Origin of the sequence: Winogradskyella sp., from assembly GCF_003712105.1 — a bacterium.
Taxonomy (GTDB): domain Bacteria; phylum Bacteroidota; class Bacteroidia; order Flavobacteriales; family Flavobacteriaceae; genus Winogradskyella.
Window position 1 is genome coordinate 115,343 of sequence record NZ_RHLG01000003.1, and the last position, 57,671, is coordinate 173,013.

General features: G+C 34.5%; 52 protein-coding genes (2 of these 52 running past the window's edge). 28 read left to right on the forward strand and 24 right to left on the reverse strand.

The genetic code is table 11. From position 1 onward, the window contains the following. Both ED556_RS08425 and ED556_RS08430 read left to right on the forward strand, forming a co-directional pair. On the forward strand, window positions 1–1,069 hold the 3' portion of the coding sequence (locus ED556_RS08425) for an alanine dehydrogenase (protein WP_296322119.1). Its footprint begins 131 nt before the window's first position; only the last 1,069 of its 1,200 coding nucleotides appear in the window; the start codon falls outside the window, past its left edge; its stop codon occupies window positions 1,067–1,069. A 35-nt stretch (window positions 1,070–1,104) separates the two neighbouring features. Further along, the gene (locus ED556_RS08430) at window positions 1,105–1,479 is read left to right on the forward strand and encodes a hypothetical protein (RefSeq protein ID WP_296322122.1); all 375 of its coding nucleotides are present in this window, start codon (window positions 1,105–1,107) and stop codon (window positions 1,477–1,479) included. On the opposite strand, the gene ED556_RS08435 is transcribed toward ED556_RS08430, so the two are convergent. After that, entirely contained in the window at window positions 1,476–2,648 is a 1,173-nt protein-coding gene (locus tag ED556_RS08435; protein ID WP_296322125.1) for a proline dehydrogenase family protein, read from the reverse strand. The two genes, ED556_RS08430 and ED556_RS08435, sit on opposite strands and share 4 nt — an antisense overlap. A 93-nt stretch (window positions 2,649–2,741) precedes the next feature. Between ED556_RS08435 and aroB the strand changes: the two genes are divergently transcribed. Beyond that, on the forward strand, window positions 2,742–3,809 hold the full coding sequence (gene aroB / locus ED556_RS08440; protein WP_296322128.1) for a 3-dehydroquinate synthase: 1,068 nt from the start codon (window positions 2,742–2,744) through the stop codon (window positions 3,807–3,809). Here aroB and ED556_RS08445 read toward each other — a convergent pair whose 3' ends face one another. Then, the gene (locus ED556_RS08445; RefSeq protein WP_296322131.1) at window positions 3,810–4,874 is read right to left on the reverse strand and encodes a DUF3667 domain-containing protein; all 1,065 of its coding nucleotides are present in this window, start codon (window positions 4,872–4,874) and stop codon (window positions 3,810–3,812) included. 168 nt (window positions 4,875–5,042) lie between these two features. On the opposite strand from ED556_RS08445, the gene ED556_RS08450 reads away from it, so the two are divergent. Both ED556_RS08450 and ED556_RS08455 read left to right on the forward strand, forming a co-directional pair. Next, complete coding sequence (locus ED556_RS08450; protein WP_296322134.1) at window positions 5,043–5,705, forward strand: hypothetical protein; 663 nt, start codon at window positions 5,043–5,045, stop codon at window positions 5,703–5,705. Window positions 5,706–5,838: 133 nt separating this feature from the next. Then, window positions 5,839–7,059 carry a hypothetical protein gene (locus ED556_RS08455; RefSeq protein ID WP_296322136.1) on the forward strand — a complete coding sequence of 407 codons (1,221 nt, stop codon included), beginning with the start codon at window positions 5,839–5,841 and terminating at the stop codon, window positions 7,057–7,059. A 73-nt stretch (window positions 7,060–7,132) separates the two neighbouring features. Here the strand turns inward: ED556_RS08455 and ED556_RS08460 are convergent, their stop codons facing one another. Genes ED556_RS08460 through ED556_RS08475 form a run of 4 tightly spaced genes read right to left on the reverse strand, consistent with a single transcriptional unit; the run spans window position 7,133 to window position 12,642 of the window. Next, a complete protein-coding gene (locus ED556_RS08460) occupies window positions 7,133–8,581 on the reverse strand; it encodes a polysaccharide biosynthesis C-terminal domain-containing protein (protein WP_296322140.1) in 1,449 nt (482 codons plus the stop codon). Between the two features lie 19 nt (window positions 8,582–8,600). Then, window positions 8,601–9,899, reverse strand: coding sequence for a glycosyltransferase family 4 protein (locus ED556_RS08465; protein ID WP_296322142.1), 1,299 nt, complete (start codon window positions 9,897–9,899; stop codon window positions 8,601–8,603). Beyond that, window positions 9,899–12,331: a YfhO family protein gene (locus ED556_RS08470; protein WP_296322145.1), complete on the reverse strand. Its 2,433-nt coding sequence runs from the start codon at window positions 12,329–12,331 to the stop codon at window positions 9,899–9,901. The genes ED556_RS08465 and ED556_RS08470 overlap by 1 nt, the downstream gene beginning before the upstream one ends. Window positions 12,332–12,360: 29 nt before the next feature. Further along, the gene (locus ED556_RS08475; protein WP_296322149.1) at window positions 12,361–12,642 is read right to left on the reverse strand and encodes a DUF4834 family protein; all 282 of its coding nucleotides are present in this window, start codon (window positions 12,640–12,642) and stop codon (window positions 12,361–12,363) included. Window positions 12,643–12,734: 92 nt separating this feature from the next. Here ED556_RS08475 and ED556_RS08480 point away from each other — a divergent pair, with 92 nt between their 5' ends. Together ED556_RS08480 and ED556_RS08485 are read left to right on the forward strand one after the other, a co-directional pair. Beyond that, window positions 12,735–13,721 carry a transporter gene (locus tag ED556_RS08480; protein ID WP_296322152.1) on the forward strand — a complete coding sequence of 329 codons (987 nt, stop codon included), beginning with the start codon at window positions 12,735–12,737 and terminating at the stop codon, window positions 13,719–13,721. Window positions 13,722–13,730: 9 nt separating this feature from the next. Continuing rightward, complete coding sequence (locus ED556_RS08485) at window positions 13,731–14,852, forward strand: GTP cyclohydrolase (protein ID WP_296322154.1); 1,122 nt, start codon at window positions 13,731–13,733, stop codon at window positions 14,850–14,852. Window positions 14,853–14,907: 55 nt separating this feature from the next. Here the strand turns inward: ED556_RS08485 and ED556_RS08490 are convergent, their stop codons facing one another. The 3 genes from ED556_RS08490 to ED556_RS08500 form a co-directional block, all read right to left on the reverse strand. Continuing rightward, window positions 14,908–16,167, reverse strand: a complete 1,260-nt coding sequence (locus ED556_RS08490; protein WP_296322157.1) for an aminotransferase class I/II-fold pyridoxal phosphate-dependent enzyme — start codon at window positions 16,165–16,167, stop codon at window positions 14,908–14,910. A gap of 192 nt (window positions 16,168–16,359) precedes the next feature. Next, entirely contained in the window at window positions 16,360–17,397 is a 1,038-nt protein-coding gene (locus ED556_RS08495; RefSeq protein ID WP_296322160.1) for a cysteine synthase family protein, read from the reverse strand. 70 nt (window positions 17,398–17,467) lie between these two features. Beyond that, window positions 17,468–19,528, reverse strand: coding sequence for a S9 family peptidase (locus ED556_RS08500; protein ID WP_296322163.1), 2,061 nt, complete (start codon window positions 19,526–19,528; stop codon window positions 17,468–17,470). Window positions 19,529–19,604: 76 nt separating this feature from the next. Here ED556_RS08500 and ED556_RS08505 point away from each other — a divergent pair, with 76 nt between their 5' ends. Further along, window positions 19,605–19,916 carry a YbaB/EbfC family nucleoid-associated protein gene (locus ED556_RS08505; RefSeq protein ID WP_296322165.1) on the forward strand — a complete coding sequence of 104 codons (312 nt, stop codon included), beginning with the start codon at window positions 19,605–19,607 and terminating at the stop codon, window positions 19,914–19,916. A 16-nt stretch (window positions 19,917–19,932) separates the two neighbouring features. On the opposite strand, the gene ED556_RS08510 is transcribed toward ED556_RS08505, so the two are convergent. Continuing rightward, complete coding sequence (locus ED556_RS08510; RefSeq protein ID WP_296322167.1) at window positions 19,933–20,946, reverse strand: GntG family PLP-dependent aldolase; 1,014 nt, start codon at window positions 20,944–20,946, stop codon at window positions 19,933–19,935. Window positions 20,947–20,989: 43 nt separating this feature from the next. Beyond that, window positions 20,990–23,392: a zinc-dependent metalloprotease gene (locus ED556_RS08515; RefSeq protein ID WP_296322169.1), complete on the reverse strand. Its 2,403-nt coding sequence runs from the start codon at window positions 23,390–23,392 to the stop codon at window positions 20,990–20,992. A gap of 104 nt (window positions 23,393–23,496) precedes the next feature. On the opposite strand from ED556_RS08515, the gene prfB reads away from it, so the two are divergent. The 4 genes from prfB (at window position 23,497) to ED556_RS08535 (ending at window position 26,047) form a co-directional block, all read left to right on the forward strand. Beyond that, a protein-coding gene (gene prfB, locus ED556_RS08520; protein ID WP_296322171.1) for a peptide chain release factor 2 occupies window positions 23,497–24,595 on the forward strand; the annotation gives its coding sequence in 2 pieces (ribosomal slippage) (window positions 23,497–23,559 and window positions 23,561–24,595; 1,098 coding nt in all). A gap of 83 nt (window positions 24,596–24,678) precedes the next feature. After that, window positions 24,679–25,239 carry a hypothetical protein gene (locus tag ED556_RS08525; protein WP_296322173.1) on the forward strand — a complete coding sequence of 187 codons (561 nt, stop codon included), beginning with the start codon at window positions 24,679–24,681 and terminating at the stop codon, window positions 25,237–25,239. Window positions 25,240–25,241: 2 nt separating this feature from the next. After that, complete coding sequence (arsC, locus tag ED556_RS08530) at window positions 25,242–25,583, forward strand: arsenate reductase (glutaredoxin) (RefSeq protein WP_296322175.1); 342 nt, start codon at window positions 25,242–25,244, stop codon at window positions 25,581–25,583. After that, window positions 25,580–26,047, forward strand: a complete 468-nt coding sequence (locus ED556_RS08535) for a hypothetical protein (protein ID WP_296322178.1) — start codon at window positions 25,580–25,582, stop codon at window positions 26,045–26,047. Before arsC ends, ED556_RS08535 begins: the two co-directional genes overlap by 4 nt. A gap of 75 nt (window positions 26,048–26,122) precedes the next feature. Here ED556_RS08535 and ED556_RS08540 read toward each other — a convergent pair whose 3' ends face one another. Together ED556_RS08540 and aceB are read right to left on the reverse strand one after the other, a co-directional pair. Beyond that, a complete protein-coding gene (locus ED556_RS08540; protein WP_296322181.1) occupies window positions 26,123–27,748 on the reverse strand; it encodes an isocitrate lyase in 1,626 nt (541 codons plus the stop codon). A 79-nt stretch (window positions 27,749–27,827) separates the two neighbouring features. Further along, complete coding sequence (aceB, locus tag ED556_RS08545; RefSeq protein WP_296322183.1) at window positions 27,828–29,426, reverse strand: malate synthase A; 1,599 nt, start codon at window positions 29,424–29,426, stop codon at window positions 27,828–27,830. A gap of 120 nt (window positions 29,427–29,546) precedes the next feature. On the opposite strand from aceB, the gene ED556_RS08550 reads away from it, so the two are divergent. After that, entirely contained in the window at window positions 29,547–31,022 is a 1,476-nt protein-coding gene (locus ED556_RS08550; RefSeq protein ID WP_296322187.1) for a helix-turn-helix domain-containing protein, read from the forward strand. A 12-nt stretch (window positions 31,023–31,034) separates the two neighbouring features. Here the strand turns inward: ED556_RS08550 and ED556_RS08555 are convergent, their stop codons facing one another. The 4 genes from ED556_RS08555 to ED556_RS08570 all read right to left on the reverse strand — a co-directional run bounded on the left by ED556_RS08555 (window position 31,035) and on the right by ED556_RS08570 (window position 36,517). Beyond that, window positions 31,035–32,399 (reverse strand): serine hydrolase, encoded by a 1,365-nt coding sequence (locus ED556_RS08555; RefSeq protein ID WP_296322192.1) that lies wholly within the window; start codon window positions 32,397–32,399, stop codon window positions 31,035–31,037. Window positions 32,400–32,488: 89 nt separating this feature from the next. Beyond that, on the reverse strand, window positions 32,489–33,148 hold the full coding sequence (locus ED556_RS08560; RefSeq protein WP_296322195.1) for an HAD family phosphatase: 660 nt from the start codon (window positions 33,146–33,148) through the stop codon (window positions 32,489–32,491). Then, the gene (acs, locus tag ED556_RS08565; RefSeq protein ID WP_296322198.1) at window positions 33,148–35,055 is read right to left on the reverse strand and encodes an acetate--CoA ligase; all 1,908 of its coding nucleotides are present in this window, start codon (window positions 35,053–35,055) and stop codon (window positions 33,148–33,150) included. Before acs ends, ED556_RS08560 begins: the two co-directional genes overlap by 1 nt. Before the next feature lie 85 nt (window positions 35,056–35,140). Further along, window positions 35,141–36,517 (reverse strand): alanine/glycine:cation symporter family protein, encoded by a 1,377-nt coding sequence (locus tag ED556_RS08570; protein ID WP_296322200.1) that lies wholly within the window; start codon window positions 36,515–36,517, stop codon window positions 35,141–35,143. Window positions 36,518–36,614: 97 nt separating this feature from the next. Between ED556_RS08570 and ED556_RS08575 the strand changes: the two genes are divergently transcribed. From ED556_RS08575 to ED556_RS08590, 4 genes are all read left to right on the forward strand, one after another. Further along, complete coding sequence (locus ED556_RS08575) at window positions 36,615–37,358, forward strand: hypothetical protein (RefSeq protein WP_296322204.1); 744 nt, start codon at window positions 36,615–36,617, stop codon at window positions 37,356–37,358. A 127-nt stretch (window positions 37,359–37,485) separates the two neighbouring features. Next, window positions 37,486–37,860: a hypothetical protein gene (locus tag ED556_RS08580; RefSeq protein ID WP_296322207.1), complete on the forward strand. Its 375-nt coding sequence runs from the start codon at window positions 37,486–37,488 to the stop codon at window positions 37,858–37,860. A 194-nt stretch (window positions 37,861–38,054) separates the two neighbouring features. Then, window positions 38,055–39,173 carry a heparan-alpha-glucosaminide N-acetyltransferase domain-containing protein gene (locus ED556_RS08585; protein WP_296322211.1) on the forward strand — a complete coding sequence of 373 codons (1,119 nt, stop codon included), beginning with the start codon at window positions 38,055–38,057 and terminating at the stop codon, window positions 39,171–39,173. A gap of 190 nt (window positions 39,174–39,363) precedes the next feature. Further along, window positions 39,364–40,257 carry an alpha/beta hydrolase gene (locus ED556_RS08590; RefSeq protein ID WP_296322214.1) on the forward strand — a complete coding sequence of 298 codons (894 nt, stop codon included), beginning with the start codon at window positions 39,364–39,366 and terminating at the stop codon, window positions 40,255–40,257. Here ED556_RS08590 and ED556_RS08595 read toward each other — a convergent pair. After that, on the reverse strand, window positions 40,254–41,177 hold the full coding sequence (locus ED556_RS08595) for a LysR family transcriptional regulator (RefSeq protein ID WP_296322216.1): 924 nt from the start codon (window positions 41,175–41,177) through the stop codon (window positions 40,254–40,256). The two genes, ED556_RS08590 and ED556_RS08595, sit on opposite strands and share 4 nt — an antisense overlap. 83 nt (window positions 41,178–41,260) lie before the next feature. Between ED556_RS08595 and ED556_RS08600 the strand changes: the two genes are divergently transcribed. From ED556_RS08600 to ED556_RS08610, 3 genes are read left to right on the forward strand one after another with little or no spacing between them, the layout of a single operon-like run. After that, window positions 41,261–41,515 carry a hypothetical protein gene (locus ED556_RS08600; RefSeq protein ID WP_296322219.1) on the forward strand — a complete coding sequence of 85 codons (255 nt, stop codon included), beginning with the start codon at window positions 41,261–41,263 and terminating at the stop codon, window positions 41,513–41,515. A 23-nt stretch (window positions 41,516–41,538) separates the two neighbouring features. After that, complete coding sequence (locus ED556_RS08605) at window positions 41,539–41,853, forward strand: hypothetical protein (RefSeq protein WP_296322221.1); 315 nt, start codon at window positions 41,539–41,541, stop codon at window positions 41,851–41,853. Window positions 41,854–41,863: 10 nt separating this feature from the next. Next, window positions 41,864–42,829, forward strand: coding sequence for a sodium-dependent bicarbonate transport family permease (locus ED556_RS08610; protein WP_296322224.1), 966 nt, complete (start codon window positions 41,864–41,866; stop codon window positions 42,827–42,829). Window positions 42,830–42,833: 4 nt separating this feature from the next. Here ED556_RS08610 and ED556_RS08615 read toward each other — a convergent pair whose 3' ends face one another. Both ED556_RS08615 and ED556_RS08620 read right to left on the reverse strand, forming a co-directional pair. Then, the gene (locus ED556_RS08615) at window positions 42,834–43,793 is read right to left on the reverse strand and encodes a phosphoribosylaminoimidazolesuccinocarboxamide synthase (protein ID WP_296322227.1); all 960 of its coding nucleotides are present in this window, start codon (window positions 43,791–43,793) and stop codon (window positions 42,834–42,836) included. Next, window positions 43,793–44,746, reverse strand: coding sequence for a PhoH family protein (locus tag ED556_RS08620; protein WP_296322230.1), 954 nt, complete (start codon window positions 44,744–44,746; stop codon window positions 43,793–43,795). The genes ED556_RS08615 and ED556_RS08620 overlap by 1 nt, the downstream gene beginning before the upstream one ends. Before the next feature lie 110 nt (window positions 44,747–44,856). Between ED556_RS08620 and ED556_RS08625 the strand changes: the two genes are divergently transcribed. From ED556_RS08625 to dnaN, 5 genes are all read left to right on the forward strand, one after another. Continuing rightward, window positions 44,857–45,693, forward strand: coding sequence for an SAM-dependent chlorinase/fluorinase (locus ED556_RS08625; RefSeq protein WP_296322231.1), 837 nt, complete (start codon window positions 44,857–44,859; stop codon window positions 45,691–45,693). A gap of 3 nt (window positions 45,694–45,696) precedes the next feature. Further along, a complete protein-coding gene (gldF, locus tag ED556_RS08630) occupies window positions 45,697–46,419 on the forward strand; it encodes a gliding motility-associated ABC transporter permease subunit GldF (protein ID WP_296322233.1) in 723 nt (240 codons plus the stop codon). Next, a complete protein-coding gene (locus tag ED556_RS08635; RefSeq protein ID WP_296322236.1) occupies window positions 46,416–46,910 on the forward strand; it encodes a hypothetical protein in 495 nt (164 codons plus the stop codon). Before gldF ends, ED556_RS08635 begins: the two co-directional genes overlap by 4 nt. After that, on the forward strand, window positions 46,897–48,573 hold the full coding sequence (gene gldG / locus ED556_RS08640) for a gliding motility-associated ABC transporter substrate-binding protein GldG (protein ID WP_296322240.1): 1,677 nt from the start codon (window positions 46,897–46,899) through the stop codon (window positions 48,571–48,573). The genes ED556_RS08635 and gldG overlap by 14 nt, the downstream gene beginning before the upstream one ends. Window positions 48,574–48,702: 129 nt before the next feature. Beyond that, window positions 48,703–49,821: a DNA polymerase III subunit beta gene (gene dnaN, locus ED556_RS08645; protein WP_296322243.1), complete on the forward strand. Its 1,119-nt coding sequence runs from the start codon at window positions 48,703–48,705 to the stop codon at window positions 49,819–49,821. Between the two features lie 79 nt (window positions 49,822–49,900). On the opposite strand, the gene ED556_RS08650 is transcribed toward dnaN, so the two are convergent. The 3 genes from ED556_RS08650 to mnmE all read right to left on the reverse strand — a co-directional run bounded on the left by ED556_RS08650 (window position 49,901) and on the right by mnmE (window position 52,747). Further along, window positions 49,901–50,239, reverse strand: coding sequence for a DUF4870 domain-containing protein (locus ED556_RS08650; protein WP_296322767.1), 339 nt, complete (start codon window positions 50,237–50,239; stop codon window positions 49,901–49,903). Between the two features lie 139 nt (window positions 50,240–50,378). Beyond that, window positions 50,379–50,855 carry a VOC family protein gene (locus ED556_RS08655; RefSeq protein ID WP_296322245.1) on the reverse strand — a complete coding sequence of 159 codons (477 nt, stop codon included), beginning with the start codon at window positions 50,853–50,855 and terminating at the stop codon, window positions 50,379–50,381. 500 nt (window positions 50,856–51,355) lie between these two features. Continuing rightward, a complete protein-coding gene (mnmE, locus tag ED556_RS08660; RefSeq protein WP_296322248.1) occupies window positions 51,356–52,747 on the reverse strand; it encodes a tRNA uridine-5-carboxymethylaminomethyl(34) synthesis GTPase MnmE in 1,392 nt (463 codons plus the stop codon). 129 nt (window positions 52,748–52,876) lie between these two features. Here mnmE and ED556_RS08665 point away from each other — a divergent pair, with 129 nt between their 5' ends. After that, window positions 52,877–54,028: a TlpA disulfide reductase family protein gene (locus tag ED556_RS08665; RefSeq protein WP_296322250.1), complete on the forward strand. Its 1,152-nt coding sequence runs from the start codon at window positions 52,877–52,879 to the stop codon at window positions 54,026–54,028. A 48-nt stretch (window positions 54,029–54,076) separates the two neighbouring features. Here the strand turns inward: ED556_RS08665 and ED556_RS08670 are convergent, their stop codons facing one another. Beyond that, window positions 54,077–56,128, reverse strand: coding sequence for an HDIG domain-containing metalloprotein (locus ED556_RS08670; protein ID WP_296322253.1), 2,052 nt, complete (start codon window positions 56,126–56,128; stop codon window positions 54,077–54,079). A 113-nt stretch (window positions 56,129–56,241) separates the two neighbouring features. On the opposite strand from ED556_RS08670, the gene ED556_RS08675 reads away from it, so the two are divergent. Further along, on the forward strand, window positions 56,242–57,420 hold the full coding sequence (locus tag ED556_RS08675; RefSeq protein ID WP_296322257.1) for an acetyl-CoA C-acyltransferase: 1,179 nt from the start codon (window positions 56,242–56,244) through the stop codon (window positions 57,418–57,420). A gap of 8 nt (window positions 57,421–57,428) precedes the next feature. Further along, window positions 57,429–57,671 carry the beginning of a C40 family peptidase gene (locus ED556_RS08680; RefSeq protein ID WP_296322261.1) on the forward strand. The gene runs 507 nt beyond the window's last position, so 243 of the gene's 750 nt are visible here — the first part of the coding sequence; the start codon lies at window positions 57,429–57,431; its stop codon lies off the right edge, out of view.

The window sequence follows — 57,671 nt, forward strand, 5'->3', positions numbered from 1 at the left end:
ATGCTTAACACCTGACGCCGTTTCTGCGCTTACAGCTAATGGGCATCGTGTAATGGTAGAGTCAGATGCTGGTAAAGGCGCGAACTTTAAGGATAAAGATTATAGTGAAGCTGGAGCTGAGGTTACTAAAGATACTGCAAAGGTATTTTCTTGCCCTATTTTACTTAAGGTAGAACCACCTTCATTGGATGAGATTAAGCTAATCAATCCGCAAACCATACTCATATCAGCCTTACAACTTAAGACACAACATAAAAATTATTTTAAAGCCTTAGCGGAGAAACGTATTACTGCACTCGCATTTGAGTTTATTAAAGACGAAGACGGTGCTTATCCTGCTGTACGTTCTCTAAGTGAAATTGCTGGTACCGCTTCAGTTCTTGTTGCCTCTGAGCTATTATCTAATGTTAATGGTGGTAATGGTTTAATGCTTGGTAATATAAGTGGCGTACCACCAACAGAAATTGTGATTCTCGGTGCAGGAACAGTCGGTGAATTTGCTGCACGTTCTGCCATTGGACTTGGAGCTAATGTCAAAGTATTTGACAACTCAATTACTAAACTTCGTTGTTTGCAATCTAATCTCAATACAACCATATACACATCTACAATGCAACCAAAAAATGTTTTGAAGGCATTAAAGCGTTGCGATGTGGCCATTGGTGCTGTACGAGGAAAAAACCGATCACCAATAGTTGTAACCAAAACCATGGTAGACCACATGAAACCTGGTGCTGTAGTCATAGATGTTAGTATTGATATGGGTGGCTGCTTCGAAACCAGTGAAGTCACAACTCACGATCATCCAACATTTGAATATAATGGCGTTATACACTATTGTGTGCCTAATATTCCTGCACGATACTCCAGAAGTGCCTCAGTATCAATAAGTAACATTTTTACACCTTACCTACTCGAAATTGGTGAAAATGGTGGTATAGAAAACACCCTAAGATTTGATAAAGGTTTAAGAAATGGGTTGTATTTTTACCACGGAATTTTAACTAATAAATCTGTTGCAGATTGGTTTGGTTTAGATTTTAGCGATGCTAATTTGCTGATTTTTTAGACATACCCGTTACAACATTACTTTTTACATTCAGCATGAAATTTATTCAACGACTTGGTTATTATCTTGGTGGCTTTGCTATAGGACTAATCATCTTAATGTTCTTTTTAAACGGAAAAGAAGCATCCTGTGATTATGGACCTAATGCAAGAACTGTAAAAAATATTAACACCAAAAAGCTCAATTATACAGACGAGGTCAAAACAGCACTTCTTTCAGAGGCAATTGATTCAGTCATTATTAGACAACTTATAAAGTATGGAGATGTTAACTTCTCTGAGAGTGATACAAAACCCGAGACATGTAAAATTTATCAGATAGAAAATACGTACAAAGAGAAAGAAGTAATTATGAAGATCGAAAACTGTGAGTTGGTAGCAAAAATTATTGACTTTGAAATCTCAAATTAAATTCTTCGACGTTTCCGTTCAGTCTTGATTAACTCCAACTCTCTATTGGTTTGGCCAGCCACTGAAGTATTTTCTTCTGCTCTTCGTATGAGATAAGGCATCACATCTTTTACCGGACCAAATGGCACATACTTAGCCACGTTATAGCCTTCATCTGCAAGATTAAAGCTTATATGATCACTCATACCATATAATTGCCCAAACCAAACATTATTATCAGATTTTTCAATACCTAATTCACGCATTAAGTCCATTGCCAAGTAGCAACTATCCTCATTGTGCGTACCTATAAAAACTGAAATATCCGTGTTATGATTTAAAATATAAGTTAAGCCCTCATCAAAGTTTTTATCGGTGCTTGCTTTATCCTTACATATTGGTGACTCATAACCCATTTCTTCAGCCCGTTCACGTTCTTTTTCCATATATGCACCACGAACAATTTTCATTCCTATTTTAAAATCATCTTTTTTAGCACGCTCATGCAAAGATTTTAAATACTCCAATCTGTCCCAGCGGTATAACTGTAGCGTATTATAGACAATAGCTTTTTCAGTATTATAAGCTCTCATCATATCCTCTACTAAATCGTCAGCAGCACCTTGCATCCAACTTTCTTCGCCATCAATTAACACTTCAACATCAACAGATTTAGCAGTTTTACACACCTTATGGAATCGAGCTTCTACTCTGCTCCATTCTTCTTGTTCTTCTGGCGAGAATCGAACACCTTCAGATTTCTTTTCGTACAAATGAAAACGTCCAAACGCAGTTGGCTTAAATACAACTATTGGCATCGCATCACGCTCATCACAAAACTCGATAATTCTCAATATTTTGCTTACGGCATCATCAAACTGATCTTCAGAGGCTTTGCCTTCAACTGAATAATCCAAAACTGAACTAACACCTTTTTTATACATATTTTCAATTGCAGGCAAACAATCATCTTCGTTTACTCCACCACAAAAGTGATCAAACACCGTAGAACGAATTAAACCTTCGACTGGTAAACTAGCATTTAAGGCAAATTTTGTTACTGCAGTACCTATGCGAACCAATGGTTCTTTAGATATCATTTTGAATAAAAAATAAGCACGTTCTAGTTCAGAATCTGATTTGAGTGTAAAGGCAGTTTTGGTATTATCAAATAAGGTGTTTTTGCTCATAGTATGTAATATATTGCAAACAAAAATAACCATAAGAATTGTTAATATCAGAAAAAACTAACTATTTTCACACTCTCTAATTTTATACCTAAAATGCAGGCAATAAAAACCAAAAATGCAACGGTAGTATTCAATGATGATGCTTATAAAGCACTTAATCATTATATAAAAAATGAAAATCCATCAAAGATTTTTATTCTTGTTGATACCAACACACATGATGCTTGCCTGCCACATTTTATGTCCAAACTTAACTCTAGTACTATTGAAGTAGAAATTATGGAAATGCCTGACGGTGAAGACCATAAAACTATTGATATCTGTACTGGTGTTTGGGAAGCAATGTCACAATATCACGCGGACCGTAAGAGCTTATTAATAAATCTTGGTGGTGGCGTTGTTACAGATTTAGGCGGTTTTGTCGCCTGCACCTACATGCGTGGTATTAAGTATATCAACGTTCCTACTTCACTTTTGGCAATGGTAGATGCTTCTGTAGGTGGTAAAACTGGCGTTGACTTAGGACATTTAAAAAATCAGATTGGAGTTATAAGTGAAAGTGACCTTGTCTTGGTTGATGTGTCATTTCTAGGAACACTTCCACAAAACCATATGATTTCTGGATTTGCTGAAATGCTAAAGCATGGTTTAATTACAGATGCAGACTATTGGCACAAATTAACACATCTAGAAAATTTAGATATATCAGATCTAGATCAATTAATCTATGATTCTGTTATTATAAAAAATGGCGTGGTAACTAAAGACCCAACTGAGCAAGGCTTACGTAAAACTTTAAACTTTGGGCATACCTTAGGACACGCCATCGAGAGCTATTTTCTCGATCATGAAATTCCGCTTTTACATGGTGAGGCTATTGCAGTTGGTATGATTTTAGAATCCTATATATCTACAAAAATATCTAGTTTATCGGAAGAAGCATTAGATGAAATTTCAAAAGGAATTTCTAAGACTTTTGCTAAAGTACGTTTTGCTGATAATGATTATGCCAAGATTATTGATCTAATGAAGCACGATAAGAAGAATAGTCATGGCGTTATTAAATTTGTACTTCTAGAGGCTATTGGCAAAGCTATAATAGATTGCGAAGTGCCTAACGAAATAATTCTTGAGGCTTTTAGGTATTACAATAGTTTGTAATTAAGAATTCATGACACCAAAAATCAACAACAATGTTCCTGTTGTTGGTATCACCATTAGCATAAAAACAAATGTGATTACGCAACATTTTAAAAATGTGGTAAACCAATTTCTATTGTAAAAATTTAGTAACGCTACATAAAAATAAAAGAATGTTGATAGTACGATAAGCCAACTAATCCAGCCGGGAATAGGAAATAAAAATAAGTCGGTAACTAACAGTAAAGCAAAAACTGTGAATAAGAATGAAAAGAAATAAAAGCTAAACACAAGGTGATGTGAATAGCGTCCACGTCTGAAATAAAAAATCTTTAAGAGCAGAGCAAATAACGGTAGTAAAATAAACATTGCAATTGGAACAGCATCTACTGCTCTCTGAATAATTGAACCAGCTCCAGTACCTTTAACAATGTTAAGCATACCCGAAAACAATCGCTTTTCAAAAAAACCAGGGTCATCAGACATGCCCATTTCCTTATATATAACACTATCATCTGCTCCTATGGCAATAAGAGAGTCTACTTTCTTTTTATCAAAATCCCAGCTTGTTTTAAGGTTTTGACTATCTCCAGAATTTATAATTGAATCCGTTGCTTTTAATTCTTCATCGCTCATGCCAAGTAACTTCTGATTCTCCTTTAATGAGTTTAATACTTGTGCTTTTTGTATAGAGTCAAACTCCTTTTTTGTGTCCTCTGGAATCAGTTCTACATTATTTGAGGACACAATTTTTTTATTTATTGCATCTGCCTCTTTTTTCCAATCGGCGACTACAAAAGAGAATAAAAAGAAAAATATAACTGAGACAAACAGATACATCTGAGCAGGATGCAAATACATTAATCGCTTTCCTTGTAAAAATCGCTTTGCCAAATAACCTGGCCTAAACATTAATGGTAAGAAGCTCTTTAGAAATCTAGCATCAAAAGAGAAGTAGTTACTTATGGTATTATAAAACAGAACACCAATGGTAAGTTCTTCGTTAGTCTTTTGTCCACAATGTGGACAAAACTTAAAGCCTTCATCAAAAGGCTGATCACAATTTTGACAATTAATTTGACTCATGGTTGGTTAGTAAGCGTTTTAAAATTACAAAATATCCATTAAATCAAGTCTTCATATTCAGCAATTTAAAACTGATAGTTTTCTTTGGCACATTAATTGGTTTGGAATAAGAAAATAGCGTAAGCCGAAAAGCTAAACACGAGTAGGCATCATCTAAATTTAAAAATTATGAAAAAAATGATTTTACTTTTTACAGCGATGTTAATAGGATTAACATCTGTAACAGCAGCAGAGCATAATTCTGCAAAAAAAGTTAAAGATTTAGATCTTACATCACGCTATCGTTATACACAACCTATTATGTTTGTAGAACGTGGTGTAGAATTTCTAATCTTTACTGATGGAAGTTTTGATTTTAATACTGATGTTTTCAGTAATTCACCACGAAGAGGCAATTTTTACCAAAGAAACCGCCGTGGTGGTCCAAATAGATCATTCGGTGCACCTGGAACTCAATATAGACATTTTGGCTCCAGAGGTGTGCGAGTTACACATGATTATTTGGGCCGAGTGCGACGAATAGGAAATGTATTTATTAACTACGACAGGCAAGGAAGAGTAAAACGAGTTGGTACTGTTTATATGCGGTATAGACATGGTTTATTACAACGCGTAGGAAACTTACGATTACTATACAACAGACGAGGTCGTATTATAGGCTATACTGGTCAAGTAAATTTTAGTAATCCATATTGCGGTTTAGATTTTGGCAACGGCATTAATAATAACTGGAACAATGACCAATGGGATGATGATGACTGGAATAATAATGACGATGATTTTTATTACTATAGAGAAAATGGTAAAATAAAAAGAAGGTCAAGAGATTAATTTTAAAAATAGAAAACCCGAGAAAAATACTTTCTCGGGTTTTTGTTTTGAAAACTAGCAATAACAGGGTGTTTTAGATTTTGGCACGCTGTTTGGTAATAGTAAAATAGATAAACTTTAAAACTCTATTATTATGAAAAGGATTCTATTTTTATTAGCAAGTGTTTTCCTTATTGGAGGTACTACTTATGCAACAACCAACTCAACATTAGAAGCTGAAGCTTCACTAAATACATTTGTGAGAGGTTATGGTAATTCTTTCATATTTGTAGAAGACGGAATTGAATTTGCAGTTTTCCCGGATGGGCAATTCGATTTTTATGCTAGAGGATTTGGGCCAAATGTAAATCTAGGCTTTAACAACAGAAATGTGAGCTTTAGTTTTAATACTGGTTTTGATTATAATCCATTTGTGCAGTACGATAGTTTTGGTGCAGTTATACAGATTGAAAACACACCAGTATTCTATGATTACTATGGTCGTGTATCGCAAATCGGAAACATCTTTATCAACTACAATGGATTTGGTAGAATACAGCGAATAGGTGGACTAAATGTATTTTGGAGAGGAAATGTATTCTCTCATTATACAGGTTTTATTAATGTATATAACAGAGCGTACGTTTTTAGACCATGGCACAGATATTATAGAGTTCCTGCGTTTAACTTATGTATTGTAAATACTAGACCGTATAGACAATTCTATAACCCTGTAAGACATGTATACTACAGACCATATATTAACAACACAAGAATTGTAAACATAAATGGTCGTAGAGGTAATAACAGATACGGCAGACGCTCTGCAAATAACTTTGATAGACGTTATGCACAAACACCACGAAATGCTCGTGAGCGCAATATAGGACGTCGTGCACAAGAACGTAATGCTACTATAACTCGAAGTCGTACAGACCGAACGCGCAATAGTGTTGCAAGAAACAGAGGCGAAGTTACTAGAAATAGCAGTACTCGCAGAAATCAGGTAAATAGAGCAAATACGCCTACAAGAGATAGAAGTCGTGAAAGAAGTATTACACAATCACGTTCTAAAAGAAATGAAACGGTTACACGTTCTAACTCTAGGACAAATAGATCATCTGTAAGCACAAGAACAAATAGAAGTTCTCAAGCTAATAAGAGAACTACTACTCAGAGAAGAACTGTAACAACAAACAGAGGTAATAAAACTATAAAACGTTCTACAGTTAATAGAACAACGAGAACTACTCCTAAGAGACAGAATAGCATTAGTAGAAGCTCAAGAAAATCGTCTTCCGCAAATGCAAGAAGTGGCTCAAATAGAAGTTCAAAATCAAGATCTACAAGATCTAATTCTCGAAGAAGAGGATAAATAATTTTTTGGTTGGTTAGATAGAATATCCTGTAAGTGTGTGCCTCAAAGCACATTGCAGGATGTTCTCATTTTATATATACTTCTTAATTAAGTCTGAAATATCTGAAGATATATTAAGCTTAAACACTATTACTAAGTATAATAATACTGTAAGTATTGACTTTAGAAGTATATTTATGATTGGGTGAAATGAAAATTCAAAAGAATAGAAGGCAAAAGAAAACACCGCCAGTATAACAAATAACTTAAGGGTATTGATTGTAAACGGTGACATCTGCAACTTAAGTTTTACAAAAATTAACTTTATTGAATTATAGAAACAGATAGCTAAAAAAGTCGCCAAAGCAGATCCATTAATACCATATTTAGGAATAAATATCATATTTAAGACTATAGCTAAAACTGCCAACAAAACTCCAAAAAATAAAATTACTCTATAGTAATCACTATTGAACAAAATAGCATTGTTGTTTCCCATAATATTGTCGTACAACTTAGCCAAGCCAATTATTAATACAACAAACAAGCCTCCAGAAAATTGTTGAGGTAGAACTTCATATAACATATTGATGTTGGTAACAATCAATAAGAATATGAGGCCACTTATTACTAAAAGATTAATAGAGCTTTTTTTATAAAGTGATTGTAATTCATCTTTATTATTCTCATTGAGAAACTTAGCTGTTAACGGCATCATTATCTGATGCATTGCCCGTTGTGGTACAGAAATTACAGTAGCAATAAAAACAGCTACACTATAATAGGCTACAGTTTCAATTTCAAGATATTGAGCAATCATAAATTTGTCTAAATCAAGCACAATCATTGCTATTGACCCAGCTATTATGATAAGAAAACTATACTTTAATATAGCGTCTAAACCTTCTACTCTATTGAATTTTAGCACTGGAAATTTTAAATAGAATGCGTATAGCTTCATAATAATCATTCTTACCACATATACACCTACCAAGCATAAAATAAATGTGTCTACACTAATCATTTCGAAATAAACACCACATAATAATATTGCGATACAAGCTCTATGAAATACTTCTCTCATCATATTTCCAAAAACAGTCTTCATATGTACCTTAGACCATGAAAAAAAGATTTCGAAATAAGCCATAGCTATAGCCGTGATATAGATATACCATACATAATCATAGACTAAGGCGTTCTTTTTTGATAGCAGAGTTGCAATAAAATCATAAGAAATACTACCAATAATACCTGTTGGAATAATAAATACCAATGGCAACAGTAACATTAAAGTTAAAAATGAATTGAGGCTATTCTTGGTTTTAAATTTTGAATAGAATTTTATCAAAGCATTTTGAACACCAAATGCCATAAATGGTAGCATTATATTGGCAGAAGATAAGATAAAAGCCACCAAACCGAAGTACTCATCAGACAAAAAGTTAACGTATAAGAAAAGTGTATTGATTGCACCAATACCAAATCCTATATAGGTGCTAATTGTATTTTTGAAGGTTTGCCTAATGACTATTCCCATGGTTTTAAAAATACAACTTTTACGGTTGAGAGAAACTTTTAATAAGATTCGCCAAAGATTCTGTTAGTGCTTTACGGCTATAATTTTCTAAACCAACAGGTTTTGTTCCTTGGTTTCCAGTTTTAAAAGACTCAAAATAAGTTAAAATTTGTGCTTTCAATTTTTCTTTTTCAGAATATAGAAGGTAGCTTCCTGTATTGGTTGTATTGATAATACCTTCAATATCAGAATCCTTTGGACCAATTGCCAATATTGGTGTTTTAGATACCATATACTCAAACAATTTCCCTGGAATAATGGCTTTTGTATCTTCAGAGTCTATCTCTATCAATAAAAGTAGTTGCGATTTTTTTTGAAAAGCGATTGCTTCGTCATGGTTAACATAACCAACAAGATTGCAATGGTTTTCGAGTCCATGAGCTTTTATAGCCTTTATTATACTATCACCAACTACTCCAACTAAATTCAATTTAAACTTATCCGCAAAATTTTGATTTTCATTAATGAGTTCTGAAAGTACTTCCCATAAGATGGTTGGATTTCGCTCAGAAAGTAAAGAACCTATATGGGCAATAGTAAATTCGTCATCCTTTTTATCTATACGTACTTCATTAACATCATAACCATTGGTAATAACTTCAATTGAAGTGTCAGTTTTAGCCTCGAATTCTGATTTAGTATTTGAACTTGTAACGATAATCATATCCGCAGAATGAAGCACACTTTTTTCTAAAGCCAAATGTTTACGTTTAGAAGACTCCGTTAGTTTTAGTGATTTATGATAGCCAATTGTTGTCCAAGGATCTCTGAAATCTGCAATCCAATTAATAGTTAGTTTATGTTTTAATTGTAAGCCAATTAAATGCATACTATGAGGTGGTCCTGTAGTAATGATGGTATCAATTTCATTATTTACTACATACGCTGATAAAAATCTTACTGAAGGTTTTATCCAATTTTTTCTGGCATCAGGTATAAAAAAATTACCTCTTATATATAGCAAAAACCTCTCAACAAAAGATTGATTTTTAGTATCGGCAATTACACCCGAACTAATGGTTTTCGATTTCTTTTTTGAGAGCAGATTAGCAAACTGATATGGCTCACTTATGGGTTGTTTAATAATAGTGACATCTTTTGGCACATCATTAATGAGTGAACTATCAGTAATTGGATAATTAGGATTAGATGGACAATATACTATTGGCTCTATATCAAAATCATTGAGGTATTTTACAAACTTAAGCCAACGTTGTACACCGGGCCCACCAGCTGGTGGCCAATAATAAGTCACAATAAGAACTTTTTGAGTTGCCATTAGGCATCAGGCTTAGTTTTCTTAAATTGGTAAAATCCACCTAGTAATAGTAAAATACCTAAAAGTGCAGAACTAGCCAAAGCAATCTTACTACCGTTTTCTACAACTTTTGGCTCAAATTTAAATTCGATTGTATGTTTTCCTTTAGGTATTTCTAAACCTCTAAGCGCATAATTAACTCTTGTATGTGGTACAACTTCACCATCTATATAAGCATTCCAACCCTTGTAATAGTACAATTCAGAAAATACTGCAAAGCCTTCATTACTATTATTGGATTCGTACTCAAGATGGTTAGGTTTGAATGTCTTCAGGGATATTGTAGATAAACTATCAACTGTATATTTTGGTTTTAAATTAAACTCTTGAAAGTTTGATTTAAGTATGATAGCGTCGTTTTTAGTGTTCAAACTATCTAAAGCTAGAATTTCTTCATTAGCGGTTTTTACGACTTTTATTTTAGATACAAACCAGGCGTTTCCATTAGGTTCTGTATACTGCGTTGTTGGTACTGGTCTACCCGATTGGTCTTCAGTAATGATATACTTTGTATTTAGCATATTAAGAACTTCGGTATTGTTCTTATAAATATGAAAATCCATTAATGCATTATATCTATTCAACTTAGCTGCATGATAACCGTTAAGCGAGTTATGAAAATAAGCAGCTCTTGCTGGTCTACTTTGCCCTTCACGCGACACATCAAATACTCTAAAGTGAGATTTGTCTGATTGAATTAATTTATCTGCTCCATTAGCTTGATATGGTTTATCTACCTGACGAGCAGAAACAAAATTATCTGTATTTACATATGCTCTATCTATAACCACTAAGTCAAAGAGTATAAGAACCGCAAATAATAACACCACTATTGTTTCAGATAGCTTTTCTTTCAAAAAGTAATAAATCACGCCAGCAGATAATACAACCAAAACTAATGTTCGTATCGTGTCAGAAACAAAAAGTCCTTTTCTATCTGCAATTAAGGCTTCAACCAATGGCTGTGGTATTCCTTTGTCATTATCTGTAATAAAATCGAATAAGAATGAATGGCAAAGCAAAAAGAAAATAGCCAATCCAGCAGTTATAATAACTGAATATAGCAATGCCTTTAACTTTTCGTCTCTCTTTTCAAAGTCATTAAACAGTCTAACCAATGCGAAAATTCCTAATACCGGAATACACAATTCTAGTACAACCTGAATAGAACTTACTGCACGAAATTTGTTATAAAGCGGAACATATTCAATAAAGAAATCAGTTAAAAAGCCAAAATTCTTTCCGTAAGAAAGGAACAACGACAAGAGTGTTCCTCCAACTAGCCACCATTTTAACCGACCTTTTACTAAAAATAAGCCTAATACAAATAAGAAAATAATAACTGCACCTACATAGGCTGGTGCTTCAACAATAGTTTGGTCTCCCCAATACATTGGGGCATTCCGTGAGACTTCTATGGCATCTATGGGCGAAGCTCCAAGAGCCACATAAGCTTTATACGTTTCTGAATCTTTGCCAATATCTTCACCACTTCCACCACCCATAAATTTAGGAATGAAGAGATTAAACGATTCGGCCAAACCGTAACTGTACTCTGTAATATAGGAAGGATCTAAACCATCTTTAACTTCTTTAGGTGAGCCATCGGCATTAATTGTCAAATCACTCTGTCCACGAGTACTTTCTTTTACATACTCTTGTGTAGCCATAATGTTGGTAGCGTTAAGTCCGACAGCTAATACAGCTGCTATGGACAACATACCAACAGATTTTAAAAAGTGTGGTAATTGCTTTTTGCGATATGCATCTACTAAATATGCTAAACCTAATACCAAAACCAATAATAATAGGTAATAAGTCATTTGGTAATGGTTCGCCACAATTTCTAGTCCGAGTGCTACCGTAGTCAATAAAAACCCCCATATATAATACGATCTGAAGGTGAGTATTATTCCCGATAACACCAATGGCATATAGGCGATAGCATGAGCTTTAGCATTATGACCAACACCTAAAATAATAATGAGATAGGTAGAAAAACCAAATGTAAGCGCTCCTAAAGCTGCTAGTTTGAAATCTACTTTAAGACATAACAATAAGATATAAAACCCTATGAAATATAAAAAAAGGTAATCTGCAGGTCTTGGCAAAAAGCGTATAGTTAAATCTAACTTTTTAATATAATTATGCGGATATTTTGCTCCGAGTTGATACGTGGGCATACCACCAAAGGCACTGTTTGTCCAATACGTTTCTTCACCTTCAGCCTTGGCAAAATCGATCTGCTGTTTCGCCATTCCTTTATAGTGCATAATATCACTTTGAAATATTTTTTTTCCTTGAAGAACTGGACTAAAATAAGCCAAAGACAGAACAACAAAGCCAATTAGGACTAGAAGGTGTGGTAAGACACGTTTTAGATTTAAATTCATGAAAGTTATGAAATGAAATGTGCTGAAAATTAATCAATTTCTTCGTAATCGATATATTCGCCAACGTTTTTATTTGAGTTGTTAGTATTAGAGGGCATTTTATCAATAACCGTCTCACCTTCTTTTTGGTTGGTATTTTGATACGGATTTCTATTATTGAATTGGCCACCAAAACGTTGCTCCATTTTTTTAGCAGCAAATCGCAATAAAAATGGTGCTAATAAACGTGACAATATCTTTACAATAAAATATATTGCAACAATCCAAAGTAAGGTTCTGGCAAGGCCAACAATTGATAAGAAGAAACTCATTAGGTCAAAAATACAATTAACATCATTTATAATACGTTATTATTCCTTAAAAAAAGTATAAAATATCTATATTTGAACATAACCTATTTACAATGAATACTATTAAAAACATATTCGTTTTGCTATTTCTGCTAGCCTCATTACCAGTAATAGCACAGTACACAGATGTCATAAATTCTAATAGACCAGGCGTGTCGAAATCCGCATTTTCAGTTGGTACAAATGTATTACAATTTGAGTTAGGTGGTTTTTCTGTTAAGGAAGAACATACGCCATTAAACTACGAAGTTTCTGGCTTTGGTCTTGATTTTGGAATAAGATATGGACTGCTCTGGGAACAGTTAGAAGTAAATATCGAAGGTGTTTATCAAAATGATACTTTTAAAAGTACGTTAGACAGTAAAAGAGCAAACTTTAGAAATTTAACTATTGGCGCTAAATATTTGGTGTATGACCCATACAAAAATGCTGAAGAGGACAAGCCAAACCTATATAGCTATCATGCTAATAGGCGTTTTAAATGGAAATCATTAATTCCAGCAGTGGCTGTCTATGTGGGTGCTAACTTTGATACAGAAGATAATCCATTTGTTCCTAATTCGCCGTTGTTTACGGCCGCAAGAGACGGCGGATTTAGCCCAAAAGTTATGGTTGCAACACAAAATAACTTTGCTGGCGGTTGGGTATTTGTGACTAATTTTTTAATGGATAGAATTGGAACCGATTATTCCGAGTTTCAGTATATTTTAACCTTAACACATTCATTCTCTGATCAATGGGTATTGTTTGGAGAAGTGCAAGGCATTGATGGAGACTTTTATGCCGATAATCTCTTAAGAGTTGGTGGTGCTTATTTGTGGTCAAAGGATTTTCAATTAGATGCCAATATAGCTTTTAATACTAAGGATACACCTTCAGTTTTCAATATTGCATTTGGTGCTTCTTATCGATTGGATTGGCATAAAGACAAGAAAATTGATAATGGTGGTACTGTTGATGATAAAGTAGATACTTCGAAAAAGAAAAAATCCAGAAAAAAACGAAAAAAGGATACAGACTTTGATTCTGACAATATATAACACAATTATATGATTGAAATTAAAGAAGCTATTTCAAAGAAAGAATTAAAGGCTTTCGTCAAATTCCCCTTCAAACTTTATAAGAATTCTAAATATTGGGTGCCACCAATTATTAGAGAAGAATTAAAAACTTTTGATAAAACTATTAACCCAGTCTTTAATGATGCAGATGCGCGCTTCTTTTTAGCTTACAAAAACGGAGAGCTTGTAGGTCGTATTGCTGCTATAATAAATTGGCTAGAAGTAAAAGATCAATCCATCAAGAAAATGCGATTTGGTTGGTTTGATTTTATCGATGATCAAGAGGTTAGTAAAGCACTTTTAGATACTGTACGAGATATTGGCATAGAACATCAATTAGAGTTTATTGAAGGCCCTGTAGGCTTTTCAAACTTGGACAAGGTTGGTGTTATGACAGAAGGTTTTGACCATATTGGTACCATGATTACCTGGTATAATTACCCTTATTATCTAAACCATTATGAAAGCTACGGATTGAAAGAATCTAAGGCTTACGTAGAAAGTAAGTTTGCTTACAGCGATATTAAACCCGAAACTTTTACTAAGATTCAAGATTTAATTAAGCGAAGATATAAGCTCAAAGCTTTAGAGTTTAGAACTAGTGATGAAATTATGGCTTATGCAGATGAGATGTTTGATGTTTTTGAAACTTCTCATGCAAAACTATCTTCTTTTGTCGCTATAAATCCGGAGCAAAAGGCCTATTTTAAAAAGAAATTTTTACCCTTTTTAAATCCTGAATATGTTAAGTTCATTGTAGACAAAGACGATAAACTTATTGGCTTTGCCATTGTAACACCTTCTTATGCTGAAGCTTTACAAAAAATGAATGGTAGGCTATTCCCATTTGGCTTTAGGCATATAATGCATGCAAAAAAGCATTCGAAATCAGTAACATTCTATCTTATTGGAATTTTACCAGAGTATCAAAATAAAGGTGTTACTGCGATTATATTTCATGAGTTTTACAGGGAATTTGGAAAGAAAAATATTGAGCAATGTATACGAGGACCTGAACTGGCAGATAACGACGCTATACACAAAATATGGAAACATTTTAACCCAAAAGTTCATAAGCGACGTTGTACGATGAGTAAACCTATAGCATAAAAATTGCCCAATTTTAAAATTGGGCATTTCTAATATATAAAGTTCTTTACTTAATCTATTCTCCCATTGCTGCCATTAAGGCTGCAGACATACGCTTATATGTTCCATTATCAAGACGGTCTCTAATTGCGTCAAATGCATCTAAAGTTTCTTCAACATCTTTTAATGTATGCGTTGCCGTAGGTATCATTCTTAGTAGAATTAATCCTTTAGGTATTACAGGGTAAACCACTATAGAACAGAAGATTCCGTGATTTTCCCTTAAGTCTCTAACTAAGGCCATTGCTTCAGGAATACTTCCTTTAAGGTATACTGGAGTTACACAACTTTGAGTTGTCCCTATATCAAATCCACGTTCTTTTAATCCAGATTGTAATGCATCAACAATTTTCCAAAGATTTTGCTTTAACTCGGGCATCGTACGAAGCATTTCTAAACGTTTCAATGCACCAAGAGTTAATTGCATTTGCAAAGATTTCGCAAACATTTGCGAACGAAGATTATACTTTAAATAATCAATGATCTCTTTATCTGCAGCGATGAATGCCCCTGTACTAGCCATAGATTTAGCAAAAGTCGCAAAATACACATCTATTTCATCTTGTACACCTTGCTCCTCGCCTGCACCAGCTCCAGTAGCACCAAGCGTACCAAAACCATGAGCATCATCAACTAAAAATCTAAAATTAAATTTCTTCTTAAGCTCCACTATTTCTTTAAGACGACCTTGCTCACCACGCATTCCAAATACACCTTCAGAAATTACTAATATGCCACCGCCTGTTTGCTCAGCCATTTTAGTAGCACGCTCTAAGTTCTTTTCTAAACTTTCAACGTCATTATGCTTGTATGTAAAACGCTTACCCATGTGTAAACGAACACCATCAATAATACATGCATGGGCATCAACATCATAAACAATAATATCATCTTTACCTACTAAAGCATCAATAGTAGACATAATACCTTGATATCCGAAGTTTAATAGGTATGCAGCTTCTTTACTTACAAATTCAGCTAATTCATTTTGAAGTTGCTCATGCAAATCTGTGTGCCCAGACATCATTCTTGCGCCCATTGGGTAGGCAGAACCATATTGAGCAGCAGCTTCGGCATCTACTTTTCTTACTTCTGGATGATTTGCAAGACCTAAGTAATCATTAATACTCCATGTAATTACTTCTTTTCCTTGAAACATCATTCTGTTAGAAATTTGTCCTTCTAATTTAGGGAATACAAAATAGCCTTCAGCTTGAGAAGCCCATTTTCCTAAAGGTCCTTTGTCTCTGTAAATCTTTTCGAATAAATCCTTCATCTTATCGTTTTCAGCGCTTTTCACCAAATCTAAGGAGATTTAGTTTATCGTTAAAATAGTTTAGCTTAACCGGGCAAAATTAAGTCAAAATATTATGACAGCATAATTTATTTTTGCCTTTATTCACCAAGTTTTAAACATAAAAAACTCATCAAAATCTTGATGAGTTTTTAAATTATATCATTTAAGTTTTTACTTAACGTATTCTATAGTGGCTTGCATTTCAGTTTGGCTATCAAAAAAGCCTTGATCTTCCATCCATTTATCATTGTAAATCTTACTCATGTATCGAGACCCATGATCAGGGAATACAATAACTATGTTATCGTCTTTACCGAACTCATTTTCGTCAACTAATTGCTTCACAGCTTGTAAAGCAGCTCCACTTGTGTAACCAACAAAAAGTCCTTCTTTGCATGAAATTTCTCTAGCTGTATGCGCGCTCTCTTCGTCTGTCACTTTTACAAACTTATCTATAGTATCAAAATCTGTAGCGGTAGGAATAAGATTCTTACCTAAGCCTTCAATTCTGTAAGGGTAAATTTCGTTGGTATCAAACTCGCGGGTTTCGTGATACTTTTTAAGCACGGAACCATAAGCATCTACACCGATAATTTTAACATCAGGGTTTTGCTCTTTCAAATATCTCGCAATACCAGATATTGTTCCACCGGTACCACTGCATGCAATTAAGTGCGTAATTTTACCTTCAGTTTGTTCCCAAATTTCAGGTCCAGTAGTTTTATAATGCGCTTCAGTGTTTAGGCTATTGAAATATTGGTTGATATATACCGAACCTTTAATTTCATTATGCAAACGTTTTGCTACTTCGTAGTAAGATCTTGGGTCATCAGCTTTTACATGTGCAGGACATACATAAACTTTTGCTCCCATTGATTTTAACATATCAATCTTATCTGGTGAAGACTTAGAGCTTACTGCAAGGATACATTCATAACCTTTGATAATACTAACCATTGCAATACTAAAACCAGTATTACCAGAAGTTGTTTCAATGATAGTATCTCCAGGTTTTAAAATGCCTTGACGCTCTGCTTCTTCAATAATATGAAGTGCAATTCTGTCTTTAGATGAGTGACCAGGATTAAAAGCTTCTACTTTAGCGTAAAAATTACCCTCAAATCCTTCAGTGACGCTGTTTAGTCTAACAAGCGGTGTACTTCCTACAAGTTGAAGTACATTATCGTAAACGTGTTTACTCTTCGTCATATTTGATATTTACAATAACAATATATTAAATGTTACCTAAAACCGGGCAAAACTACAATATTTTTTTGACTTAGTTATTAATACCTTCTAAATCTAGTAAGAATGCAAATTCCTCGGCATCTTCTTTTAAGGAATCAAATCGGCCTGAAGCACCGCCATGTCCTGCATCCATGTTAGTTCTTAAAAACAATTTGTTTGAATCTACTTTAAATTCTCGAAGTTTAGCAACCCATTTTGCCGGTTCCCAATATTGTACTTGAGAATCATGTAAACCTGCAGTTACGAACATATGCGGATACGTCTTAGGCTCGACATTATCGTATGGTGAATACGATTTCATATACTCATAATATACCTTATCATTTGGATTTCCCCATTCGTCATATTCTCCTGTTGTAAGTGGAATACTGTCATCTAACATGGTAGTCATAACATCAACAAATGGTACTGCTGCAATAATTCCATTATAGAGTTCAGGTTTAATATTTATTACTGCTCCCATCAATAAACCACCAGCACTTCCACCCATAGCATAAAGATGCTTTGGTGACGTATATGAGTCATCGATTAAATATTGAGAACATGCTATAAAATCAGTAAAGGTATTCTTCTTTTCAAGTAATTTTCCATCTTCATACCAGCCTCTTCCTAAATACTCTCCACCACGTATATGACTAATAACGTAAATAAAACCTCTATTTAAAAGGCTTAATCTAATTGTTGAAAAATAAGGATCAACGGTTGAACCATAAGAACCATAGGCGTATTGCAAAACAGGATTCTTACCATTTTTAATCATTCCTTTTTTATAAATTACAGACATAGGAATTTTTGTACCATCATCGGCAGTAGCCCATAAACGTTCTTCGCTGTAGTTTTCCTTGTTAAATGAACTATCTAACACCTCTTGTTCTTTCAAAATGATCTTAGATTTTGTATTCATATTAAACTCAATAATTGAAGCTGGTGTTGTCATTGAGTTATAACCATATCGGAGCAACTCCGTATCAAACTCAATATTTGTCGTTGTATAAGCTGTATACGTTTCAGAATTGAAAGGCAAATAATAATCGTCAGTATTATCCCAGCGTTTAATCCTAATTAAATTAAGGCCATTTGTGCGTTCACTCAACACTATGAAATCCTTGAAAATATCTACATTCTCAACCAGTGTATCTTTTCGGTGTGGTATTAAGTCTTCCCAATAATCAATACGCGTTTTGTTTTCGTGAGTTCTCATCAATTTAAAGTTGGTAGACTCATCTTTATTGGTTAACACATAAAAATGATCTTCATAATGAGAGATACTATATTCTAAACCTCTTTGACGCTTACTGAATAATTTGAATTCCTCATTAGGCTTATCTGCATTAAGCACATGATACTCGTTAGTCATCGTACTATAGCACGCTATGATAATATACTTACGAGATTTTGACTTATATACTGTTGTCCCAAAAGTATCATCAACCTCTTCATATACAAGGTCATCAGAATCTACTCCTAATCGATGCCTATATATTTGAAATGCCCTAAGCGTTTGCTCATCCTTTTTAGTATAGAATAGTGTTTCGTTATCATTTGCCCAGCTCGATGATCCCGTTGTTTGTTTTATCTTATCATCCCATAGTTCTTCAGTCTGAAGATTCTTAATATGTATAGTATAATTACGTCTTCCAGTAATATCAATTCCATATGATACTTTAGTATTGTCTGGACTTATAGAAATTCCTACAAGCTTAAAATAACTATGGCCTTCAGCCATTTTATTACAATCAAAAAGCAATTCTTCTTCAGCTTCTAAACTATCTTTTTTACGTGTATAGATGGGATAGTTTTTCCCTTTTTCAAACTTAGTGATGTACCAATAGCCATTATATTTATAAGGTACAGACTCATCGTCTTCTTTAATTCTGGCTTTCATTTCTTCAAACAAATCCTTCTGAAATTCTTTAGTATGTGCCATCATGGCATCACAATAAGAGTTTTCATCTTTTAGATAACTTATTACGTCTTCATCTTCACGGTTATTCATCCAGAAATAATCATCAATACGGATATCACCATGCTTTTCTAATTCTTTTGGAATCTTCTTGGCCACTGGCGGTTTCACATCTGAAGTCTTTAGCATTCTTTTGTTGAATTATAATTTAAAAAGTGGCACAATTTACTAATTTTGTCACGTATAAAATTTAAATGTACTAGATATGTTTGGAGATATGATGGGTATGATGAATAAACTAAAAGAAGCCCAAAAAAAAGTTGAGGAAACCAAAGAACGTTTGCATTCAGTTTTACTTGATGAAGCCAGTACCGATGGTAAACTTAAAGTGACAATTACCGCAAATAGAACTCTTAAATCTATTGATGTTGATGAGGAATTACTAACAGACAAAGAAATGTTGGAAGATTACCTTATTCTTACACTTAACAAAGCTATAGAACGTGCCACAGCAGTTAATGAAGCAGAAATAGCTGCGGTTGCAAAAGAAGGTATGCCTAATATTCCTGGGTTGTAATTAGCAATACTTACAATTAAGTAAGCGTTTCTAATAATTTATAATGCATCTCGTTTGTATAATCGAGATGGGTCACTATACGCAGTTTATTGCTGCCCATGCCTATAATTTTAATACCTTTTTCTGATAAATCATCTAAAAACTGAGTCTCATCAATATGCGACTTTAATTCAAAAATAATAATATTGGTTTCAATGGGTTCTACTTTTTCTATAGCCTCATTTTTAACTAAAACCTCACCTATTTCTTTAGCTTTTTTGTGATCTTCAGCCAATCGTTCTATATGATTATCCAATGCAAATAAACCTGCAGCGGCTGCAAAACCAACTTGACGCATACCACCACCTAAAATTTTGCGTACTCGGATGGCATTCTGCATTAATTCTTTTTTACCTATTAACACCGAACCCATTGGGCAACCTAAACCTTTGCTTAAACATACAGAAATGGTATCGAACAATTCGCCATAGTGTTTAGGTGTTTGATCTGAAGCAACCAAAGCATTCCACAAACGTGCGCCGTCTAAGTGATACCCTAAACCATTATCATTTGCTAATTGTCTTAGTTTTTTAAGTTCTTCAAAATCCCAACATGCGCCACCACCTTTATTAGTTGTATTTTCAACAGCTATTAATGAGGTTAACGGACTATGATAAAAATCTGGTGGATTAATAGAAGCTTTTGCCTGTTCTGTAGTAAACATTCCGCGATGACCATCAATTAATTTGCATGAAATACCACTATTAAACGATGCGCCTCCACCTTCATAATTATAAATGTGCGCATATTTATCACAGATAACTTGTTCACCTGGATTGGTATGTAGTTTTAATGCTGCTTGATTTGCCATACTGCCGGTTGGGAAGAATAATGCTTCATCCATACCAAACATATCAGCCAGTCGTTCTTCTAGTCTATTTACACTTGGGTCTTCTTTATATACATCATCACCAACATCAGCAGTTAGCATAGCATCTAACATGCCTTTGGTTGGTTTTGTAACGGTATCGCTTCGTAAATCTATAATCATATTTATTTCCGACAGAAGTGGGAATTTTTTAAGTTAAACAGTATTAGTTTGTTGAGTTGTAACTACACAGATCACTACCAATTGGCGATCCATCAGGAATCTTAGGTGATGCTTCAAGCTTGAATTTATCTGGGTGTTCGTAAAATTCTTTTATTAGTATTATGTATTGTAATCCTACATCATCTAAATCGTCCATCTTGGCAATTTTCTTAATTGCTTTATTTGCCATTGCTTTTACTTGAAAATAACTTCTATTATTTGCAGCTAGGTTCATGAGGTATTTTAGTACATTAACATTAACTTGATGTTGAATCTCATTGAAATAACTATCACGCTCAGAATTCTCAATTGTATTCTCCAAAACACTATCTAATAAATCTTCTAATCCTAATTGTTTATCATCTAAACTTTTTTGCAATACTAATCGGTTAGCGCGCTCAGGATGTAATAGTAATCTCAATGTCATGTCGCTTGCAGTATTTGCTGCACTTAAAGGATCGAAAGCCACTCCTGTTTTTCCTTTGAAAGACTCACGAGTTCTATTATAGCTAAATGCTCTCGGAGGAAACAAAGACAACTTATCTTTTGGAATAGCTAAATATTCAGCATCAAGAGTTTTCAAAATAGCGTCTAAAGCTGCTTTTTGTTCAGAAGCAGATACTGGATTGACTATAGCTTGTTCATCACCTTTTACGGCATAATTATAATCCAAACCGCCAACAACTTTTACAGCAGCTTCTGTTTGATAACGATGTAAAAAGTATAACGGCACAAATACATCTTCTAAAACCGAATATGGTTCGTAGCTTTTGATATTGTCTTTTGAGAAATTGGCAATAGCTTGTTCTCTTACTTTCAAAATATGATCTAACTCGCTGGCTGCGCTTTTACCATTATCCCACAAATGTGCTAAAGCATGAGCACCACCTGTCGGTCGAGCGTCAGCGTCTGTGATAAAGCGTAAGCCATCATCTTGAGCGTTCTTTAAGATGTTATTTAAAGCCTCTGTTTCGCGAGTACTATTGTCAAATTCTGAATAACTGTAAGCAACAGTTACTTTGTCCCATTCACCAATTCCCACATCATATGCATCACTCAAATCTACTTGACCATTTTTAAGAGATAATTTAGGATGTGGATAATCCATAACTGAAGCTCTATTATTTGTGCTGGCAGCAAAATTATGAGCAAAACCAATAGTATGTCCAACTTCATGAGCACTCAATTGTCTAATTCGTGCTAATGCCATTTCAAGCATAGGTTGGTAATTATCATCGCGTTCAGCAAAAGGTTTATTCATTAAGGCTTGAGCAATCATAAAATCTTGACGAATACGTAAACTACCTAAACTCACATGACCTTTTATAATTTCTCCAGTTCTTGGATCTACAACACTTGCACCATAACTCCAACCACGCGTACTGCGATGCACCCATTGTATTACATTGTATCTGCAATCCATTGGATCAGCATTTTCAGGGAGCATTTTTACTTGAAAGGCATTTTTAAAACCAATAGCTTCATAGGCTTCATTCCACCATCTTGCACCATCTAATAATGCAGAACGTACTGGCTCTGGCGTTCCAGAATCTAAATAATAGATAATAGGTTCTTTAGCTTCACTGATTACTGCATCCGGATTTTTCTTTTCTAAACGATGTCGAATTACAAAACGCTTTCTCATATTCTCCTGAATTGGTGCCGCATAGTCCAAATAGCTCATCGAAATTGCACCACTACGTGTGTCAAATGCTCTTGGTTTGTAATTATCATCTGGTAATTCTATAAACGAATGATGCTGTATTACAGTAACTAAAGACGCTGTTGGTGTCACCGTTCGTAAATTTCTTCCTGTAGGCTGCCCTTTAAATGTCAATAACGCTTCGAATTCTACATTTTTAGGAAATGCTTTTGTTCTATCTAATGCTAATGCACTTTTAGATACATCTAACTTATAACTACCTTCTTTTTGACCTTTTAATCTATTGGCTACACCATGAGTGTCTTGCATTAAAAAAGGTGTAAAATCAATAACGTAATACTTATCTTTTTTCTCAAGAATTTTAAACCCAAATAGCACCGATTTAGCAAAAGCCTGCTCAATACTTTTGCGCTCTAATTCATTATCTGTATTTGCTCTGTATCGTAAATTAGGTTGAACAAGTAAAAGTTTATTCCCAGCCTTTTTAAAATAGACCACACGTTCATTCCCAAGCTGCCCTCTATCTAAACCAATATCATTACTGCCAATTCCGGAAGCTAAAGAATTGATGTACAAAAACTCGTCATTTAATTTTTCAACTTTTAAATAGATCTTATCCTTGGACTCTTCATAGTAAAAGTCAAAATAACCGTTGTAATGCTTTAGGTCTTTTTTATTTAGAATTTGAGCTTGAATATTGAACCCAAAAAAGAGTAAAATGGCGAGGTTGAATAGATACTTCATAGTTGTTTTTTTGTAGCGACATAAAACTACGGAATTTCTAAAAATTCTGATTAAAAATAAGAACACTTTAACCCATACTATTATATTTGCATAAATTCTATTTGATGATTACTTCAGACCAAATAAAAAATCTTAATTCCCGCCTAGATACACTTAGGCAGTATCTTTGACTTAGATGCTAAACTCATCGAAATAGCGAACGAAGAAGAGCAAACGTTTGACCCCAATTTTTGGAATGACTCAAAAAAAGCCGAAGCCGTTATGAAATCACTTCGGGAAAAGAAAAGTTGGGTTAATGATTTTGAAGCTGCTAATACACTTTATGAAGACCTTGAGGTGATCTACGAGTTTTTCAGGGAAGATGAAGCTACCATGGAAAATGTTGAAACTCGTTTTGAGAAAGCAGAAATTGCCATCGAAAAACTGGAGTTTAAAAATATGCTTTCTGATGAAGGTGATAGCTTAAGCGCTGTATTGCAAATTACTGCCGGTGCTGGTGGTACCGAAAGTTGCGATTGGGCAAGTATGTTAATGCGAATGTATTTAATGTATGCTGAAAAAAATAACTTTAAAGTAAAGGAACTTAATCTGCAAGATGGAGATGTTGCAGGTATAAAGACAGTGACATTAGAAATTGAAGGTCCTTATGCATTTGGATGGCTCAAAGGCGAAAATGGCGTTCATCGATTAGTTCGTATTTCACCTTTTGATAGTAATGCAAAGCGTCATACCAGTTTTGCATCGGTTTATGTATATCCTTTGGTTGACGATTCTATAGAAATTGAAATTAATCCGGCGGATATTGAAATTACAACGGCTCGTTCTAGTGGTGCTGGAGGACAAAATGTAAATAAAGTAGAGACCAAAGTACAGTTGTTACATAAGCCAACCGGAATTCAAATTCAATGTTCTGAAACACGCTCACAGCATGATAATCGGGCAAGAGCGTTGCAAATGTTGAAGTCACAATTGTACGAAATTGAACTTCAAAAACAAATGGCACAACGCGAAGATATTGAAGCTGGAAAACTAAAAATTGAATGGGGAAGCCAAATCCGTAATTATGTAATGCATCCCTATAAACTGGTTAAAGATGTACGCACATCTTACGAAACAGGAAATGTTGATGCTGTTATGGATGGCGACTTAGAACCGTTTTTAAAGGAGTATTTAATGATGATGGGGCAACAGGCTAGTAACTAGTGAATCAATATTAAATGCTAGTTAACTTGGAGTAAAAGTTGGTATAATAATTGATAAAACATCCGGAAACTAATCACTAAAAAATGAAAAAATATCTATTAGCTATTTGTCTTATCGTTTTTTTAAGTAAAACAAAAGCCCAAGAGGCTAGTGTAGAAACGTCTGTTTATGGTTTACAAATTGGTATATTAGGGTTTTGGGCACATAATGAAGCACGTTTATCAAATGCTATTGCGTTACGGTCAGAATTGGGAGTAGAACTTGGTTATAATGACAGCGTTTTAGCAAGTCAGTCTGGTTTTTATGGAGGAATTTCAATAATTGTTGAACCAAGATGGTATTATAATCTAAATCGCAGAATTTCAAAAAATAAACGTATTGATGGGAATACTGGGAATTTTATTTCTCTACGTGTTAATTATCATCCAGACGTACTATTATTTTCTGAAATTGATAATCTTGATCTTATAAGTGATATTTCTATAATACCAAGTTATGGCTTAAGGCGTAGTCTTGGTCAACACTTTAATTATGAATTTGCATTCGGAATAGGTTATATAGAATATTTAGAAGAGTACAATTCTATTTTTGAAGAATCTGACGTTGGTGTAAATTTGCATTTAAGAATTGGATATAGATTTTAAATATGATACAAATATTACATAACCCAAGATGCCGAAAATCTAGAGAAGGTTTAGCTGTTTTAGAAGCCTCAAAACAACCTTTTGAGATTATAAAATATCTTGATGATAAGCTAAATAAGCAACAACTTACAGAAATAATTAATAAATTGGGCATTGCTCCTATTGCCTTAGTACGTAAAAATGAATCCATTTGGAAAAATGACTTCAAGGGTAAGAACTTAAATGATGACGCAATAATTGAAGCAATGGTTATAAATCCAAAGCTTATTGAGCGTCCAATTATAATACATAACGATAAAGCAGTTATTGGTAGACCTGCCGAAGCAATACAAAACATATTATGAAAAGAATATTACTATTATTAGGCCTAATCTTTACAACAGCAACAGTGTCAGCTCAGTTTGTTGGTCAAAGACAAAATCAATTTAATCGTCAGCGTCAACCTCCACAACCACCAACAGAAAATGAAAAAGAACGTGCTGCAAAAAAGGTAGCAGAACGTAAAAAAGAACTTGTTACAAATTTTCTTTCGACATTAGAGATTGATGAGTTTGTTAAAGAAATTGCCACTCAAACATTCGATGATTATTTTAATAAAATCGAAGCTTTTATGAAAATCCCTTATGACAATGCTGTCGAACGTAAGGATGCTTTTGACGTATTTAGACACGAGCATTTTAAAGAGTTAAAATCGTTACTTTCAGAAGGAGATAGTAAAAAACTAGATGATTTTTTAGAAGGAAAATTTGAAGAAAAAGAAGTGAAGAAAAAACGACGTAAAAACCGAAAGAAAAAAAATGACAATTAATAAAAAAGCACAATCATTGGATTGTGCTTTTTTTCAAACAAAAACTAACTAACAATTAAATAAATAGAATAAGCCCTATGCTACTGCTGTCATCTTAGGGGTTCCTATTTGTTCTTTTTCTTCAAACTGATTTGAAGTATTTTTTGCTCCACCAGCCTTTATAGCATTATCTCCAGAGAAAAATGATTTATGATCATCTCCTAAATCAGAGCCTGCCATTCGTTGATGTTTTACACAAGCTACACCTTTTCGTATTTCTTGTCGTTGTACATCTCTGACATAGGCAAGCATACCATCTTTACCAAAATAACCTTCAGCTAAATCATTCATATGTAAAGCTGTAGTATGATACGTAGGTAATGTAATCAAGTGGTGAAAAATACCAGCTTCTTTTGCACCGTCTAACTGAAAAGTCTTAATCTTTTCATCTGCACGATGGCATAATTCTGAACCATCGTATTCTGCATCCATAAGGTTATTTCTATCGTATTCAGTCATGTTTTCACCTTCAGCGAGCATTTCTTCATAAGCTTGATTACGAAAGTTAAGTGTCCAATTAAATGATGGGGAATTATTATAAACAAGTTTTGCATCTGGCACTACTGCTTTAACTCTATTTACCATGTGCGCTATCTGCTCAAGATTAGGTGTTGGTGTTTCAATCCATAATAAGTCGGCTCCATTTTTCAAGCTTGTGATGCAATCAAGCACTACTCTATCGATATTTGATCCTTCTTTAAACCTATACAATCCATTTGCTAAACGCTTTGGTCTCATGAGCCTGCCATCTCGTTTAATCAAAACATCATCTTCACGAGCATCTATTAATGCGATTTCTTCTGCGTCAACAAAAGCTAAATATTGTGAAGCCAAATCACCAGGAGTTTGACTTACCGGAAGTTTTTGCGTTAAACCAGCACCTTCAGAATCTGTTCTAGCTACAATAACACCATCATCTACACCTAACTCTAAAAATGCATAGCGCACTGCGTTGAGCTTAGCAATAAAATCTTCGTGAGGCACTGTTACTTTACCATCTTGATGGCCACATTGTTTAGCATCAGAGACTTGATTTTCAATCTGTATGGCACATGCGCCTGCTTTTATCATTTTTTTAGCTAATAAATAGGTGGCCTCTTCATTACCAAAACCTGCATCAATATCAGCAATAATTGGGACTACATGCGTTTCAAAATTATCGATTTGTGCCTGAACATCTTCTCCATTTTCCATACGCCTGAATAAATCATTCAACGCTATGGCATCTGCCTGACGTAAGAAATCATAAATCTCTTCTATTAATGCTGGTACTGCAGTTTTTTCGTGCATAGATTGGTCTGGTAATGGCCCAAATTCTGAACGCAATGCTGCAACCATCCAACCTGAAAGATATAAATAACGCTTACTTGTTGTTTTGTGATGCTTTTTAACGGCAATCATTTTTTGTTGCGCAACAAAACCATGCCAGCAACCTAGAGATTGGGTGTAATTTGAGTTGTCTGCATCGTAGGCTGCCATGTCATTTCGCATAATAGCCGCAGTGTATTTTGCAATATCAAGTCCTGTTTTAAAACGATTTTGCAGGAGCATTCTAGCAGCATTTTTAGGCTGGATAGAATCCCAAGTGTCACCATATCTTTGTTTTAGCTGTTTTACCGTCTCTAAAACAGAACCGAAAGTGTTGAGTTGCAAATTTTTCATAATTTTGAAATGTATTAATGATTTTACTAGAGTTAATATGAATCCCGTGTAATGTTGCCGCATTAGCGGGATTATTCTTTTATAATTGTTTATATGCCGGAATGGTCAAAAATTCTTCAAATTCTTGCTGAGTTACTAACTGTTTAAAAAGCTTAATCGCTTCAGGAAATTTGGTGTGCTGTATTCTATCTTCTCCGACTTCAGTAATTATTTTTTCTACTTCATCATTAAATAGAGTTTCAAAAAGTGTTTGATTAAATTGTCTTCCGTCTACTAAAAAGGCTTCATTCTTCAACCATTGCCATACTTGAGTTCTTGAAATTTCTGCTGTAGCTGCATCTTCCATAAGATTATACAATGCAACGGCACCAAAACCTCTTAACCAAGCTTCCATATATAGAATTCCGACATTTATATTTTTTCTGATACCAACTTCTGTTATGGTACCTTCAGGTAGTTCTACTAAATCAATTTCAGATACGTCTACATCTTCTCTTTTCTTAAACATCTGATTTGGTGTTGGCATGTATTTATCAAATTCTTTCATGGCAACATCAACTAATGCAGGATGCGCTACCCATGTACCATCATGTCCATTTTTTGCTTCACGCTCTTTATCTAGTCGTACTTTTTCGATCGCTTTTTCATTTGCGATTGGGTCATTTTTAATAGGTATTTGAGCAGCCATGCCACCCATAGCATGAATTCCGCGCTTATGACAAACCTGTATTACTAGATTTGAGTATGCCGCCATAAAAGGTGTAGCCATCGTAACTTGATCACGATTTGGAACTATAAAATCTTTATGATTTCTAAATTTTTTGATATACGAAAAAATATAATCCCATCGCCCACAGTTAAGACCTACAATGTGGTTTTTAAGCTCATAAATAAACTCATTGAGTTGAAAACTTGCTGTTATCGTTTCTATGAGTAATGTTGCTTTAAACGTTCCATGAGGCACGCCTAGATAAGATTGTGCAAATTCAAAAACGCTATTCCACCATCTGGCTTCTAGATAATGCTCTAGTTTTGGTAAATAGAAATATGGTGCCGAGCCAAATTCTTGTAAGGCTACTGTATTATGAAATACATATAATCCAAAATCGAACAAACTTGCAGATAGTTCTTCACCATCAACTTGAATATGTCGTTCATTAAGATGTAAGCCTCTTGGCCTTACCAACAAGACTGCGGTTTCATCATTTAGCTTATAATGTTTTCCTCTTGATTTGTCTATTAATTCAATAGTTTTAAGATTAGCTTCTAGAAGGTTTTGCTGACCTTCTAAAGTATTTTTCCAGCTAGGCGCATTACTATCTTCAAAGTCGGCCATAAATGTTTTAGCACCTGAATTCAAAGCATTAATCACCATTTTACGGTCAACTGGTCCAGTGATTTCTACACGTCTATCCATTAAATCTTCGGGAATATCATCTACTTGCCACTCACCTTCTCTAATTGCTTTAGTCTCCGCAGGAAAAGACGGAAAGTTACCTGCATCATAATACGCTTGTTCTGCTTTACGGTGCTCAAGTAGCTCAAGACGCTTCGAATTAAATCTGTTATGTAATTCTTTGATAAAGACTAATGCTTCTTCAGTTAATAGGTTTGGGTAATAGTTTGTAACCGATTTTGAAAAGGTAATTTCTGTCGGTGTTGCGATCAAATAGTTCATGCTTTTAATTTTTTGATGAAACAATGTTACAATCTATTTTTGAAAAAAACAAGCGAACGTTCGCTATTTTTATTTTTTCGCTTTTTATAAAAGTTCGCGAATAATAGTATATTTGTCATTATGGAACAGGATTATATTAAATTAATATTTGGTCTTAAACTCAAGCAAGTCCGTACAGAACGTGGATTGTCTCTATTTGGACTTTCGAAACTTACTGGGCTTTCAAAATCTTATTTGAATGAAATAGAGAAAGGGAAAAAATACCCTAAACCAGATAAAATTTCTGCATTATCAGAACATTTAGATGTCCCTTATGATGATTTAGTATCTCTAAAACTCGATAAGAACCTTGCTCCTGTCGGTGAGATTTTACAATCTAAACTCCTTAAAGAAATTCCATTAGAGCTTTTAGGTATACAAGAAAGTACGTTAATAGATATTGTATCTAAAGCGCCGCAAAAAGTTTCGGCCTTTATCAGTACTATTATCGAAATTGCCAATAATTACAGCTTTAGTAGAGAAAATTTTTACCTAGCGTCTGTTCGTTCATTCCAGGAAGCCAACAATAATTACTTTGGTGAATTAGAAGATGCCGTGGTTAAATTTGCTAAAACGTATCATATTGACCTTAATAAAAAGATAGAATCGCAAGAACTTGAAGATATATTAGTTGAAGAATTTGGCTATACGATTAATAATGATGAGTTAGAATCGCACAGTGAGTTAGATAATCTACGTTCTATTTTTATACCTAAATCAAAAACCTTATTAATAACCAAAAGTATAGACGATGCACAGCGCGCTTTTATTTATGGGAAAGAGCTAGCCTATAATTATCTGGATATTACGGAGCGCTTATACACCTTTTCTTGGATTAAGTTTGAAAGCTTTGATGAAGTCCTAAATAATTTTTACGCCTCATATTTTGCTGGCGCATTAACCATACCCAGACAATCTTTGGTTGCAAACCTTAAAGCGCTTTTTGAAAAGAAACAGTTTAATACTCAAGATTTCCAATCTTTATTAAAAAATTACAATGCTTCTCCAGAATCTATTTTTCAACGTTTTACCAATATTTTACCAAAGGATTTTAATCTTAAAAACTTGTTCTTTCTTAGATTTTCGCATAAAAAAGGATCTGATATTTACACCTTAAACAAAGAGTTGCATTTGGCTAAACATCAGTCGCCACGAGCTCGAGAAACCAACGAAAACTATTGTCAACGTTGGGTATCCTTAAAAGTACTGAATGCCATAAGCAATTCTGACAAAGACTATGCTTTTGATATGCAAATCTCTGATTATCCTGCTGAGAATAAGCAATATTTAGTGATGGCTGCTGCAACACCTGATCCATTTAAAGCTAATCGATTTCGAAGTATTTCAGTAGGTATTGAGTTGAACACGCAATTAAAACGCAAAGTAAATTTCCTAGACCATAAAAACTTGAAGACAATTCCTGTTGGCGTTACTTGTGAGCGTTGCAGTATCATGGATTGCGATGTACGCCAAAAACAACCTTCTGTTTTAATGAAACGCCAGAAAGAAATAAAAACTGCAGAAGTCGTAGCCGACATTCAAAAGAAGTATAGCTAAACTAGATCATAATTATTCTACTTTTTTTGCAGGCATATGTTGACCATTTTGATGCAAGGTTAGGCTTTCTACAACACCAGACTCATTTTTATTAAACGTGATACTGGCTTCTACTATTTTTAAGAAAAACTCATTTTCAGCTGAAGGATAAACTTCAAACTCTTGCTGTCCTGTAGCTCGTGCAAATAGTTGTTTTTTATCATGTCTAATAGCTATATGAAAGTTAGGAGTTAATTCATATTTACCTACATAAGTGCCTAATACATCTTCTGAAACATCAACAATTTCAGGGAACTCTCGCTTTACAGGCAACTTCAATTCAACTTCCTGTCCTAATTGTTTTACACCAACTAAATCAACAATTTCAGCAGAGTTAGTAAATACAATAACCGCTTTATCTGTTCCTTTTACAAAACCACCAAAAGCCTTATATCCACCTGTACCACCATTATGCCATATAATGGTGCCGTCTGAGTTGTAATGCCATCCTAAGCCAATATTGAGATTAGTATTAGAATCTATATAGGCTACTTCATGAGATAAGGCCATCGCCTTATACAAATCAGTATCGCTTTCAGTAACATTAGCCTTAAAAAACTTAATCATATCACTGGTAGTCGATTTTATGGCTCCAGCACCTGCAAGAACATTTAAATCCCAATTTTTGGTAATTTTTAACTCAACATTATACCCATATGCTAGGTTACTTTTCATATTATCATTGATTACAATTCCAGTGCTTTTCATATCCAGAGGATCAGTAATACGCGCTTTAATAAGATCAGCATATGGTGTTCCTGTACTCAATTCTAGTATGTGCCCAAGCAATCCCATAGCTAAATTAGAATATTCGTATTGTGCTCCAACATCTCTTGTAAGTGTGTAACTATCCAAAAACTCGTATAATTCCTTTACAGTATAATCTGCAAAAGGGTTTTCTGGGTCTTTAGGATTAAAGTTGGAAGGCATTCTAGGCAATCCTGAAGTATGCGTTGCCAAATCTTTTAATGTTATTTCCCTATTTGCACCTTTGATAGCCTTAAATTCTTTAGGTAAATATTTAGATATCGGGTCATCTAAACTCATGTTGCCTTTTAAAACTTCATCTGCAAGAACAATACAGGTAAACACTTTTGAGATAGAACCTATTTCGTATACCGAATTTTCATTTACCGCATCGCCATTTTCAAGTTTAGTATTACCGTAATTAAAACTCTCAGTAGCATCACCTTCCATATATGTCATCGCTATAGATGGCACATGACCTTCATCAACCATAGCTTTTATATAGACTTTTACATCGTCTTTTATTTCGGCATTTTGACTTAATGAAAACTGAAATGCAATTACAAATAAGAATAGATAAAAATTTTTCATAATGAATAGAGTTATGTATGTATGACTAGAAATAAGTGAATTAGTTACACACAAATCAATAGGTATAAGATAAGGAATTAAAATTGGAATTAATTCAGAAGGCTTGAGGTTGTTTTGAACCTGATGTCCTTAAAGTCTGAAATTATCATATTCGCCTTTGAATAATCTTGCCCTGTAGAATGCACACTTTTGAATGCCACGCAGAAAATCCCAGCAGCATGAGCTGCTGTTATACCGTTAGTAGAATCTTCAATAACCATACATTCAGATGTCTTAAATCCAGTATGTTCGGCAGCTTTTAAAAAGATTTCTGGGTGTGGTTTGGATTTCTTTAAATCTGCACCACTAAATTTTCCCATAAAATATGGGTCTAAATCAAAGCGTTCGAAAATGCGCTTGATATTTGGCATCGAAGCCGAAGACGCAACAACTAGTTTTAATCCATTAGAATAATAATCTTTTATCAAATCTAAAACGCCATCAATCAATTGCAAATCAGTATCATTTTCAAATAAATACTTAAAGTGCATACGCTTACGCTTCATTAAGTATTCTGGCGCTTCATTGAGGTTAAAATGCTCAACTAGACGCTTACAAATATTAATAGTAGATTGCCCTGTAAATGAAGTATATAACGCTTCATCGACATTAATATTAACGTCGGCAAACATTTTGAAATACGCTTTTCGGTGCAATGGTTCGGTGTCTACAATAACACCATCCATATCGAATAACACAGCTTTTAGCATTACAATACGTTATCGATTATACTTTGCACAACTTCAGGGTTTAGTAACGTACTGGTGTCACCAAGATTACTTGTGTCGTTAGATGCAATTTTACGTAGAATACGTCGCATAATTTTTCCTGAGCGTGTTTTTGGTAGGCCTTCTGTAAACTGAATCTTATCTAACTTAGCTATTGGTCCTATCCTATCCGTAATCAATTGATTAATTTCTTTGCGAACATTATCATGATTACGACTTTCGCCGCTATCTTTTAAAGTCACATAGCCATATAAAGCGTTTCCTTTGACATCATGCGGAAAACCTACAATAGCAGATTCTGCAACAGCTTGATGCTCATTGATTGCATCCTCAATTGGCGCTGTTCCTAAATTGTGTCCCGAAACAATAATGACATCATCAACACGACCTGTAATACGATAGTAGCCAACTTCGTCACGTAAAGCACCATCACCAGTGAAGTACATATTTTCAAATGCTGAGAAATAGGTGTCTTTATAACGCTGGTGATTACCCCAAATGGTACGTGCCATGGATGGCCATGGATATTTTATGCATAATTTACCATCAACTTGATTCCCAGAAATTTCATCACCATTATCATCCATCAAAGCAGGCTGAATCCCAATAAATGGCAAGGTTGCATACGTTGGCTTTGTTGGTGTAGAAAACGGAATTGGTGTTATCATTATGCCTCCAGTTTCAGTCTGCCACCACGTATCTACAATTGGGCTTTTCTTTTTTCCAATATTCTCATTGTACCAATGCCAAGCTTCTTCATTAATTGGTTCGCCAACAGTTCCTAATACTTTTAGTGAGGACAAATCATATTTCTCCACAAAACCAGTGCCTTGCTTCGCTAAAGCTCTAATCGCAGTTGGCGCTGTATAGAATTGTGTGACGTTATGTTTTTCAACAATATCCCAAAAACGTCCAAAATCTGGATAGCTAGGTACACCTTCGAACATCACAGTAGTCGCACCATTGGCCAATGGCCCATACACAATGTAGCTATGTCCTGTAATCCAACCAATATCAGCCGTACACCAATACACATCATTTTCACGATACTGAAATACATTCTTAAACGTGTACGCTGTATACACCATATACCCAGCACAAGTATGCATCATTCCTTTTGGCATTCCGGTTGAACCTGAAGTATACAGAATGAATAATGGATCTTCTGCATCCATAACCTGAGCCGTATAATCTTTGTAAGCATCATCTAAAAGTGGTTGTAACCACTGGTCGCGACCGTCCTTCATATTGATGTCCGAATTGATTCGCTTTGCCACTAAAACCGTATCTACGCCAGGACAATCTTCTAAAGCTTCATCGACAATACCTTTAAGGTCAATAGTTTTTGCACCGCGATACGAACCATCTGAGGTAATCACCATCTTGGCATCACAATCGTTAATGCGCGTTGCTAATGCTGTTGATGAAAATCCTGCAAACACCACAGAATGAATCGCACCAATTCGTGCACAAGCCAAAACAGACACTGCTAATTCTGGTATCATAGGTAAGTAAATACACACACGATCACCCTTTCTAACACCTTGTTCTTCAAGGACGTTTGCAAACCTACACACGCGCTCGTGCAACTGTTTGTAAGTGATATGCTCTGCTGGAGCATTTGGGTCATTAGGCTCAAATAGAATCGCTGTTTTATTGGCTCTAGTATGTAAATGTCTATCTAGGCAATTTTCAGTGATGTTAAGCTTTGCGCCTTCAAACCATTTAACTTCCGGTTTTGTAAAATCCCAACTCAATATATTATCCCACTTTTTGCGCCAGTAAAAATGCTCTTCGGCTATTTCTTCCCAGAAATGCTCAGGATTTCCTATGGATTTACGATAAACGTGGTAGTATTCTTCAAAGTTTTTTATATGGTAATTGCTCATAGATAATATTGGACTATTAATTTGATAGTTCACTTCGACTACGCTCAGTGACCAGCTTTATTTCTCGAGATGAAATTAAAAAAAATTAGCTGCTTTTAAGAGTTTTAAAATACAATTTTGAAGCTTCAATCACTTTTGGTGCTAAAATTATAGTCGCCAACATGGTTGGTATGGCCATCAAGGCAAATACACCATCGATGAGATTTATCATCATATCTAAAGTAGTCGTGGCACCTAACAGAATACTAAGTATATAGAAGTAATTGTAATACTGCTTGTTTTTTGCTCCAAATAAAAAGGACATGCACTTCGTACCGTAATAGGAATAAGAGAACAAAGAACTCATACTAAATACCGTAATACAAATCAGTAACCCATATTTACCATAGATAGGCATGGCGTCTGCAGATGCGGTTGCTGTAAGACTCACGCCATTAGTATCGGAAGTTTCCCAAACGCCTGTTACTAAGATAGCCAAGGCCGTTAGTGTACATACAATTAAGGTATCAATCGCAGGACCAAGCATGGCCACTAAACCTTCACGTACAGGTTCATCTGTTTTTGCCGCACCATGTGCCATTGGTGCTGTACCAATACCTGCTTCATTAGAAAATGCACCACGCTTTATACCATGTAAGATCAATGCACCCAAAACACCACCTAAAAAGGTGTCATCTTTTGGGAAGTAATTAGCCGCAAAAGCATCAGTAAAAATAAGCTTCAAATAATAGCCTAATACCTCAGAGTGGGTCACCAAAATAATAGTCACCAACACAAAATACAACAACACCATACTTGGCACCAAACGTGAGGCCACTGTACCAATACGTTTAATACCACCAATAATAACTATAGATGTAATGGCTACCAATACAATACCAATACTAAGATTACTCGACAAACCTACCGAAACACCATTAGGTATTAACAGCACATCATTTATGGCTTGTGTCAACTGATTAACATTAAACACAGGTAATGCACCAACCAAACCACAGATACTAAAAAATACAGCAAGCGGTTTCCAGTGTTTGCCCAAACCTTCAGTAATAACATACATCGGTCCACCTTGTAGCTCACCAGCAGAATCTTTACCGCGATACAAAATAGCCAAGGTCGATGTAAAGTATTTGGTACTCATCCCAATAATAGCACTCACCCACATCCAAAACACAGCACCTGGACCACCAACGGCTATAGCTACTGCCACACCAGAAATGTTACCCATACCAACGGTTGCCGACAAAGCTGTGGTTAAAGCCTGAAAATGTGAAATCTGCCCTGGGTCGTTTGGATCATCGTATTTACCACGCAATACATTAATAGCATGTCCGAGATATCGAAAGGGCAAAAACTTGGACCTAATAATCAAATACAAACCACCACCGATTAAAATAATAAGCAACGGCAAACCCCAAGCTAAGGATGAAAATGAACTAAGTAACTGGTCTAATAATTCCATACCGAGCTAAAATAAAAATATTGTTGCATTGCGCCATAAACTGATGTCGAAATCTTATTTTTCTATATCTTGGTGCAGCAATTGTTATGTCCAAATTATGAAATATACGTATAGCCTACTTCTAGCATTTTGTTTTTGTTTAATCAGTTTTGCACAAGCTCAATTCCCTAGCGATTGGGACTTAATGGGTTTAAAAGACAAGCCTAAACAGATAGAAATTACCACATCTTATAAATTTTATGGTAGAGATGCTCACAAATCTCGTAAGGGAAAAACCTCTCATACGTTTAACAAAAAAGGCCGCTTGATAATGACGCAAGTAGATTCTTTAGCCAATGATAGTACTGCAATACCATTAAAAACCTTGATGTATAAATTTACAGGCAAAAACACACGTGTAATTTTGGATAAAAAGACTGGTGACACTCTTAAAATAGAAGCGTTTAAACAACGAAAGGACAACACCATGGTCTTAATTTCGAAATCTGAACAAACCAAACCTTACAAGCAAACCAACACTAATATGTTGGTGTTTAATAGCGACTTCCAGCATTTGGAAACCAATGACACTACCCGCTATAACGGTGAAGCATTAGATATGACCATTATGATGAACCAAGAGTACAGTTATGATGGTGCAGAACGCACAGGCATTACGGTTAAAAGCACCCAAAAAACCAACTCAGAGATGTTTGGAGAGCGCCATAATCCAGGTAACACTAGCAAGTTTACTTACCGCAACTACAGCTATGATACCCAAGGTAATTATACCTACCGCGAAATGCAGGATAACCTTGGACGTGCCGTATTAATTGAAGAACGCACCATTATTTACCGTTAGCAAAACACATACACCACTACGTAGTTTTACGTATTGATTTTTAGTGATTTATAAGTTAACTTCGCTTATCGAACGATATAGTTCAACATAACAAACCATATCTAAACGTTGTAGCCAATTTAGAATAATGACTTCATCTGATTTAAAATTAGTTTTTAGTGAAGAAATTACTTTTAAACATCTTAAGAGTAGAATCGACGTTGACGTTCAAAAATATGAGGAATTAATGAAAATTAAAGGAAGTTATATTTCCTTAAATTTTAATGACGATGAGAATATTGATTTGAGCACTTCAGATCTCAGAAAACTCTTATTGTCGGCAAAACAAGGTATTCTGAGCAATGTTCACGTGGCTTACATATGTGATTGCCTTACGTTAAGTGAAAATATTAACTACGAGAATCAGCAGATCCAAAATATAGTTTTTGATTTGGCCGATCCAGAAATAAATGGCGGATTTAAGACTAATGCCGAGCTGGAGTCCATAATCGCTGCATTATAAAAACTGGCCACAACAACGCGTATAACTCATACCGTTGCATACACGATAATTTATCTATCTTTAAGTTAAATAAATTTCGTGTATCTCACTCAAACGTTTAACCGGTACGAGCCATACACGAACACGATAAGCGCAACCAAAAAATCTCCATTAATTCCCCAATCACTATCTTTACCCTATCAAGGTAAAAACCTGTGAGCACCAATCAACGTTTGTACTTTATAGATGCCGTACGTGCATTTGCGATTTTAATGATGCTGCAAGGGCATTTTATAGATACGCTTTTAGCACCAGAGTATCGCGATAATTCGTATACAGCCTATCGTGTATGGAGTTACTTTCGTGGGATTACTGCACCTACTTTTTTTACCATTTCGGGGTTAATATTCACCTATCTACTACTTAAAGCCAAAGCCAAAGGCACAGAAAGCCAACGCATGCGTAAAGGTATTAACCGTGGGTTTATGCTTATTGGTATTGGCTATTTGCTGCGTATGCCATTTTTAAGTTGGCTCTCTGGGCATTTTGACACCTACTTTTTAGTCATCGACGTATTACAGATTATAGGTTTATCGCTTATTGGTATTGTAGGTTTGTACTATTTATGCTTTAAAAACACGACTGTATTTTCTGTAATAACATTAATTGTTGGCGCATTTATTTTTGTGTCAGAACCATGGTATCGTAATCTTACCTTAGATAGTGTACCATTAGTGTTTTCTAACTATGTGTCTAAAGCTAATGGTTCGGTATTTACCTTCATTCCTTGGTTTGGGTATATGGCGTTTGGCGCCTATATCGCCACAGCGTTTTATAGGCATTTAGAGAAACCCAACTTTAAACCTGCAACAGTATCACTCTTTTTCTTAGTTGGCTATATCCTTATGGAATGGTCATCGCATATCCTATTCTATTTATCCAAATGGACAGGTATCGAGCTCTTTGTGCAATCTGCAGATTATAATTACTTGTTTTCGCGTTTGGGTGATGTATTCATCTATTTTGCTGTGTTTTATGGCTTGGAGCGTTACCTAAAACCGCCGTTATTACTTAAGATTGGGCAACGAACGCTGTCGATATACGTGATACATTTCATTATTATTTATGGCAGTTTTACAGGGTTTGGTTTAAGCCAACTGATTGGTAAAACCTTATCACCATGGCAAGCTGTATTTGGTGCGGCATTATTTTTGGTTGTGGTATGTTTTATTTCGTTCTATTACGTGCGTACAAATGCGTATGTTTACGGAAAATTGCGACAATTGGTCTTTAAAGTGAAAGGATTGATAGGTCGCTGGCGACATAGTTCGTAAATACAACATTAAGTTTAAAAGTCAGTTCTTGTTTGAGCAGTCATATCGAGCGTGGTCACTGAGCTTGTCGAAGTGCAGTCGAGATGCGAATAACAAGAACACATAACAATTCAAAGACCTTTCGACTCAAGCCTGTCTTGAGCGAAGTCGAAAGGCTCAAGGTGACAATTATTAGTAGTATTAAATACTTATGCGATATATAATTATAGTAGTAGTGGTTTTTGGTTTTCAGTTGACTTCTGGACAAACCGAATATTTAGATTCGCTATATACGGTTGAGAAAACCACACATACATTTCAAAAATTTAATAGAAAGGATAGCCTACAACTCGACTTTTACAAACCTAAAAATGTGACTAAAAAATTGCCGCTTCTACTCTATGTACATGGCGGTGGATTTTCGGGTGGTGTACGTGATGATAGCAATACTATACAGTTTGCAAATATGATGGCTGAAAAAGGTTATGCCGTTGCATCCGTATCGTATCGTCTTATCATGAAGAAAAAAGGCTTTGGTTGTGACACAAAAACTAAAGATAAAATTGAAGCTTTTGATACCGCAGCAGAAGATATTAGCTATGCTATAAAACACATTATTAAAAACAAATCTGACTTTAATATTGATGAAGATAAAATAGTTATTTCAGGTACAAGTGCAGGTGCAGAAGCCGTGTTACATTTGGCTTATGTATATGAGAGCAAAATACTACCCAAAAAATTTAAGCTCGCTGGTGTTATAGGTATGGCTGGTGCTATTACGACATTGGACCAAATAGATTCAGACAAAGCAATACCTACACAACTGTTTCATGGCACAAACGATAATTTAGTGCCTTACCATATCGCAGCACATCATTACTGTAGTCCTGAAGCAAAGGGCTATATGATTTTACATGGTTCTAGAGCTATTGCTGACCGACTAAAAGGTTTAGGAAAATCGTACTATTTATTCTCTATAAATGGTGGTACTCATAGTTGGTCTGGCATTCCATTAAATCGTTGTGTTATGGAAGTCACTGATTTTCTATATAATGATGTTTTAAATGATGCTAAGCGCCAAACCGAACGTACAATAGGGTTTTAATAGGCTTCGTACCAGTTGAAGGTTTCATTTATAATTCGGTCTTTTTCAGCTTTTACAAAATCGAGATAGGCATTAGCGACTGGCGACAGATTCTTAGATTTTTGCCAAACTAAATTCCAATGCGTAATAATTGGTAGTCCTTTAAACGGTATGATATGCAACTCTTCGTCCTTCAATTCATTTTTAAGTCCAATTAATGGCATTATTGAAATCCCTAAACCAGCAATTAAAGCCTGTTTAGTAGCTTCGTTAGACGTTAACTCTATTTTCTTTTTATTAGGCACATTAAGCTGAGTTAGAAAACCTTCCATAGCCGCGCGTGTTGCGGAACCATTTTCTCTAAATAATAACGGATGGTCTTGAAAAATACTTTTTGAAATGTGCATTTCACTAGCTTCAACATTAGCGCCACTAACCAAGAACAGTTTATTTTGCATCAGCTTAACCTGATTAAGTTTAAGATGTTCTGGCAATACCGACACCATAGCAAAGTCAACCTCGTTTTGTTCTAAACTTTTTACAACACCAGCTTTATTGGTGACGTCCATTATAAGATCAACCCCAGGATTCTGCCTCATAAAGTCGGTTAAAAAATAGGGCATTGCATATTTTGCAGTAGAGACAATTGCAATTTTAAGTTTTCCAGCTACTTTACCTTGACGTGATAAGGTTTTATAATTTATTGACTCGACTTCGTTTAATATTTTCTCAGCCGCTTCGGCTATTTCTTGACCAAACTCTGTGATATAAAGCTGTCTTCCTACAACTTCAGTTAGTGGAATTGAAAACTGATCTTGGAATTTCTTCAGCTGCATAGATACGGCAGGTTGCGTTAGAAATAATTCTTCAGAAGCTTTAGTAATACTCTTTAGTTCTGTGACTTTCAAGAAAATTTGAAGTTGATGCAAGGTATAATTCATAAGTAAAACTTATATATATCATAACAAATATATATAAAAATATATGGAATATATACCTCAAATTTGCACAAAATTTAAAGTGTATGAATAGCAGTTACATTCCAAAAAAGATGAAACATTCTCCAGAATTAGTTTCTAGAATTAAAAAGCAGCGTGACCATTCTGCTCTCTCAAAAGAACGATTATCAGCAATTTACGCTGCGATTTTATTCTTAACACTATTGGGGTCTTTAACCCTTTTCTTTTTGGGAGAAACTATCATGTTGAACAAAATTGCCGTTTGCACCTTTATCATTTCGTGCATATTACTCATTAGAGTAAGTGGACCAACACATTAATATTAAACAAAACCATAATTATTATGTCATTAAAACAAGAACAACTTGAGTTAGTTAGTACTAAGCAAGAAGTGAATTTAGTAGAAGGTCAATTTACATGCTCTGAAGCATCATTTATTATCAATGAGCTTTTGAATGAAAAAATCAACTTCCACAAACTTCAACGTTTGAGACTTTGCGAAGGTGATGAAAACTCTGATACTCGCTATGCTAACAATCGTATTGCAGAGTTAGAAAACGAGAAATTAATTGCTAAAAAATATATCGATATAGCTCGCAAAGAAGGTTATGACGTATTTATCGATGGTGTTTTAGAAATAAAATTTGTGAAGAAATAAACCATTTTTAATGGATTTCCACTTATTGATTGACAACCTAACCAACCCTGCATTATTATTCTTTTTCCTGGGGATTATTGCAGTTCAGTTAAAGAGTGACCTAAATATTCCAGAGAATTCGTCGAAATTCATCTCACTATATTTATTACTATGTATTGGTTTTAAGGGAGGCCAGGAATTATCCCATAGCGAGATAGACATGGAAATCATTTGGTCACTCATACTGGGAATTATTTTAGCATTAGTCGTACCACTATATACCTATTTTATTCTAAGGCGAAAGTTTAGTGTCTCTAACGCAGGTGCGATTGCAGCATCCTACGGATCAGTAAGTGCGGTAACCTTTGTTACCGCAATTTCTTTTTTAGAGCTAGAGCAAATAGATTTTGGAGGTCATATGGTCGCTGTAATGGCACTAATGGAAGCACCGTCTATTATAGTAGGTGTCTTACTTATATCTATATACGATAAAGCTAATTGTGCGAATATATCTATTGGAAAACTAATAAAGCATTCACTTACTAACGGTAGCGTATTACTCATTATAGGAAGTTTAGTTATAGGTATGTTTGCTAGTGAAGCCCAGGCCGAAGGTATTAAACCATTTACAACAGACATTTTTAAAGGATTCCTGATGGTGTTTCTGTTAGATATGGGAATAACAAGTGGTAAAGAGTTATCTGCTTTTATCAAAAAAGGTTGGTTCGCACTCCTATTTGCTATCGTAGTGCCTGTAATCAACGGAATTCTAGTTGCTATAATCAGTGGATGGATTACACATAGTATAGGCAATAGATTGTTGTTTGCTATACTTGCTGCGAGTGCGTCCTACATTGCAGTACCAGCAGCTATGCGCTTGGCTGCACCAAAGGCAAATCCAAGCTTGTATTTACCAATGGCATTAGCCATTACATTCCCATTTAATATTACTCTCGGAATGCCAATGTATTTGGGTGTAATACACTACTTTGCTTAAAAAGTTAACTGGCAGGTGTCTCTAAATAATTGAGCACATTAGTTTCGATACGTTGATTAATATCGGAGACATCTGCTTTTTTAAACCTTTGCCCCGTAATATTCTCGTAAAGTTCTATGTAGCGCTCACTAACAGATTCGATGTACTCATCACTCATGAACGGAACGGTTTGTCCTTCTAAGCCTTGGAAATTATTAGAAATTAGCCACTGACGCACAAACTCTTTAGATAATTGCTTTTGTGCTTCTCCTCTAGCCTGACGTTCTTCGTAACCATCGGCATAAAAATAGCGTGACGAATCTGGTGTGTGGATTTCATCTATTAAAACAATAGTACCGTCTTTAGTTTTTCCGAATTCGTATTTAGTATCTACCAAAATTAAACCGCGCTTAGCAGCGATTTCCGTTCCGCGTTGAAAGAGTTTTCGTGTGTAATCTTCAAGAATTACATAATCTTCTTCAGAAACAATCCCACGCTTTAAAATGTCTTCTCGAGAAATGTCTTCATCATGATCTCCCATTTCGGCTTTAGTAGCTGGTGTAATAATTGGCTCAGGAAATTTGTCATTTTCTTTCATACCATCTGGCATTGGTACACCACATAGCATACGTTTACCTGCTTTGTACTCGCGCGCTGCATGTCCAGACATATAACCCCGAATCACCATTTCTACCTTAAAAGGTTCACATAAATGACCTACCGCAACATTTGGATCTGGCGTGGCAACCAACCAATTTGGGACCAAATCTTCGGTATCCTTCATCATTTGAGTAGCAATCTGATTGAGAATTTGACCTTTATACGGAATACCTTTGGGCATCACAACATCAAACGCGGAGAGTCTATCTGTTGCAATCATCACCAACTGGTCGTCATTGATCTTATAGACTTCACGCACTTTGCCTTTGTAGACACTTTTCTGATTCGGAAAATTAAAATCGGTAGCAGTTATGGTATTACTCATTAATCTCTATTTTCAATGCTCTTATATGCTGAAATCACTTTCTTAACTAATTTATGACGGATAACATCTTTATCGTCTAAATACACCATGCCAATACCGTCTACATTTTTAAGTACTAATAGGGCTTCTTTTAACCCTGAAATGGTTCGTCTTGGTAAATCAACTTGTCCAGGATCTCCTGTAAGTAAAAACTTCGCATTTTTACCCATACGCGTTAAGAACATTTTCATTTGGTTGTGCGTCGTATTTTGGCCTTCATCTAAAATTACAAAGGCATTATCTAGAGTACGACCACGCATAAAGGCCAAAGGTGCAATTTGAACCGTGCCATTTTCAATATAACTAGCCAATTTCTCAGCTGGAATCATATCGCGCAATGCATCATACAAAGGTTGCATGTATGGATCTAATTTTTCTTTTAAATCACCTGGCAAGAATCCTAAGTTCTCACCAGCTTCGACTGCTGGTCTGGTTAAAATAATCCGTTTAACTTGTTTATTTTTTAATGCTTGAACAGCCAATGCAACACCTGTATAGGTCTTACCTGTACCCGCTGGCCCAATAGCAAACACCATATCATTTTTGCGCATGCTTTCAACCAATTTGCGCTGATTTGCAGTCTGGGCTTTTATCAACTTACCACCAACACCGTGAACAATGACCTCATTACTTTGCTTAGATGTATCGTAATCTGCACTAGTTTGACTTGTTAATACACGCTCTATGACATTTTCATCTAGCTTATTATACTTCGCGAAATGTGTCATTAACATAGTCATGCGTCGGTCAAACTCTTCAAGTAACTCTTCATCACCATAGGCTTTAATTTTATTACCTCGGGCAACGATTTTTAGTTTAGGGAAATACGTTTTTAGAAGTGCAATGTTAGCATTTTGAGCACCAAAAAATTCTTTTGGGGAAATTTCTTCAAGCTCTAGGATAAGTTCGTTCAAAAGCAACTTGGATTTAGTGAGTATTTATGTTCAATTTTATTAGCTTTGTGCATCAACAAATCTAAGAATTTAATCTCTCGATTCGTTAAAAAAATATTAACAATCCGTAAATGCCAATAATAACTTTAACTACTGATTTTGGAGAGAAAGACCACTTTGCTGGTGCAGTAAAAGGGTCTATTTACAATGAGCTTTCGGATGTTAGAATTGTTGATGTTTCGCATTCAATTTCACCATTTAATATTATTGAAGCCGCTTACACTATACAAAACGCATATAGCAGTTTCCCTAAAGGGACAATACATATTATAGGCATAGATTCTGAACTTAGCCCAGAAAACAAGCATATTGCCGTAAAGTTAGACGACCACTATTTTGTCTGTGCTAACAATGGCATTATGAGTATGATTTGCCAAGACATTGTTCCTGAAAAAATTGTAGAAATAAATATCCATGATAAAGTAGAGACTAGTTTCCCTGTTTTGGACGTTTTTGTAAAAGTAGCATGCCATATTGCACGTGGTGGAACTTTAGAAGTCATCGGAAAAGTTATTAACAAAATCAAACCAATTAAGTATTTGGTACCTTTTGTAAATGACGAAAAAACACAAATTATTGGGACAGTAATTCATATAGATAATTACGGTAACGTTATAACTAATATTAAGCGCAAGTTTTTTGAATCTGTACAGAAAACACGCAACTATGAAATTGCTGCTCGAAATTATAAGTTTAAAAAAGTACACGAACGTTATAATGATATCATTAATTTTGATATCCCAGAAGACAAACGTAATGACGAAGGCAAAGCATTGGTAGTTTTTAATGCTTCAGATTATCTCGAAATTGCGGTTTACAAAAGTAATTGTAGCACTGTAGGCAGTGCTTCAACGCTTATGGGATTAAAGGCAATGGATACAGTAACTGTTACGTTTGATAAGATATAAACTATGCTAGCCATACTAAGAAAAGAGATAAATACATTTTTTGCTTCACCAATTGGTTATTTGGTGATTGCTGTGTTTTTGTTGCTTAATGGTCTGTTTTTATGGATTTTTAATGGTGAATTTAATATATTAGATAATGGTTATGCTGATGTGTCGGCTTTCTTTTTATTAGCGCCATGGATTTTAATATTTCTTGTTCCAGCGGTGACTATGCGCAGTTTTAGTGACGAAAAGAAACAAGGCACCATTGAGCTCTTATTAACCAAACCAGTTTCACATCTTCAAATCGTATTAGGAAAGTATTTTGGAGCGTTTTTGTTAATCATTATAGCACTAATTCCAACACTATTATATGTATTTACAGTTTATAAGTTAGGTAATCCAGAAGGTAACTTGGATATTGGTAGCACACTAGGCTCTTATTTTGGACTATTATTTTTGGTAGCATCTTACACTGCGATTGGAATTTTTGCTTCAAGCTTAACGGATAATCAGATAGTTGCATTTATTGTCGCCATTTTTATATGCTTTGTGTTCTATTTTGGATTCGATGGACTGGCAGGCTATAACATATTTGGTAATAACTTTGATATTGGTGCATTAGGTATGTCATCGCATTATAAAAGCATGAGCCGAGGCGTTATAGACACGCGCGATTTAATCTACTTTTTAAGTGTAGCATCTATTTTTATTGTATTAACCAAACTAAACCTAACACGTCAATGATAGTTACACCATTTTTAGTCATAGGAATGCTCGTTGTATTTATACTATTATTCTTGTTTTTGAATACAGTAGACAAGCGCAAATGGCTTACAGGACTTATCAGTTTAGTGTTAACACCATTTGGATATTTCTACCTGCTTTATCCTTTTGTTAATATTGTAAGCAATTACCACCATCAAAAATATTTTAATTCTGAAGCTTGGATAGCAAAGCCTGCTTTACGATATGAAATGATTGATAGCACTATCGAAACTGATACCTTGATCGGAAAATCTAAAACAGAAATTGAAACACTACTCGGAAAAGCAGAATGGCTATCATGGAGTGAAGCCCTGAAAGCTCATGATTCTAACAAATGGAATTACGGTCTTGGCATAGAACCTGGTGCTTTTAATGATGAAAAAAGTAGCGTTGAAATTATGTTTGAAGCCAATAAGGTCGTTTCTCTCAAACCGTATACTCAACCAATAACCTTCGATGACGCTGAATAAATCAAATCTTATATCTAGCAGTATTACTTTAATAGCAATTATTGTTATTAATGTTATAAGTAATTCGTTTTATAAACGCTTTGATTTAACCAAAGATGACCGTTATACGCTTTCAGAAGCCACTAAAACAATTGTTGATAGTGCAGACACTCCATTAATAATTGATATTTTTTTAGAAGGAAATCTACCGTCGGAGTTTAAGTTATTACAATCTGAAACTAAACAATTGATTGAAGAGTTTCAATCTCTTAATCCATTAATTAAAGTAAATTACATAGACCCATTAGAGGATGAATCTAAACGAGAGCGAAATATTAAAGAGCTCAGCAGAAGTGGTTTAGAACCTTATGTAAACAGCAAAAAAGTTAGTGGAAAACTAACACAAGAGCTATTGTTTCCTTGGGGATTTGCAAGTTATAAAGACCGTACTATAAAAATTCCATTATTCAAAAAGAGTATCACCGAAGATTTACAAGCTCAAGTTGCAAATTCTATACAACAACTCGAATATAATTTTGCCGATGCTTTTCAACAGTTAACAAGAGATAAATCTAAAACCATTGCTATTCTTAAAGGCAATGGACAGCTCTCAGATATCTATATTACAGATTTTCTGCAGACTATACAGCCGTATTATAACATCGCACCTTTTACACTCGATTCAGTAGCATCAAATCCAAAAGGCACTCTGAATCAATTAAAAAACTATGATTTAATTATTTCGGCGAAGCCTAATGATGCTTTTTCGGAAAACGAAAAATTAGTTTTAGACCAATACACCATGAATGGTGGAAAAAGCCTCTGGCTTACCGAAGGCATCATCATGGATAAAGATAGCTTATACAATGCTTCAGGGACTTCTGTTAGTGTTGCTAAAGCCCTTAATTTAACAGATTACTTCTTTCAGTATGGTGTAAGAATTAATAAAAACTTGGTAAAAGACTTATACTCTGCTCCTATTCCATTAGCTATTGGCGAAGGTAATAATACACAGTTTCAACCAGTGCAATGGCAATATTCGCCTTTGGCAAGTTCTGAAAGTAAACACCCAATTAGCGATAATATTGATTTGGTAAAGTTCGATTTTACAAGTCAGATAGACACGCTAAAGAATGGTATTAAAAAAACCATTTTGCTAGAAAGTACTGAGCGTACCAAACTAGAAGGTCCGTTAAAAACAATTTCTTTGAATTCAGTAACTCAACAGCCTGACGTTGACAATTATAATCAAGGTAAGCAGACACTTGCAGTTTTATTGGAAGGTGAATTTAATTCGGTTTATAAAAACCGTGTACTTCCATTTGAACTAAGTGGTTTTAAAGACAAAAGTTCGCCTACGAAACAGATCATTATAGCTGATGGTGATGTGATTAAAAATGAAGTTTCAAGGAATAGGCCTTTAGAGTTAGGCTTTGAACGCATCACAGGTAGAACCTTTGGCAATAAAGAATTTTTACTCAATGCAGTAAATTACTTACTTGACGATACTGGACTTATAAACATTAGAGCCAAGTCCGTTGAAATCGCATTTTTAGATTCTGAAAAAATTGAAAATCAAAAAGGAATCTGGCAATTTCTAAACATTATCCTGCCATTACTACTATTAGGCGCATTTGGATTCGTTTTTAATTACTTAAGAAAGCGAAAATATGCATCAAAATAAGTAAAGTAAACACTTAAATTTAGTTCGATAAACGCTCAATAAATGTTAATAAGTTTGTTTTAAAGAAACCTGCTATTAAGATATATTTGTAAGACTAAACAATTTTGATTTCAACCTGAATATATTTATATGAAATTTATAGTATCTAGCACCTATTTATTAAAACAATTACAAGTTTTAGGTGGTGTAATAAATAATAGTAACACGCTTCCGATTTTAGATAATTTTCTGTTCGATTTAAAACAATCTAGTCTTACAGTTTCTGCCAGTGACTTAGAGACTACAATGTCTTCGACAATTAACGTGGAAAGCGATTCTGAAGGAAGTATTGCATTACCTGCAAGATTATTATTAGATACATTAAAAACGTTTCCGGAGCAACCCTTAACCTTTGTAGTCGAAGAAAATAACACTGTAGAGATAAGCTCTAACCACGGTAAATATGCTTTAGCCTATGCAGATGGTGCTGAATTCCCTAAAGCTGTAGCATTAGACAATCCAAGTTCTACTACCATAGAAAGTGACATTTTAGCTACAGCCATTAGCAAGACAATTTTTGCAGCAGGTAATGATGATTTAAGACCTGTTATGAGTGGTGTGTTTTTCCAATTCTCTCAAGAGAACTTAACATTTGTTGCTACTGATGCCCACAAGCTGGTAAAATACACTCGTGAGGATGTTTCAGCGGATGCTGTGGCAGAATTTATAATGCCAAAAAAGCCATTAAACCTTCTTAAAGGTATTTTGGCAGGAAGTGAAGAACCTGTAACAATTGAGTACAACGAATCTAATGCAAAATTTACATTTAATGATTCAGAATTAGTATGCCGTTTAATTGATGGGAAATACCCAAATTACGAGGCTGTAATACCAAAAGAAAATCCAAATAAATTAGTCATTGACCGTACTCAATTTTTAAACTCTGTACGCAGAGTTAGTATTTTCTCAAATAAGACGACGCATCAAATAAGACTTAAAATTGCTGGAGCTGAATTAAACATTTCTGCAGAAGATATTGATTACAGCAATAAGGCCGAAGAGCGTTTAAGTTGTGATTATCAAGGTGATGATATGCAAATTGGTTTTAATTCTCGTTTCTTAACAGAGATGATAAACAATTTAAACTCTGATAATGTACAATTAGAAATGAGTTTACCTAATCGTGCTGGTATTCTAACTCCTACAGACGGATTAGATGAAGGTGAACATATTACAATGCTTGTTATGCCGGTAATGCTTAATAATTAGAAACTGAAATAATTAATTTAAAGAAGAAAGGCTCACTGTGAAGTGAGCCTTTTTTGATTACCTCTTTAACAAAATATAACTAACTAACAAAATTAAGAGATAATGGATAGCTAGGTAACTCACCATTACTAGCCTTTATAGCATTTATTATTGGAAAAATAATTGAGAATAATCCAATAAATATTAGTGCCAATATTCCTAGACCAAATAATAGGATCAATGGAATACTTAAAATTGAAAATAAAATAACACTCAACTGAAAGTTAATGATTGCTTTACCGTGTGCATTCATACCTTCAACCTTATCTTTTTGAGTTGCCCACAATATTAATGGTACTATAAGGCCTCCAAAACCTGTAATACACGTTAAAAGTTGACATAAGTGAGTCACAACTAAAAGTTGATTGTCCTTGCGCATTGCTATATAATAATTAGATTCCATAATTTTTTTGATTAACATCTATAGGACGTCAATACTTTAAAAATGTTACACAATGGAATTAAAAAAATAGTTAATCAGAATATTAAAGGCAGGTTAACATTAGTTATATAAGAATTTAGTTTTCAAATAGTTGAATTCTATTACCATCAGGATCTAAAACAATTACCATTTTTTTATTAGTTATTGGATCCTTGACTATATTTCCTTTAAATGTAATATTGTTATGTTTTAGTTTACGCACTAAACTATCAAAATTATTGACCTTAAAGCCAAGTTTAAAAAGTCCAATGAGCTTAGTTTTCTCATTGTAGTCTTCAATCTCTTCTTTGGCATCTATAGCCGAATTCAATTCAATGAGTTCTACATGAAAGTTATCTTTATTAAGATTAGCTTGCTTTAATCCAACAGCATCATTTTCAGTCTTATTTTTTACCTGAAAATTAAAATTACTTTCATACCAATTAATAGAATTTTCTATGTCTTTCACAAGTATAGCTGCAAAGAAACCCTCCGTAGAAGACACATTTTTTTCTTGTTTAGCACAGCCGAGACACAACACAATTATAATAAGATATAAAGCTATTTTTTTCATGTGTTTAAAATCTTTCTTTAAGATACACAATTTACCAATTATTATAAAAACAAAAGCCCCCATAAGGAAGGCTTTAAGCCACTAATCTATTTAAGAATTTATGTCAAAATTAAAACTGTGAAAGATTGAAAGAAAAAGCGGTTGGTTTCAAATAATACATTACCCCAACATCGTATATAATACTATCTGAATTAAATAGTGCGGACGTATTTAACTTAACACTTCCAACCGCCTGTTAATCATTAAAACAAATTTCTTATCGGATTAATCACTTCTTTTTAAAACTTATATTTTTATAATGAAATCAGTGAAAAACTTACATTAAACCAAGTCAACTAAAAGGACTTTTAATGGCAAAATTTCAATCCTATAACAACTGTTTTTTCAATTAATATTAAGTAAAAATAAGGGTGTTCTTAATTAAATAAATGCGCCATTTATAGAATGGCGTTTATTATTCGTTTTACGGTATATAATTAGATTAATGAGGTAATTATAATCTATTTCCCGATACAGAAGTTTGCGAAAATATTTCCAAGTAAGTCATCGGTAGTAATCTCACCAGTAATTTCACCAAAGTGATATAATGCCTGGCGAATATCTATTGCCATCAAATCTCCAGAAAGTCCAGTTTCTAATCCGTATTTCACTTTTTGTACTTCTTCGTGTGCCTTAAGTAAACTATCGTAATGTCTGGAGTTTGTAACAATGGTTTCATCGTTGCGCAATGCACCAGTATTAATAAGTTCAAGTAATACCTTAGTGAGTTCATCAACACCGATTCCTGTTTTTGCAGACAGCAATAGAACATTAAGTATTTGCGATTTTAAGTTATGTGTTTGTTGCGCGTTAAGTTTATCAATTTTATTAGCAATTGCTAATAAAGGCTTTTGAGGATATTTGTTTTTTATTTTTTCTATTTCAAACTTAACAACGTCTAGTTTATCTATATTCTGCTCAGCATCAAACAAATAGATGGTAACTTTAGATTGTTCAATTTTTTCAAAAGTCTTTTTAATGCCAATACTTTCAACCACATCTTTAGTCTCTCTAATCCCAGCAGTATCAATAAATCTAAATCCAATACCACCTATCGAAATCTCGTCTTCTATAGTATCTCGTGTAGTGCCAGCGATTTCGGAAACAATTGCTCTTTCTTCATTTAAGAGCGCGTTGAGCAAAGTCGATTTTCCAACATTAGGTTCACCAACTATAGCGACTGGTATTCCGTTTTTAATGACATTGCCAACAGCAAATGAGTCAATCAATCGCTTTAAAACAAAATTAATGCGTTCTATTAACGCTTTAAATTGCGTTCTGTCAGCGAACTCTACATCTTCTTCAGAAAAATCAAGCTCTAACTCAATTAAACTTGCAAAATTCATCAGTTCCGAACGCAATTTTGCGATTTCTGATGAAAACCCACCGCGCATTTGCTGCATTGCAATTTGATGAGATGCTTCATTATCACTAGCTATTAAATCAGCCACAGCTTCTGCCTGACTTAAATCTAATTTACCATTTAAAAAAGCACGCAACGTAAACTCGCCTGCGGTAGCCATACGGCAACCGTTGCGTAAAAACAGTTGAATGATCTCTTGTTGAATGTATGCCGATCCGTGACAAGATATTTCGACAACATTTTCACCTGTATACGAATTTGGATTTTTAAAGACTGAAACTAACACTTCGTCTAAAGTCTTTTTACCCTCTACAATATGACCAAGATGTATAGTATGTGTTTTTTGCTTTGTAAGTGCCTTATTACTTTTTACAGATTTAAAATGCTTATCAGTTATGCTAATTGCATCGTTCCCAGATAGACGGATTACAGCAATTGCACCACTTCCTGAAGGCGTTGCTAGAGCAATTATAGTATCATGGTTAATCATGATGCAAAAATATTGCATTTAATTGTATTGGATACAAAATTACAAACTACATTTTATGATATAATTTACATTATGCTATCAATAGCTTACGCGTAACTTTTTATATTTGTGACCAAATAAAAATAAAATATGAAAAAATTAATCTTATTCTCTTTAGTTGGTTTATGTATGCTTAGTTGTAAAACAGAACCGAGAACAGATTATGTTATCAACGGCACAGCTAAAGGATTATACAATGGTATAAGGGTTTATCTTAATACAATGGATGAACGAGGTAGAATGACGGCTATAGATACAGCTATAGTAATGAATGAGAACTTTGTTCTCAATGGAAAAGTTGAGTACCCATCTTTATTATACTTAACCGTCAATGGTCTTAATGGTAGGTTGCCTTTAATGATTGGAAACTACGATATGACTCTTAATATAGATAATAAAATATTTGATAATTCGGTATTAGAAGGTTCAAAACCACATGATATCTTAAGTAATTTTAATGCTGAATTGACTAATTTGAAGGAGAAATTAAATAGTGCTTCAGAAGACTTAAGGAAGTCAACATTTTTGAGAGATACAGTATATATAGAGAAAGACAAAGCAACTGTAGAAAAATTAAGTAGAGAATTAACAGAATTGCCATATAAATTTATCGAAGATAACAGTTCAAGTTATGGTATTTTGCCAATTCTAAAAAATCAATTATTTGCAAGGGATTTAGACCCCGAAAAATTCATTGCGGTTTACGATAAGATCGATAATGCTTTAAAAAACACTTCAGAAGGCAAAAGTTTACAAGTTAGAATTCAACAGGTTAAAGCACAATTAGAAGCTCAGAAAGCAACGGCAATTGGTGCCAAAGCTCCAGAATTTTCGGCACCTACACCAGACGGTAATACTTTAGCGCTAAGTGAAGTGGTAAAGAAAAGTGAGATAACAATAATCGATTTTTGGGCTGCTTGGTGTGGTCCTTGTCGAAGAGAAAATCCTAATGTTGTTAGTGTATATAATGATTACCATAATAAAGGATTAGAAATTATAGGTGTTGGCTTAGATGGTAGACGCGGACAGCAGAACCCAAAAGAAGCTTGGATTAAAGCTATCGAAACTGATAAACTTAATTGGCATCAGGTATCAAATTTGAGATATTTTGATGACATCGCAAGACTATATAATGTTAACTCTATACCATCAATGTTTATATTAGATTCTAATGGTAAAATAATTGCTAAGAATCTACGTGGAATTGCACTACGAAATAAGATTTCTGAATTACTAGATTAAATCTTAAACCAACAATAAAAAAAGGTTAGAAATTGTTCTGACCTTTTTTTATTCTGGATATTCAATCCGAAGGTGATAGATGTTAGCTAATTTAAGCTTTAAAACACGCTTAATTGCCTCAATGTCTTTAAATGTAATATTGGCATTTAAAAACTGACCGGATTCCACTTGTTTGCTAATAATACTTTCAACAAACGTATTGATTTTTGTACTTGTCGGAGATTTGAGGCTTTTAGAAGCAGCCTCAACGCTATCACACATCATTAATATTGCAGTTTCTTTACTAAATGGTTTTGGGCCAGGATAAGAAAACTCATCTTCTGTAATATCTTCATTCAATGCCAACTCTTTCTTATAAAAATAATAAACAGTACTTGTACCGTGATGTGTTCTTATAAAATCTATAACACGATCGGGCAGATTATTTTTCTTGGCTATTTCTATGCCGTTAATAACATGATCAATAATTACTGAAGCACTTTCTTTTGAAGATAGTTCATCATGAGGGTTTAATCCTGTAGATTGATTTTCAGTAAAATAAGTAGGTTTTTGCATTTTTCCGATATCATGGTATAAGGCTCCTACTCTAACAAGCATAGCATTTGCACCAATTTCGTTTGCTGAAGCTTCAGCTAGGTTTGCAACATTTAATGAATGATGAAAAGTACCAGGTGCTTTATTGGACAATTCTTTAAGCAATTTGGAATTTGTATCTGACAACTCCAGTAAAGATACATCCGAAACTAATCCAAATAATTTCTCGTATATATAAATTAATGGTTGTACAAATAATGTTGCTAAGCCACCAAGGATAAACAATCCAAAAGTGTTCCACTTTATATTCGTAATCTGGCCTTCGTGAATCACATAAAAAGCAAAATATGCTATTATATAAATCAAGGTAATTTGACCTACTGATATAAAAAGATTTGCTCTTTTGTACAATTCAGACACTGTAAGAATCGTAACTATTCCAGCAATAATTTGAAGGAACATATACTCATAACTATTAGGAACTATAAAACCTAAAAGCAAAACGGTTAATACATGTGCGAATAGGCCTAATCTTGCATCGAAGAATGCTTTAAATACTAAAGGTAAAACACACAACGGAACTACATATAAATATTGTGAATTGTAGTTAATGACAATAGTTGTCAAAACGATCATCAATACAATATTAAAGAATATAAATGTGACTTTAGTGTTATTTAGGAATACATCCAACCTATATTTTTGAAGAAAAAGTAATAACATCAATAATGTTAGGGCAACCAGTAAAGTATAAGCCATTATAACCCAATTGTAGTTATTAGCACTCCATACTTGAGATTCGTATTCGGCTTTTAAAGATGTTAATATATTGTATTGAGATTCTTCAACAACTTGACCTTTAGAAATTATTAAAGTCCCTTCAGAGACTAAGCCACGTCGAGGAGAAATTCTTGAGAGTTTATCTTCTAGGGCTTTTTCTGTTAGGGATTTGTTATACACAATATTAGGCTCAATGATATTAAAAAAGATAGAAGTTAGCTCATTTTTATAACTGCCAAATCCATTTTTCTCTAGTTCTTCTTCTAAAAAAGTCCTAACATCTATTTGCCTATAAAACGCTTCAAATTTTAATTCACCCTTTTGCTCATTATTCTCGATTAGTATCGACTTCTTGTCGTCATTAAAATTATAGTCCGTGTCTAAAATGCCTTTAGAATATAACTGATTTAATACGGTTCGACCTTGGTTATAAAGTAATGCTCTATCATTAAATCCAGTAACAGTATCTCTAAACGTTGTATTAAATTCAGAGAGGTAGTTATCAAGTACTGAAGCTTTAACTGAAGATGAAAAATCAAAATATAATTCACTTTCTGCACGAGTATACTCTATCTCATTATTTATTTGTTCTTCTGTTTTCTTTATTGCAAAATCAAAAGGTGCGTAAAGGTTTTCGGATTGCCAAGGTTTACCATTGTCAAAAGAGAATCTAAATTTTCCTGTTGTTGGGAAAAGGTAGACAATAAAAAAAGTCGTTCCCAACAAAAGAAGCAACTTATAAACTAGCGCATGGTTACGGTACCATTTATTTATGATTTCATTCATAGACGATCAAATGTAATAAATATCTAATTCATTAAGTTTGATATACTCATATTTCCATAATAAATCGCTCAAAAATCATTAAATTCGCACCGTCTAAAACATAAGAAAGCAAAATGAGTAAAGAAGTCGTTATAGTTTCAGCAGTAAGAACTCCAATTGGAAGTTTTATGGGTGCTTTATCTACTGTTCCTGCTCCACGATTGGGAGCTATTGCAATAAAAGGTGCATTAGATAAAATAAACCTAAAACCAGAAATTGTGAATGAAGTTTTAATGGGCAATGTAGTGCAAGCCGGTACTGGGCAGGCTCCTGCTCGACAAGCTGCAATATATGCTGGCATACCTGATACCGTTCCTTGTACTACGGTTAATAAAGTATGTGCTTCTGGAATGAAATCTATTATGCAAGCAGCGCAAGCAATTCAACTAGGTGATGCCGAAATTATAGTTGCTGGTGGAATGGAAAACATGAGTCTTATTCCTCATTATTACCACGCAAGAAGTGCCAAAAAATTTGGACCTGCGACTTTCGAAGATGGCATGCAAAAAGATGGTCTCGTTGATGCTTATGATAAAAATGCAATGGGCGTATGTGCGGATGCCTGTGCTACCGAATATAAATTCTCTAGAGAAGACCAAGATGCCTATGCCATTCAATCTTATAAGCGCTCTCAAGAAGCTTGGGATTCTGGGAAATTTAATAATGAGGTTATCCCTGTAGAAGTACCACAGCGTCGCGGAGAACCAGTAATTGTTGATAAAGATGAGGAATATACCAACGTTAAGTTAGACAAGATTCCTAATCTAAGACCTGCATTTACTAAAGAAGGAACTGTTACTGCTGCAAATGCATCTACAATTAATGATGGTGCTGCTGCAATGGTTTTAATGAGTAAAGAAAAAGCGATCGAATTAGGTATAACTCCAATTGCAACAATAAAAAGTTATGCAGATGCAGCTCAAGAACCAAAATGGTTTACAACTGCTCCTGCAAAGGCATTACCAAAAGCATTATCTAAGGCAGATCTGAGTCTTGATGATATAGATTACTTTGAATTTAACGAGGCCTTTTCTGTAGTGGGTCTTGCAAATATGAAAATTCTTGAACTCAATGATAGTAATGTAAATGTTAATGGTGGTGCTGTATCTTTAGGTCATCCTCTTGGTTGCTCTGGAGCAAGAATCCTTGTAACATTATTAAGTGTATTAGAACAAAATAATGCAAAATATGGTGCCGCAGCAATATGCAATGGCGGTGGTGGTGCTTCGGCTGTAGTTATAGAGCGTGCTTAACTAATATTATGCTATACGGAATTTGCAATCTTGGTATCGTTCCAATGCGCTCAGAACCTTCTGATACATCTGAGCTTGTATCTCAACTACTTTACGGAGATTGTTTTAAAGTGCTAGAAAAACGCAAAAAATGGAGTCGTATCCGCGTCGCATTTGATAAGTACGAAGCTTGGATAGATAATAAGCAGTATTTAGAAATTGAGGCAGACGACTACAAATCAATTACTAATTCTAAACCTATCCTTTCTCAA

Excerpts from the sequence above, each read along its gene's own strand:
- aroB (WP_296322128.1), top strand. The coding sequence starts at position 2,742 with ATGCAGGCAATAAAAACCAAAAATGCAACGGTAGTATTCAATGATGAT.
- ED556_RS08495 (WP_296322160.1), bottom strand. The coding sequence starts at position 17,397 with ATGACGAAGAGTAAACACGTTTACGATAATGTACTTCAACTTGTAGGA.
- ED556_RS08460 (WP_296322140.1), bottom strand. The coding sequence starts at position 8,581 with ATGGGAATAGTCATTAGGCAAACCTTCAAAAATACAATTAGCACCTAT.
- ED556_RS08650 (WP_296322767.1), bottom strand. The coding sequence starts at position 50,239 with ATGCGCAAGGACAATCAACTTTTAGTTGTGACTCACTTATGTCAACTT.
- ED556_RS08470 (WP_296322145.1), bottom strand. The coding sequence starts at position 12,331 with ATGAATTTAAATCTAAAACGTGTCTTACCACACCTTCTAGTCCTAATT.
- ED556_RS08590 (WP_296322214.1), top strand. The coding sequence starts at position 39,364 with ATGCGATATATAATTATAGTAGTAGTGGTTTTTGGTTTTCAGTTGACT.
- ED556_RS08505 (WP_296322165.1), top strand. The coding sequence starts at position 19,605 with ATGTTTGGAGATATGATGGGTATGATGAATAAACTAAAAGAAGCCCAA.
- ED556_RS08430 (WP_296322122.1), top strand. The coding sequence starts at position 1,105 with ATGAAATTTATTCAACGACTTGGTTATTATCTTGGTGGCTTTGCTATA.
- ED556_RS08625 (WP_296322231.1), top strand. The coding sequence starts at position 44,857 with ATGCCAATAATAACTTTAACTACTGATTTTGGAGAGAAAGACCACTTT.
- ED556_RS08455 (WP_296322136.1), top strand. The coding sequence starts at position 5,839 with ATGAAAAGGATTCTATTTTTATTAGCAAGTGTTTTCCTTATTGGAGGT.
- ED556_RS08550 (WP_296322187.1), top strand. The coding sequence starts at position 29,547 with ATGGAACAGGATTATATTAAATTAATATTTGGTCTTAAACTCAAGCAA.
- ED556_RS08445 (WP_296322131.1), bottom strand. The coding sequence starts at position 4,874 with ATGAGTCAAATTAATTGTCAAAATTGTGATCAGCCTTTTGATGAAGGC.
- ED556_RS08575 (WP_296322204.1), top strand. The coding sequence starts at position 36,615 with ATGAAATATACGTATAGCCTACTTCTAGCATTTTGTTTTTGTTTAATC.
- ED556_RS08515 (WP_296322169.1), bottom strand. The coding sequence starts at position 23,392 with ATGAAGTATCTATTCAACCTCGCCATTTTACTCTTTTTTGGGTTCAAT.
- ED556_RS08675 (WP_296322257.1), top strand. The coding sequence starts at position 56,242 with ATGAGTAAAGAAGTCGTTATAGTTTCAGCAGTAAGAACTCCAATTGGA.
- ED556_RS08480 (WP_296322152.1), top strand. The coding sequence starts at position 12,735 with ATGAATACTATTAAAAACATATTCGTTTTGCTATTTCTGCTAGCCTCA.
- mnmE (WP_296322248.1), bottom strand. The coding sequence starts at position 52,747 with ATGATTAACCATGATACTATAATTGCTCTAGCAACGCCTTCAGGAAGT.
- ED556_RS08555 (WP_296322192.1), bottom strand. The coding sequence starts at position 32,399 with ATGAAAAATTTTTATCTATTCTTATTTGTAATTGCATTTCAGTTTTCA.
- ED556_RS08665 (WP_296322250.1), top strand. The coding sequence starts at position 52,877 with ATGAAAAAATTAATCTTATTCTCTTTAGTTGGTTTATGTATGCTTAGT.
- aceB (WP_296322183.1), bottom strand. The coding sequence starts at position 29,426 with ATGAACTATTTGATCGCAACACCGACAGAAATTACCTTTTCAAAATCG.
- ED556_RS08615 (WP_296322227.1), bottom strand. The coding sequence starts at position 43,793 with ATGAGTAATACCATAACTGCTACCGATTTTAATTTTCCGAATCAGAAA.
- ED556_RS08670 (WP_296322253.1), bottom strand. The coding sequence starts at position 56,128 with ATGAATGAAATCATAAATAAATGGTACCGTAACCATGCGCTAGTTTAT.
- gldF (WP_296322233.1), top strand. The coding sequence starts at position 45,697 with ATGCTAGCCATACTAAGAAAAGAGATAAATACATTTTTTGCTTCACCA.
- ED556_RS08500 (WP_296322163.1), bottom strand. The coding sequence starts at position 19,528 with ATGCTAAAGACTTCAGATGTGAAACCGCCAGTGGCCAAGAAGATTCCA.
- ED556_RS08535 (WP_296322178.1), top strand. The coding sequence starts at position 25,580 with ATGAAAAGAATATTACTATTATTAGGCCTAATCTTTACAACAGCAACA.
- ED556_RS08610 (WP_296322224.1), top strand. The coding sequence starts at position 41,864 with ATGGATTTCCACTTATTGATTGACAACCTAACCAACCCTGCATTATTA.
- ED556_RS08595 (WP_296322216.1), bottom strand. The coding sequence starts at position 41,177 with ATGAATTATACCTTGCATCAACTTCAAATTTTCTTGAAAGTCACAGAA.
- ED556_RS08525 (WP_296322173.1), top strand. The coding sequence starts at position 24,679 with ATGAAAAAATATCTATTAGCTATTTGTCTTATCGTTTTTTTAAGTAAA.
- ED556_RS08510 (WP_296322167.1), bottom strand. The coding sequence starts at position 20,946 with ATGATTATAGATTTACGAAGCGATACCGTTACAAAACCAACCAAAGGC.
- ED556_RS08635 (WP_296322236.1), top strand. The coding sequence starts at position 46,416 with ATGATAGTTACACCATTTTTAGTCATAGGAATGCTCGTTGTATTTATA.
- ED556_RS08485 (WP_296322154.1), top strand. The coding sequence starts at position 13,731 with ATGATTGAAATTAAAGAAGCTATTTCAAAGAAAGAATTAAAGGCTTTC.
- gldG (WP_296322240.1), top strand. The coding sequence starts at position 46,897 with ATGACGCTGAATAAATCAAATCTTATATCTAGCAGTATTACTTTAATA.
- ED556_RS08450 (WP_296322134.1), top strand. The coding sequence starts at position 5,043 with ATGAAAAAAATGATTTTACTTTTTACAGCGATGTTAATAGGATTAACA.
- ED556_RS08435 (WP_296322125.1), bottom strand. The coding sequence starts at position 2,648 with ATGAGCAAAAACACCTTATTTGATAATACCAAAACTGCCTTTACACTC.
- ED556_RS08490 (WP_296322157.1), bottom strand. The coding sequence starts at position 16,167 with ATGAAGGATTTATTCGAAAAGATTTACAGAGACAAAGGACCTTTAGGA.
- ED556_RS08465 (WP_296322142.1), bottom strand. The coding sequence starts at position 9,899 with ATGGCAACTCAAAAAGTTCTTATTGTGACTTATTATTGGCCACCAGCT.
- ED556_RS08605 (WP_296322221.1), top strand. The coding sequence starts at position 41,539 with ATGTCATTAAAACAAGAACAACTTGAGTTAGTTAGTACTAAGCAAGAA.
- ED556_RS08580 (WP_296322207.1), top strand. The coding sequence starts at position 37,486 with ATGACTTCATCTGATTTAAAATTAGTTTTTAGTGAAGAAATTACTTTT.
- ED556_RS08655 (WP_296322245.1), bottom strand. The coding sequence starts at position 50,855 with ATGAAAAAAATAGCTTTATATCTTATTATAATTGTGTTGTGTCTCGGC.
- ED556_RS08540 (WP_296322181.1), bottom strand. The coding sequence starts at position 27,748 with ATGAAAAATTTGCAACTCAACACTTTCGGTTCTGTTTTAGAGACGGTA.
- ED556_RS08600 (WP_296322219.1), top strand. The coding sequence starts at position 41,261 with ATGAATAGCAGTTACATTCCAAAAAAGATGAAACATTCTCCAGAATTA.
- ED556_RS08475 (WP_296322149.1), bottom strand. The coding sequence starts at position 12,642 with ATGAGTTTCTTCTTATCAATTGTTGGCCTTGCCAGAACCTTACTTTGG.
- acs (WP_296322198.1), bottom strand. The coding sequence starts at position 35,055 with ATGAGCAATTACCATATAAAAAACTTTGAAGAATACTACCACGTTTAT.
- arsC (WP_296322175.1), top strand. The coding sequence starts at position 25,242 with ATGATACAAATATTACATAACCCAAGATGCCGAAAATCTAGAGAAGGT.
- ED556_RS08570 (WP_296322200.1), bottom strand. The coding sequence starts at position 36,517 with ATGGAATTATTAGACCAGTTACTTAGTTCATTTTCATCCTTAGCTTGG.
- dnaN (WP_296322243.1), top strand. The coding sequence starts at position 48,703 with ATGAAATTTATAGTATCTAGCACCTATTTATTAAAACAATTACAAGTT.
- ED556_RS08560 (WP_296322195.1), bottom strand. The coding sequence starts at position 33,148 with ATGCTAAAAGCTGTGTTATTCGATATGGATGGTGTTATTGTAGACACC.